Genomic DNA, 57671 nt, shown 5'->3' with positions numbered 1-57671 from the left:
TGGGACAGTTACACCAGCACCTGGTATTGTTTAATCATATCAGCCTGGGACATGAGGCTTTGTTTTTAGAACATATACCACACTTGCGTGAACATTTTGTACAGCCGGTACAGATAAAAGATGGCGTGTATATAACACCGCAGGAACCGGGTAGCAGCTGTGATTTAAAATAAAAATTTGCCGATGATTGCCAACGTTGATATTGTTATTGCCTGTTTGTATATCCTGTTCATACTCATTGTGGGTTTATGGGCTGGCATATCACATAAACGGAGGAGTAAAGCGGCGGCAGCAGATGAGTATTTCCTGGCGGGTAAAAGCCTGCGCTGGCCTGCCATTGGTTTGGCATTGTTTGCCACCAATATATCTACGGTACACCTGGTAAGCCTTGCCCAGAGCGGATTTGATTCGGGATTGCTGAATGGTAATTTTGAATGGATGTCGGCCTTTACGCTTATTTTACTGGCTTTATTTTTTGTTCCGTTCTATATAAAATCAGGCGTTGCTACCTTGCCCGATTTCCTGGAAAAAAGGTATAACCGTTCCTGCAGGGACTGGTTAACGGTGATCTCTATCTTCTCGGCCATTATCATTCATATAGCTTTCTCCATGCTGGCTGGCGGCATTGTATTAAAAACCTTATTTGGGGTAAGCATGTACACCAGTGTGATCATCATTTCGCTGATCACGGCGGTATATACTATTATAGGCGGGTTGAAGGCTGTGGTGGTTACTGAATCGATACAGACGATAGTGCTGGTAACGGGTGCGGTGATCATTAGTTATGCAGCGTTTCAGAAAATTGGTGGTTGGGAACCCATGGTACAGGTATTACAACAGGAGGGTGGTATGGAAAAATTGTCCCTGTTACGCCCGCATGGCGACAGCAGCGGCATGCCCTGGTATGCTATTTTCCTGGGTTACCCGGTGTTAGGTATCTGGTACTGGTGTGCCGATCAAACCATTGTACAGCGGGTGCTGGGGGCTAAGGATGTAAACCATGCCCGTGTTGGTTCCCTGTTTTGCGGCTTCATAAAAATATTACCGGTCTTTATTTTCGTATTACCGGGGCTGATAGCCTATGCTTTAACACAAAGCGGGCAACTGGATGTAAGCAGTTTACAGACGGTAGACGCCAATGGCAATACCGTTGTACAATCGAAAGGCATATATACTTTAATGATCACACAACTGTTACCGAGTGGTTTGATAGGGGTGCTGGTGGCGGCTTTATTATCCGGTTTGATGAGCCAGGTAGCAGGAGCTTTAAACTCTGTTTCTACCATGGTAAGTTATGATGTATACCAGCGGTACAAACCGGGCACCACGGATAAAAAACTGGTGCAGGTAGGAAAAATAGCGGCCGGCGTGGCCCTGGTTTTCTCCTTGCTTTTATTACCCCTGTTAAATAAATACGAGAGCATTTTTATAGGCCTGAATGATATTATTGCGCATATCGCACCACCTATTACCTGTGTGTTCTTATTGGGTGTTTTCTGGTCTAAGGCATCGGCTGCTGCAGCCAAACATACCTTATGGTGGGGCTCTTTACTGGGAGCCATTGTATTTGCAGTGAATAAACTGGTGCCGGGTAGTTTACTGGCGCAGGTACCTTTTATGATGATGGCTTTTTACCTGTTTTGTGTTTGTGTCATCATGCAGGTGGTGTTGTCCTATGTATTCCCGGTACAACATACTGCGGAAAGTAAAAACCTTTTCTGGACAAAATTATCGGAGCCATTCAGGATGAAAGCATGGTCCGGCCCGGGGAATTATAAACTATTGACGGTATTATTATTAATGGTAATGACCGTATTGTACTATATGTTCAAGTAACCTATTGTTGTATGTGTAATAAGGTTGGTAGCATAGTGTAAAACATAACCAGTCATTCATTCAATTTATTAATGGCATGAAGCAGTTAATGGATAAAATTATTTTTTTAACCGGCGGATCGGCAGGTATTGGCCTGGAGTGTGCCCGGAAATACCTGGAGAACGGTGCCATTGTGGTAGTGGTGGCCAATACCTCTGAATCATTACGCCATGCACAGCAGGTACTGGATAATGCGCATGCACATTTTATTTTGTGTGATGTGGCTTGTGCTGCCGAGGTGGAGCAAGCTATTCAAAAAACCATTGAACAGTTCGGAAGAATTGATGTGATACATAATAATGCCGGCCTTGCGCAGCCATCCAGCCCGATACACAATACCTCTGATGAAGAATGGTACCGTTTATTTGATGTGAATGTAAAAAGCATTATGCTTACTGCCCGGTATGGTATAGCTGCCTTGATAAAAGCCGGTGGTTGTATCATTAATACCAGCAGCCTGGTGGGGGAGATAGGCCAGGACAACCATGCAGCTTATGCGGCTTCCAAGGGAGCGGTAAATGCTTTGACCAAATCGATGGCATTGGATTATGCGCCCTTTAAAGTAAGGGTGAATTCCGTGGCGCCGGCGGGTGTATGGACCGATATGTTGCGTAAATGGAGCAATGAACAACCGGATCCCGGCTCAATGGAACGCTACCTGAATAATATTCATGCACTGGGATATTGCCCGGACGGCGATGTGGTGGCTGATGCCTGTGTTTTCCTGGCATCGGACAATGCTAGATTTATTACCGGGCATATTATGCCTGTGTCCGGCGGTGCCGAACTGGGTTATCGTACGGTGACGCTGCAGGAGCAGGTGGCCTTATAAATACAACCACATTTATATTACGGTTGAAAGAGCTAACAGGCAAAAGTCCATTTTTTACACAATATTATCCATTGGCCGGGGTGTCCTCCCTTAATAGCTTTGTAAGCGGTTACTATATATTTTACCTGCTATATTGGATAGTTAATTATATTGCTTGCATAACCTCTTTATCCCCGCTTCGCTTTACTGTGTAAGTGATCTTGCCGGCATATAGACACTATCAATATTTAATTAAATGATTATGAAAAGGTTTTTGTTGTCTTTTATTGCTATCGTAACAATTGGATCCCTTGGTCAGCTACGTGCACAAAATATTATTATACCGGTTGAAACTGCTGAGACAGCCCTGGTACTACAGGCTGATAAAGACAAGAACCTGTCCATTATTTACTTCGATAAAAAGCTGGCCAATAAAAACGAATATGAGCAGGTAGCCGCTGTATATAAACAAACCGGGGATTATACACAGGTACTGAACGCTGCTTATACCGGTTCGGGTTCCCGCAACCTGGCCGAGCCGGCTATTACGGTTACGCATGCCGATGGTAATAATTCGCTGGACCTGCGCTATGTGAACCATAAAGTAACCCGCGAATCTGACGGAGTTTCTTTATTAACTGTATTACTGAAAGATCCCGTGTATAATTTTGAAGTGACCCTGTTCTACAAATCCTATTTTAAACAGGATGTGATTGAACAATGGTCCGGTATAAAACATAACGAGAAGGGTAATGTAACCCTGCATAAATATGCTTCTGCCAACCTGCATTTAAAAGGAAAGGGATTTTGGTTGAACCAGTACTTTGGTGACTGGGCTAAGGAGATGCAGGCCGAAGAAACCAAAATCACCCATGGCATTAAAACCCTGGACTCCAAACTGGGTACCCGGGCTAATTTATTCCAGCCATCCGTATTTATGGTATCGCTAAACAAACCGGCCTCTGAAGACGAAGGCACTGTATTATATGGCGCTTTGGAGTATAGCGGTAATTTCCGTACCGACCTGGAACTGGATTTCCAGGATAACCTGCGAATTATTTCCGGCATTAATAACTATGCATCACCTTACACACTAAAAGCAGGTGAGGAGTTTATTACACCCATGTTCCTGTACCTGTTATCTCATAAAGGGAAAGGGGAAGCCAGTCGTAAAATGCATGACTGGGCTCGTAATTATAAGGTACTGGATGGAAAAGGTCAGCGATTGACCTTATTAAATAACTGGGAGGCGACTTATTTTGATTTTAATGAAGACAAACTGAAAGCCCTGTTAAAGGATACCCGTAAATTAGGGGTTGACCTGTTTTTACTGGACGATGGCTGGTTTGCCAACAAATACCCCCGTAATGGTGATGTGGCCGGACTGGGCGACTGGCAGGTGAACAAGACCAAGTTGCCAAATGGTATTGCAACGTTGGTGGAGGAAGCACAGAACAACCAGGTGAAATTCGGCATCTGGATAGAGCCGGAAATGGTGAACCCGAAGAGCGAATTATATGAGAAGCATCCGGACTGGGTGATCAAACAACCGAAGCGGGAGGAGCATTATTTCCGGAACCAGCTGGTACTGGACCTGGCCAACCCCAAAGTACAGGACTTTGTATTTAATGTAGTGGATGAGCTGTTTACACAAAATCCTAAACTGGCCTATATTAAATGGGACTGCAATGCGGTTATTTATAATGCCTACTCTTCATACCTCAAAAACCAGTCTCATTTTTATATTGAGTATATGCGTGGCCTGTACAATGTGTTACAGAAGATCCGGAATAAATACCCCACCGTGCCGATGATGCTGTGCTCCGGCGGCGGCGGACGGGTGGATTATGCCGCCCTGCAGTATTTTACGGAATTCTGGCCCAGTGATAATACCGATCCGTTGGAACGGATATTTATGCAGTGGGAATACTCCTATTTTTACCCGGCCATTACCAGTGCCAATCATGTTACTGACTGGGGCAAACAACCCATCAAATACCGTACAGATGTAGCCATGATGGGTAAGCTGGGCTTTGATATTGTGGTGAGTCATTTATCAGAAAAGGACCTGGCCTATTGCCAGAATGCCATTAAGGAGTACAACGGGTTCAAAGATATTATCTGGCAGGGCAACCAATACCGGCTGGCCAACCCCAAAGAGGGTAGTGTGGCCAGCATGGCTTATATCAATGAAGCCAAAAGCAAGGGTATTATCTTTAACTACCTGGTGAATAACCGCTATGGCGAGGGCAGTGTGTACCCTGTTAAATTAAAAGGACTGGACGCAAAAGCCAGTTACCGGTTAAAGGAAATTTGTTTGTACCCGGGAAATAACTCCCCCATAGATGCCGGTAAAACCTATAGCGGCGAATTTTTAATGACGGTAGGTTTTAACCCCCAGGTGAACAGCGGACGTACCAGTGTGGTATTACAACTGGAAAAAGCAGGTAATTAATAAGAATATTAGTTTCGGATGAAAGGCGCGACGACAGTTGCGCCTTTTTATATTATACTTCACTATGCCGGGTAACATGATAAAGCTTATTTGAAGGGGTGAAAATCTGTTTTTTGAATAGGGGTGAAAAAGCCACTGTTAGTTCAATTACAGCCGTTTTTTGGGTGAAAATTCTATTTTCAAAAAAAAGTTTAAACTTTTTTAAAAATTACGCAACGGTATGCATAACGTAACGCGAATTTTTCACAAGCGTTTGCATAAAATGGCAGTCTTTTCCGCTGATTTTTTTATAGTTAAAGAATTTATCTTGTAAGCGTAAACAGGGATTAAAGCATAAAAACAGGGTTAAAAAAATGCTATTTTTTTGTTCCCCGCTTACATAAAAATCAGAAACTGTTAAGGACTCAAACTGCAAGCGAACTATGGGAAAAATAACTGACTTCAGATCAGGTGTTATTAAAGGTATATCTGTATTTTCGATTGCCTTGCTTTCCTCTCAACTAAGTATGGGGCAAAATCCTGTTAAGGATACGGCTAACGTAAATGATACCACGTATAGCTTAACTACTGTTACCGGCGTAACACTGGAAGGTGTTAACAGCGATATCTTAAATGAGTACAAGCGTCTCAGGCTTAATAATATTTTGTTTCAGCCGTATATTTCTTTGCAGCAAATGCTGAAAGGGAATGCGGCAGGTGTTTATGTACAGGAGCCTTCGGGAGAACCGGGCACAGAACAAAACATTTTTGTAAGAGGCATTGCCACGCCATTATTAAGTAAACGTGAATTGTTTGACAACCAGGCTGCCGTTTTTGTGAACGGTATTCCCTTGTCACTGGAAAAACCCTTTGCCTACGATATACAGCAGTATGATTTTAACCGTATAGGAACTGCTACCAACCTGTTAAGCGTAATTCATAACGAGAATATTGAGTCCATAGAAGTGATAAAAGACCCCGCCAGGCTGGCCGCTTTGGGGCCTATTGCTGCGAATGGCGCTATCTGGATCTTAACAAAAAATGCCAAATCCGGTAAAAGCGAGATCAGTGTGAACGGGTACTACGGTTATGCAGTAAAAGAGGTGGTTACCCCTATTAATGCGGCTTATGAAAACAGGTTCCGTTTACCTTATTATGATAAATTCGGCACCATAGATGACCGTTATGCTTATCCTGCCTATTTACAGGATTCTTCCAACAGTGATTACTACGGAAGAGCCAACTGGACGGATCTGTATTATCAGAATGGTGGTTTATATAATGTAGACCTTAGTTTAACAGGCGGTACCGACAGGGCCAACTTCCGTTTTTTTGGTGCTGCTACAAAAAACTCCGGTAATGCCGACAATACTTCTTTAAACAGGTACATGGCTTCTTTTGCCATTAATGTGGCCCCGTTAAAATGGTTAACCGTATCTACCATGATCAATGCCACTTTAATGGACAGGTTCAGGAACCGTAATTTCCGGGACCGCCTGGCAGAAACACGTTATATTCCGGATATTTCCAACCCCCTGGCCCCCAACAAATCAGTATATGCCAGCTACCTTGATCTATATGACCGCATGACCAAGGATGATAACCGTAATAATGCCGTGCAGGGATATTTTGCCATTGCTGCTGATCTGAAACAATTCAAATTTAACAGCCGTATAGCATTTGATTATAATGAAGCGACCAGGGATGTATTTTATCCTACCCAGTTAATGGAAGGAAACAACTTTGTGTCTAACTACTTTGGTTATAACCAACGTATTGTTATCTCCAATACCTTGGGTTATAATCTGGCCTTTTCAAAAGTGAGCAACTTATTGCTGGAGGCGGGCCAGAACTACCAGGCCGATATCAATAAGTTTGATTATGCCTACGCTTATAACGGACCTAATAACTTTATTAAATTGAATATTGTAAACGGGTCTACCTCTAACGAGGCTTATTTAACGCCGGTGGGTTTCCGGGTTTATTACTTCCCGTCTAAATCTCAATCTTCATTGGCTTCATTTTTTGGACGTGCTACCTACAGCTATAATAATTTATTCCAGCTGACCGGTATTGTAAGACGTGACGGCTCATCGGCCTTACAACCTGATAACAGGTGGAGGACCAATGTTGCCGGTAGTATCAGGACTTTCCTGAAAGATGTATTGTTTGAAAATAATAAAGCTGTTTCTGCCTTTAATGCCTATGTTTCCTATGCAAATATGGGGCATGTCTTTTCAGATGACCGTTTTTCAAGAGGTCCCAACTTACGTCCCGACCTGTCTTTCACCGGTAATCCTACATTAGCAACCTATAATGGTTTTCCCGCACTTACCCGTCCTTATAATACCGGCTGGGTAGGGTATGGTATTCCCTGGATGTATAGCGATAACATCTCAGGTGGTGTGGAATTAGGTTTGTTCGGGAACCGTGTATTCGCCAACGTTGAAGTATATAGCCGCACAACCAAAAACCAGTTGATCCCTGTGCCTGTTCCGCTGGAATGGGGTTACACAGGCGCTTACTCTTCCGGTTTATCGGTTAACAACAGTGGTATTGATGTTAGTGTTTCTGCCGATATTATCCGTCCAACAAACAGTAATAATATCAGCTGGTCGGTAAATGGTAACATGAATTACAACCGTAATGAACTGAAGGCTTTACCTAAAGGGCTGGATGAACTGGTTATCGGTTCAACAAAATTACAGGTGGGTAAACCGATCGACGCATTCTGGGTATATACAAATGAAGGTATATACAATACTGATGCCGAGGTTCCGGTAAACCCGGTAACCGGTAACAGGCTGTCCATAAAAGGTGTAACCTTTAAAGCGGGCGATGCCAGGTGGAAAGATGTGAACGGTGATTTTAAAATTGATGAGAACGATAAAGAATTATCCGGTAACTACCTGCCTAAAATAACCGGTGGTTTTGGCAGCACCTTCCGTTACAAATCATTATCACTGAACTTCCAGTTCTACTTTGCCCTGGGGCATAAAGTATTGAACCAATATGCTGCCAACCGTCTTGACTTTATTAATAATGACAGCCGCGATAATATTAACGCTATAAAAGAGATCACTTTCTGGGAAGAGAAAACTGACCTGGGCAGTTATCCCTTCTACAACCCATGGAGTGATGCTATTCCATACCGTGCAGACCAGACATTGTTTTTACAGGATGCATCATTCATGAAACTTCGTTCTGCTTCTTTGCATTATGATATCCTGTTCAATGCTAAAAAGAAGAGAGCGGCCTTCTCTAAAGCAGAAGTTTATTTAAGCGGTACCAACCTGTTCACTATTACCAAATTCAATGGCGATGATCCGGAGCTGGTACAATACAATGGTGTTTACAATGGTACAGGTTTACCTATTCCCAAGATGGTGATCATAGGTCTGAAGCTGGATATTGTTAAATAAACCAAGGAAACAAAACTTAACGCACTAACTATATATTACTATGTCTCATTTTAATATCGCGAAAAAAGTATTCTGGGTACTGGGCGCCGGTATATTGCTGGGAACAACCTTTTCCTGCAATAAACAACTGGATAAAGCTCCGACTAACCAGTCCAGCGATGAAAATAACTGGAAAACTTTTGATGATGTAAGAGCCGGCCTGATTGGTATGTATGGCTTAACCCGTGCTGCCATTGCCGATAATAATGGTCACTGGCTGTGGGGTGAATTGCGTAATGGTGATTTTACTTCTTATAACCGCCCTGACCTTCGGGCTATTATATCCGGTAACCTGACCGCAGGTTATCCTGTAATAGAATCTGTTTCCAACTGGCGCCGTTTTTATGCTGCTATTAATGCCTGTAATTTATTTATTGAGAACTCGGCCAAGGCTTTGCAGGATACCCGTTATACAGAATTAAATAACCGGGTAGATGTGGCACAGGCCAGGGTGATAAGGGCTTTTCTTTATTTCTATATGGTTCGTATATGGGGCGATGTTCCTTTGATCACGCAATCGCATGAAGGAAGTTTCAGGGAAGTTGCACGTACCTCCCAGGAAAGAGTATTAGGGTTTGCACAATCTGAGATCGCAGAGGCTGCTCCTGCATTACCTTATTCTTATGGTAATGACGACCCGGCCATGCCTGGTACCGTTTACTATACAAGTAACAATACATTCTGGCGTAATACCATTTTTAATAAAGTATCGGCTTATGCGGTACTGGCGCATATCACTGCCTGGCAGGGTAATTACCTGGAAACAGTAGCGTATACCAATTTTGTTTTAAATAATTATCAGCGTATCGGTGTAAACTATTTGAGTATCGATCAGCTTACCGGGGCCACAGGCGTATTCAATAACAGGGGCGAGGGCTTAACATCCAATGCCCAGATGCTTGCTTTTGCTTTCCAGAGTGACAGGGGTGAAGCAACCGTAGACGGGCATATTGAGCAACTTACGCTGGCACAACCACTGGTTTCCAAGTTGCGCCCTGATATGTACATTACTAAAGATAGTCTTGCCTCTATGTTTGCACCTTCAGGTGGTTTTGATATGCGTTTTGGCCTGGATACTGTAGGTCTTAACCAGGGTCTGCCTACTTTATACCGTGCAAAATATATTACTAATTACAGTGACCAAATTCCCATTTTCAGTAAAATAAAAGCGATCAACGGCGGCGTGGTATCACAAAATGATTTCAAAGTGTTTACTTCTGCTATACTCTTTACAAGGCTGGAAGAAATAACCCTGCTAAAAGCAGAAGCGTTAGCAGCCCTGGGTTCAAATAATACCGAAGCCTATAGCTTATTGAACACCATCCGCAGTTTACGTGGCCTGAGTACTTTATCAGCTTCCGGTAACAGTAACCTGCTGGATGAAATATTCAAAGAACGCCGTCGTGAGTTGGCTGGTGAAGGCTGGCGCTGGTATGACCTGGTGAGGTATAATAAAATAAAACGTAATGATCCTGCCTTCAATAAACTGATCAGTGAGGGTGGCATTTACTGGCCTGTAGCGGCAGAGGTAATGAGCCGCAATTCACTCATCGTTCAAAATCCTTACTGGCAGGACTAACCCGGCAGATGAAGGGTATTAAGTTTTTAATATTTAAGAAGCAATAAAAATAAATTATGATACTGGGCTTTTTCCGTAAAATAAGTTTTGTCCTCCTTGGAAGTATAGCCATGCTATGCATGCAGGGTTGCGAAAAACACAGCGAGCAATATTATAATTACGATGAGCAGCTAAGCGTGTTCAACGGTACAACCTATGATTACCTGGTAGAAAAAGGCGGGTATGATTCATTGTTACTGGTAATTGACCGGGTAACCGGATTAAAAGAGGCCCTGCAGAATGATGAGGTTACTTTATTTGCCGTACAGAACAACAGTTTCAAACTTTCACTGGAAGCATTGAACCTGGTACGCAGAACTTCCAATCCTGCCCGCCCGGCACATACTTTATCAACGCTGGATTCGGCAAACCTGGATACACTTGCTTCACGGTATATACTTACCGGTTTGTACGATGCGGAAAGCGCTAATTTAAAAGACGGGGCCTATATCCCTTCCATAAAGTACGGTTATGTAATGAACATGAAGTATGAAAGGGTAAATGCATCCGGGTATCAGAATGGTGGTCCGCAACGTTTATACTTTGGTGATACAAAAACCAGTAAAGACGGTATCATTCCGCCATTTGACTACTGGATCGTTTCACCTACCCAGATCGTAAACGTAAAAACTAAAAACGGGTATGTTCATGTGCTGGCTGCTGGTCATGACTTTGGTTTTGGAGATGAGTTTGTAAAACGAATGAATAATCCATAATTACCTATTACTAAAAGAAAAGTTACTAAGCTATTATAAAATATTAATTATGAAGAATAGTACATATCTCGGTCTATTCGTGTTAGGCGTTTCTGTTTTGTTTGCAGCGGGGTGCCAGAAATTCTTTCCCGAAGACAGGGAAAGTATAAGTGGTGAATCACTATTTATTGAAACCGCTTTTGAGCCGGTACTGGGCAGAACAACCTTATATACTAAAATATTCTCCAACCCTAACCAGGGTACTTCTTATCCCGTTGAATTTAAGATTGTGAATATGCGCAAATTCAATGGCGATCCTGCACCGGAGTTAACCGACATTTTCCCCGTTCAGGTTTGGAAGCAGGCCTATACCGGTGAAGAGGAAAGCCTGAAAGAGATTGAAGATAAAAGAGTGCTGGAAAACCGCCCCTTATTTGAAGTGAGAAAACATTCCGGAGATGTGGTAATGTGGTCTGAAGCCAGGTCGGCATTTGTATCACCGCAACCCGATTCAGGTTATGTATTCGATATTGAATTATCTAACTCCGGCGGTAGAAGGTATTTCAGGAACATGCGTTTAAAGCCTTTCCGCGAAAGAGCGTTTGAACCTACTACCATTAATGCCATTACCGGTCAATCGGTGAACAGCAGGATTACTCCCTCTATTATGTATGGTATGACCGGTGCGAAAACCAATGAATATATCGGGGCAGGGGATGTACATGTGTTTATCCGGAAAGCTGCTGTGCCAAGCGCTACCGGTAACACGTTAAAATTTATGTTTTTGGATACCTTATTCAAGCCAATGAACCCGCAACTGTTTGATGAAACAGATTGGGACAGGTTGGTTCATGGCTTTAATAAAACGTTTACCGATACATCAGTTGTGTATAATGTGGCTTACCCCATACCTGCTGCTCAGTTACCTACCAGGTATACCAATTTTGATGGTAGCAGGGCTTCGGTGCTGTTTAAGTTTTCAAGGATCGCTTATGGTGGTATGCGGGACCAGTGCGGAGTGGGATTGAACTTTGCCATTTATGAAAAAGGCGATTGGGAAATTGTATTCGCGTTCGTAAGGGATAACCCAAAATTTGCAAACGACTGATTTAACTTTTTAGACCGCATTTAAACTAATGAATATGAGACTTTTTGCTGCACTTATATTTACTTTTCTGTTGGTGTTAGCCGGCAACAACACGGGGTATGCACAAAATACCATTGTTGTAAAGGGTAAGGTTTTAGATCTTGTTGAAAACGAGCCTAAAGCCGGTGTATCTATATCCGATGGGAAAAAAGTGGTAGGTGTATCGGATGCCAACGGGGAATTTTCCATTAAAGTACCCTTAGGTACCCAGCTGGTATTTACTTTCAGTGGTTTTGAAACCATTAAGGAAACAGTTACTACAGCAGATAAAGTGCTGGAGATAAAAATGACTGCTAAACAGGATGCCATGAAAGAGGTAGTGGTACAGGGCTTTTCAAGAAAGACCCGTGAAACCGTTACCGGCGCTACTGCAGTATTAAGTGGTAAAGACATCCAGGATGTTCCGGTGGCCAACGTATTAGAGTTATTACAGGGTAAGATAGCTGGTGTGAACGTACAAAACAATACCGGCTCACCCGGTGCTATGGGTACCATCAATATCAGGGGTATTTCCAGTACCCAGGTATCCAGGGATGGTTTCTTAACGCCTACCAGCCCGCTTTTTGTAATTGATGGTGCGCCTATTGATATGAACAGTAACTACGAGTATGGCTTCCAGGGTGGTGGTCCGGGTATCAGCCCGCTGGCACTGATCCCTGCGGAGGATATTGAATCAATGGAGTTTTTGAAAGATGCGGGTGCTACTTCCCAATATGGTTCAAGGGGTGCGTATGGTGTAATTGTGGTTACTACCAAAAGAGGAAGATCGAAAGTGCCGATTGTAGCCTATTCGGGTAGTGTATTTATGAATACCGCACCTGCACAGCGTAAAATATTAGGTGGCCGTGACGAAAGGCAGATCAGGATCAAACAGATACTGGATTACGATACTTCCTATACCAATGCCATGCGATTGATCAACAGTCGCCCGTTCCTGGCCGATAGCTTGAATCCTTATTACAATAATTCCACTGACTGGCAGGACCTTTTCTTCAGAACTACTTTTAACCAGACCCATAACGTACGTATTTCCGGTGGTGACAGGACCTTTAACTATAAAGCCAACCTGAACTACTTTGATGAAGAGGGTATTATGCGTAATACAGGCTTTAAACGTTATACATTAAGTTTAGATGGTTTGTACCAGCCCGTTAACGAGTTCAGGATGATCACCAATTTAAGGGCATCGCTGGGTCAACGGAACAATGGTAGTGGCCTGGGCCTTGAGCAAACCAGCTTACGTGATGCCGTAAACCTGTCCTCTTTATTACCACCTGCTTATTATGCCGACTTTAATGAAGCTTCCAATGGTAAAAAGGTAAATAACGATAACAAATCCATTAACGTGATGGTTAACCTGGACCTGCAATATGAACCCTTTAAAGGTATCCAGCTTAAAAACCTGTTAAGTTATGGTTTAACAACCGGTAACTCCGATATCTTCAGGCCATCATTCCTGAATAACAACCGGTCACAATATTACAGTTACAACGATAAGAAATACACGATCAACAACAGGAGTTCACTGAACTTTATCCGTTCATTTGGCAACCATAACCTGACCACTTTTGTGTTCAATGAAGTTACTTCCGAGAGCTTCAGGGCCAATGCCATCCAGTTAAATCAAACGGCTAACGACTATATTAATGGTCCTTTAGGGTACAACTGGTTTGCTTCAAAAGGCGGTACACTGAATAATGTGAACGAGCTGAGGATACATGGTTATGGTGGTACCATTTCTTACAACTACGATACAAAATATGTACTTGATTTTGCCTATCGCTTTGACGGAACATCTACCAACGGTCCTTTTACGGGTTATACCCAAAACCCTTCCTTAACCGGTCGCTGGAACTTTAACCGGGAAAAGATCTTTGATAAAGCGCTTTGGCTGACTTATGGTTCTTTACGCGGCGGCTGGGGTAGAAATATAGTACCTACCGGAAGTATATTTGACGTGTATGGTGTTTACAGGTTGGGTAATTTGTATAATAATGATCCTACAGTATATACCGATTGGGGATATGCACCTAATGATAAATTTAAACCACAGACCAAAGAAAGATGGAACCTGGGCCTGGAATTAGGTTTGTTTGATAACAGGATCGATGGTGTGTTTGACCTGTACTATGAAGCCCTGGACAACCAGCTGGCCGATATTAAACTGGCCAATGTGAACGGCTTTAACGAGATCCGTTTAAATGCGATCAGCCAGGTGAACTATGGTTTTGAGTGGAATGTAAACTTCCGCGTATTCAAAAAAGAAAGAGATATCAAATGGACAGTAGGATTTAACGGCGCTTACAACCGTGACGTGCTGACCAAATTACCGGATGGTGAACGTCAGCGCCTGGATGAGGTTTATGACGGAGCTACTCAAACCTATATGCCGGTGATTAAACGTTTAGGCCGGAATGCTTTTTCTAACCTCATCTATCATACAAGAGGGGTATACGGCAGCACTGCAGATGTACCTGTAAATCCTGCTACCGGTAAACGTTTACAGTATGGTAATGCAAACTCCGGTATTTATTTCCAGGCCGGTGATCCTATCTGGACAGATATTAACGGCGACTACGTGATTGATGACCAGGATAAAGTGACCATGGGTAATCCTATTCCACGCTTTGTGGGTGGTTTAAACTCAACCGTTGAGTACAAAAACTTTATTTTAACTGTATTTGCTTCTTACACCCTGGGCCGTGATGTATTGAACGGAGCTTTGGCCGAGTCATTCAGGAATTACTATAACCCTGCTACGCCAAGTGCACTGGTGCCTATTGACGGGTATGATTACTGGCGTCCTTCTGAGAACAGTAAAGATGTTGGTACTTCCAATGCGCAGTACCCTAATCCTTTCGATTACCTGAGGGCGTCTACACTGAACACTTACAGAACAGACCAATCCCTGTTCCTGGAAGACGGCTCGTACTGGAAGATCAACCAGGTTACCCTTAAATACAATATTGACAGGAAATATACCAGCAGGCTGGGTATCACTTCTTCAAGCGTATTTTTTACTGCAAACAATGTGTATACTTTTTCAAACTATAAAGGTCCCGATCCGGAATTGGTATCACAGTTAGGACGTGATTATTCCAACGGTTATCCCAACAGGAGAAGTTATACTATTGGTGTGAATGTTCAGTTTTAGTTAATAACCATTTTGATTATTCGTTATGAAAAATATAAGCAGGCTTTTATTGATCTCTTTTATACTTGTTACGGCAGGGTGTAAAAAGTTTTTAAATGTTGATCCGCCGAGCAACCTGTCTGGAAACAACTTCTGGAAAACCTACGAAGATGTAGATAACTATACCAATGGTTTGTTTGAATCGTTCAGGGCTGCGACTTTCAGATCCAATATGAAGTCAGGGGCAGGAAGTGATGAGTTCCCGTTTTTCCCTTTCACCGGTGATATGCGTATGGCGCCGGTTGTAGAAAATACGAGTGCGGGCTGGCAGCGTACCTATATAGGCGGTTTAAGAAATAATAACCTGCGTTTATTTTTAAACGCAACCACCTGGACCTATCCCGGTGTAAATAACTGGAACAGTTTATTTAATACAACCCGTTTTTTTAACTGGGACCGTTTCTTTAAAGTAGTGGCATCTGCTAATATTTTAATTGAGAAAGTGCCTACTGTAGAAGTATTAACGGAAGCGGAAAAGAAACGTTTTATTGCAGAAGGCACCCTGATGCGCAACCTGGCTTATTTCATGATGGTGCGTTTATGGGGTGATGTACCTTACTATACCAATGCCAATAATACTACTCCGTTAAGCCGTATGGATATGCGTGAGGTATTAAAAAGAGGTGTTGCTGACCTGGCTGCAGTAGAGCAGGACCTTCCATGGACCTATACTGACCCGGGTAGAAGGGCTGTACGTGGTATGCGTGGCGGAGCGTTGATATTATTAATGCATATGAAAATGTGGCTGGCCGGTTTTGACGACCTGCATGCAGAGCAGCATTATCGTGATGCCATAAACTTTGGTATTGAGCTGACCACACAAAACGATGGCGCTTACGAATTATTACCTTTTGAAAGATACAGGGAGATATTCAGGGGACGTTCCAAAGAAGGTCTTTTTGAAATCCCCCAGAATATTAACTATGGCGAACGTTTCGGCTGGTCGTTCATATCGGATCACGTTACCCAATTCTTATTAACGAATGGTGCTCTAAAAAATACCTACATGTACTGGGATGCGGCATTTTTAAATGAAGTATTTCCTACCGGCAGATCGGATAAACGTACCACCAACTGGTTAAAGAACAGGACCAGTACTAACGGTCAGTTCTCTTTAACAAAATACGCTAACACCTTTATTACCGAATCAGTTTTAAATATTGACGACAGCCAGATCTTATTCCGTTACGTTGATGCGTTTTTATTACTGGCCGAAGCATATGCGGCCGTAGGAGAAACAGGACCAGCTATCACCAACCTGGATATTGTAAAAGCCCGGGCCGGTGCAGACCCTTATTCTGGTTCATCAATGGACGACCTGAAAAAAGAAATCTGGGACGAAAGATGCAGGGAGCTGATCGGGGAAGCACATTATTATTATGACCTGGTGCGGACTAAAAACATCCTGAACAGGGATTTAAGTTATTCCGGAACGGTGTTAACAACAGAGCAGTTCCGGGCAGGAGCCTGGACCTGGCCTTTATCGGATGCGGTAAGGGTAAATAATCCTGCTGTTACATATAACAATTACTGGAGGTAGAATAATATTAAGGGTAATAAGCAATTAAAAATTGGCCTTTGTTTATGAAAAAAGTATTTAAATATTTATTGGTATCGTTTCCTTTAGCTGCCTTGCTGTTGATGGGCTGTAATAAAAGTAATTACGAGGATGGCGGTATAACCAACCGTAAGTTCAATGGTCATACGGTAGCTTACCTGGAGTCAAAACCGGTAAACAACAAAGCCTTATTAGAGATCATTAACCTGGCTGGCTTTAAGAATGCACTGGAAACAGAGAACCTGACCTTCTTTGCGCCTTCTGCTCCTTGTATTGAAAGAACGATCAGGGAACTGAATGACCTGTTGTTCAGTACCGGCCGTGACACAGTAATAAAATTAAGCCAGATAAAACCCGAAGTATGGCGCTGGGCTTTGGGTAACTATATTTTTAAAGAAAAAAGATCATTGGTGGATTACCCGCAGGTTGATTTAACCAATAAGATCGTTTTTCCGGGACAGACTTTTGAATCTTATACCGGCCGGTTTATGAATATTGGTGTGGAATATGGTAATGCCAGTGGTATTCAATATGCCGGATACAGGAACCTGGTACTGTCATATCCCGTTTCACAGACCGACCTGGGCGGTTTCTGGTTAAACGGAAGGGTGGCCAGCAGTGATATAGAAACAAATAATGGCTTTGTACATGTAATTGCAGAGTATGAAACCACGTTGAACCAGTTTTATGTTGAACCGCATTATTTTGGCTTTAACCTGGTTGACTTTGTAAATATGGCATTGGATTATGGTATCGGTAATCCTTAATAAGATACCTCTTAATAAGATATAGCAAATCAGTTTGAAATAAAAGATATTATGTTCATGAAACGTATAAACCGATATAGCGCCGGCCTGTTAACTTTTCTTGCTGTTGCGGGACTGTTGATGGCTTGTTCCAAGGATATTGAAAAAACCTCGGTATATCCTCCTTCCAGTTTTGAGGATATTAAATTCCTGAGCGGACTGCCTTCCCCTTCACGCGGGGGTGAAGGTAGCATAGTAGCTGTTAAAGTAAGGGGACTGAAAGGCAAAGAAGGCAATTTTAAATTTTATGTGGGCGAGCTGGAGGCACAGGTGATTTCGGTAGCAGATAGCCTGGTAACTTTTAAAGTACCCACTGATGCTATAACCAGCACTTTGTATATAAAATACCAGGATAAATATTTTTTCGGACCTGATTTTATAGTGAGAGGTAAATTATTGATAGACCCGGCCTTTAATGGTTACACAGGCGCATTGACCGGTTCCTCTACCGGTATTATCACCGATATATTACCGGATGGCAATGACTATATCCTGGCAGGCCTTTTTGATAATTACGGCAATGCAGCTACTGCAGCCAAACCTATCATTAACCTGGTTAAGATATCCAATACCGGAACGTACAAGGATGCTGTTACCAGGGGTACCTCTTCTGGTTTTTTAAACAGTATTACGAAGTTGAGCAGTGGTACGGCCAGTTACCTGGTTTCAGGTTCATTCTCCGAGTATAATACACGGAAGGGTATGAACGGTATTACCACTTTACTTAGCACGATGGCGCTGGATTCAGTTTCCATTGATGTAGTGAACCCGGAGCCGGTTTTACGTCCGCAGGACAGCAAAGATACCGTTGCCCGTTTCAACGGTGGTGTATTGGGAACGGTATTAAAAACCTTTGTAACCAGTACTGGCCAATATATAGCGGTAGGAAACTTTAGCAATTATGTAAGTTATTTCTATGAAAGGTCTACCCGCGATAATAAATTAATTGATATCAGGAATATTTCGGGCCTGGTACGTATGAATGCTGATGGTACCCTTGACTCAACCTTTAACTACGATCTTGTTTTGCACCGTGGTAAACCTGCTGCCAATGGCAGTATCAGCGGAACGGTACAAATACCCGGTAACCGTATAGTGATCGTGGGCTCATTTACAACCTATAACGGTACTGCTGCATCCCGTATTGCCTGTGTAAATGAAAGTGATGGCTCTTTAAATAATGCGTTCAATACCGGAAGCGGTGCTGATGGTGTTGTAACAGGAGTAACGTATAATGAAACTGCAGGTAAACTGGTGGTAGTAGGGGAGTTCCGCAATTTTAACGGACGGCCGGCAAATGGTATTGTCGTATTAAATACGGACGGCTCATTTGATAATACATTTAATTTAAGAAACCTGGAAGGTGGCCGTATCAGTTTTGGTGGCCGTTTAAATGATGGCCGTTATATCATCACCGGCAGTTTTAAACGTTATGCCGGGAAAGGCAGGCCGGGTATTGCCGTGCTGAACCCGGATGGTTCTTTGGCGGTTGGATATAATAATATGGGTGCTTTTGAGGGGGCGGTAATTAAAATGTATGAAACCAGGTCTTCTTCGGATAATGTAGGAGTAGTGCTGGTAGGACAGTTTTCCCGTTTCGATAATACCAGTGTAAGGAGTATCGTTTTCCTGGAACTACAACCTTAATGCACAGGTTATAACGCGGAGAGACAATAAAGAATAATATAATTTTTGTAAATAAGATTCAACCAAATATTGCTGATATGTTAAATACGATTAATCATAAAAAAATGTACAGGCTGTTTTTAGGATTAATGTCGTTTTCGGCTGTAGCTTTTTTCTTTTCCTGTAATAAAGACTTTCCTAATAAGCTTACTGATAATGACATTGTAGATTCTACCTTAACCGGTACCATGGAGCGTAAAGTTTTGCTGGTAGTGGTGAACGGGGCCAGGGGCGAGGCGGTACGTGCTGCCAATATTCCCAATATGGTTAGCCTGAGCGATAATGCAATATACTCGTGGAATGCCCTGACCGAATACAATAATGTGGGTACGCCGATAGCAGATGCTACAGGGTGGGCCAATATTTTAACAGGAGCTACTTCGGCCCAGCATAAGGTAACCAGTAATGACTTTTCAGGTAATGACCTGGCTGCTTATCCTACTTTCCTGTCAAGAATTAAAGCGGCAAAACCTGCTGCAAAAACAACGGCTATTGTCAGCTCCCCGGCTTTAAAAACCAACCTGCTGACTGATGCTACCCAGGTGCAGGAACTATCAACTGATGCGGCGGTACATACGGCTGCCATGACGGAATTAGGCTCCGGTACTTCATCCCTTGTATTTGTTGAATATAATGGTGTGGCGATCGCAGGCGCAGCTTATGGTTTTGAGAATACGACTGCGCAATATATGAATGCTATTACACAGGTAGATACTTATATCGGTGCTTTGGTAGAGCAGGTAAAAAAGAGGGATAATTACAAACATGAGAACTGGCTGGTGATTATTACTTCGAACAAAGGTGGGGCTACTATTTCCATCCCCGCAGATCTGTCGGCTTACGGGGATTCATGGCGCAATACTTTTACCATTATGTACCAGCCTAAGTTCGCTCCTCAATTTGTGCCAAAACCTATCTCCAGCCGTGGCTTTTCGCCTTTTAAGGATTCCGCTTTAAGATTATATGGTATTCCTACTGCTGCACCCGGTGGTACCAGGGTGATTATTCAGAATAAACCAGGAGAAACCAATCAAACTTTATTTGACGTGGAAAACGGTGCTTTAACCGTAGAAGCAAAAGTAAAATTCAATAAAAATTCAAGTGGTAACTATAGTTATAGTTTCCCTCCGATTTTGAGTAAAACCACGGCCCGTACCGGTAGTACAGCAGGCTGGTCTATATTCAAAAACGGTAACGGTTTTACAGCATATCTTGCAAATGGTACTGCCAATATACAGATAGGCGGCTCTTCAGCAGGATCGATCAATGACGACCTATGGCATACCATCGCTATGGTAATGTACCGCGATGGTGCGGTGTTCAGAGCCGAGTTTTATAAAGACGGTGACCTGGCAGCCAGCGGTAGTTTAACTTCAGCAGGAGGCATAACCTCTACAGCTCCGGTAACATTAGGCTTTAACCCCGAGGTGTTTTCAACAGCTTATGTGGACATGCAGATGACGGATGTGCGTATCTGGAAATCGAGGGTATTGCCTACTACTATTAATAAATACGATTGTTTTGACCAGATACCTCCCGATCACCCTAACTATGCTACTTTAATCGGTCACTGGTCAACGGTGAAAGCAAAGTTAAATACTGCTACCAACTCCTTTGTTGATGTATCGGGCAACGGACGTGTGGGATTGATTAACTCGGCTAACGGAGGAACGGTACAATGGACCAAATTCGATGAAGTGAGCCAGAATCTTTGCCCTACCGGCGATGAAGGTTATTATAAAATTGTACCCAATAATATTGATATCAGTTTACAGGTGATGCAGTGGATGGGAATTAATACCACTACCTATAACCTGAAAGGAAGAAGCTGGATATCTAACTATATCAACTTATAGAACAAACAGTAATTGACTATAAAACATCGGAAATGAAAAAATATTCTTTATTACAACGTATTGTTTTAACGGTATTTACTGTGGCTTTTTTTACACAGTGTATTAAAAACAAGTATAGTTTTGAAGATGGGTATGACAGGGGAGGAGAAGTTGACCCGAATATCACCGTTGATACATCACTGAAGTTTATTGATGTATCTAAATTTGCAGCTGCCAGCGTGTTTCCCGGTTTGGTTTGTAATGCCGCCGAAAAACCAAGGCTGGTAAACTATACGCAAACTTTTAACCTTAATTACTCATTTGTAACAGAAGGATTACGCATCAGTAAGCCCCCCGAACCTTTATTCAGCACGGGTTTATATGTGGCTCCGGGTGAATTGCTGATTGTGGATGTACCGGTTGGTATCAACTCTTTATCTATCCAGATCGGCGCATGGACCGATAACCTGGCCAGTGTGATAGATGCTCCCCGGGATGCACTTTTGTATACTGTGGCGCAACTGGCTCCCGGACGTAATTATTACCGGAACCTATATGGCGGACCTATTTATATTACCGCTATCAGGCCTATCAGCACCCCGGTTAATTTAACATTTACCAACGTATTAAAAATGCCTGACTTTGTATTAGAGTCCGGTATGACACATGCTGACTGGAATGCACAGTTACAGGCCAGCTGTATTCCCTGGCTGGAGCTGAGATCCAAATATGTGATCTTCACCGTTCCGCGTGAATACTGTTTAAACCGTCCTATCTCTGATGTAGTACGTTTAATGAACAGGTGGAATGAAGTGATCAAAAGAAATTACTACGACTGGGAAGGGTTGAATGATAACCCGGCTGATGCAAGAGACCAGTCGCCTTTATTACCCTGGCGTGTTGTGATGGACATTAAACCATCGGTAGGGTACGGGCATTCGGGTTACCCGGTAGTGGTTACCAATGACTATGAATGGTTCTCCGAGATCACTAATTATGAGCAAAGAATTTCAAGAGGTATATCCTGGGGTATTATGCATGAAATAGGACATAATAACCAGCAGGGACGTTACTGGAGCTGGGGTTCATTGGGTGAAGTAACCTGTAACCTGTTTGCCTGCCGTGAAACCAAACTGCAGGGTTATTTTAACCAGGCTCACCCCGCTTTACCAACTGATATACCGAAGGCTTTAGCATTTGCCAATGCATCAGGTACAAAAGATTTTGATGGTACGGATGCGAATATCAATACGCCTTTTGCCCGTCTTACTCCTTTCCTGCAGATCATGTTTAAATATCCGAATGGTGATTCACTGATCACGAAGATGTACCAGGCAGCCAGAAGGGCTATACGCCAGTCAAATAACGACCAGGACAAAAGAGACTTTTTCTATGAGACCATCTGTGATGCCACTAAACTGGACTGGACATTGTTCTTTGACCGCTGGGGCATTAAGATTAGTAATGTTTCCGCTAATAAAATAGGTGCTAAAGGCTATCCTTATTATACAAAAGAATTATGGAAATACAATCCGTTAACGGGAACGGGTGGTGATACAGAGGTGAATATTTACAGCAGGACAAACTGGTCAATTACGGCATTCAGTTCTGAACAAACTTCAGGTGAAGGAAGCTCCAACGGTATCAATAACGGACCAATTGCCACCATTCTGGACGGGTTCCCCGGAACCTACTGGCATTCTAACTGGTCATCCTCACCAGCTGCAGCTCCGCCACACTTTTTTACCATTGATATGAAGCTGCCATTTAATATTAATGGGTTTTATTTTACACAACGTCAGAGTTTAACCAGGAATATCAGAAATATAAAAATAGAAGTAAGTATGGATGGAACTAACTGGGAGATGTTACCCAACAGTACCAATCCTTCAAGTCCTACTACTTTTTCACTTTTGTCAGTTACTAACCAGCAGGATTTCCCGATACCTACCAAAAGATTCAGGTATTTCCGGGCAACTGTTCCTGCCAGTACAGATGTTTATGACGGAACAAACTTTGCCGCATTGGCTGAGGTTGGTGTAATATATTAAGATATATGTTTTATAACTATAATGAAATTGTTATGATTAAGATGATTAATAAAAAGATGCTCTCAGCTTTTACAATTCTTTGTACGGTTGCTGTGGTAGTTCTTTTTGCAGGCGGATGTAAAAAATATGCTGATCCTCCTCCTTATTTTGAAGAGGATACTTCATCCGGTGTAAACAGCCAGCGTAAGCTGTTACTCATTGCCATTGATGGATTAGTAGGAACAGAAGTAAAAACGATTGATCCGCCAACCATTAAGCAGTTACTGGAAAAAAGTAAGTTCAGCTATAAAACCAAGGCCGAGCCGGTTACCACGGATGCGGCTACCTGGAAAACACTGATATCTGGTGTGTCTTATAGTAAACATAAGATCAAGGACAGTACTTTCATTTATTCTGCCCCGGCCGGCAGTGACCCGCATGATGCGCAGCCACCGTCTTATCCTTCTATTTTCTCCCGTATTCTTACTACACCCAGGGCAAGCCTGTCATCGGTGTTGATTTCACCATGGGCCAATATGACCAATAAACTGGGCGGTGAACTGCTGAACAATGCAATGGCGGTAAGCAATGACCAGGTGGTAAAGGATTCTGCTATCAGTGTACTGACCAAACGGAATGCCGATATTATTGTGCTTAACTTTAATGGTGTAAGCAAAGCGGGCATAACCGGTGCCTTCAGTGCCGGCAATGCTACTTACCGCGCAGCCGTAACTACAATTGATGGTTATATCGGGGAGATCATGACCGCATTAAAAGCCCGTCCTAATTATAATAAAACAGAAGAATGGCTGGTGGTGGTAACGTCCACACACGGTGGCCTGGGTAATAGTTATGGGGGTGGTACTGCTGCGGAAACGGATGTACTGACCTTATATTACAATGAAAATATTAAAAAACAGGAACTGACAACAAGCAGCTTTAACTCTGCCGCGTTAAGCGGAAGGGATGCAGCCACCATTAAAGCAGAGATGGCCGATGGTGATGGCCGCTTCAATATTGGTTTAGGACAACAAACCATACAATTAAAATTCAGGCAATCTACAGCGGCAGGATCCTGGCCGCATTTCTTCTCTAAAATGAAACAATTTGTAAGCGATGGATGGTCTTTCTACACCGGTAGCAGTGGTGCCACCTGGGGCTTTAGTATAAGAGGAGTAGGTGGTACGGAAAGAAGGCCTGAGACAGCAGTATCGGGGATTGTGTTAAACGACAAAAAATGGCATACTTTAACCGTGGTGATCTATGACTCGGTTGTATCCGGTATACAGGAGCGCTGGGTAAAAAGGTTTACCGATGGTATAAGAAACCCTGATCCGCTGGACAGGGTAAGACTGAGATCAGGAGCAATCTATCAGACCATTACTAATACTGAGCCCATACGTATTGGCTGGGGAACCGATCCAGGTTATGCACCGCCTACCTTCAATGTAGCTGATATCCGCATTTTCAATACAGCTTTAACCGACCAGGAGATTGTAAGTAACCTGTGTTTACAGGATATTACCCAACATCCTAAATATACTAACCTGATAGGTTACTGGCCTTGTGATGACGGGTATGGCATGGGCTTTTCTAATAAAGGGCCCCAGAACCAGGCCTATACCTTTGGCCTGATGGGTAACTATAAATGGGCAGGTGTAGAAGAAAATCCCTGTGTAATGCCTGCACCCGGACCTAATGATGTAACTTTTTTACCTAAGGTGGTAGACGTGACCAGGCAGTTGTGCTACTGGCTGCGGATACCGGTAAAGGAAACCTGGAACCTTGACGGTTCAGGTTGGCTGGAACTGTATGACAGCGAATTTGTAAAATAAACTTTTCTCTATAAGCAGCTAGTTTTGGTAAGCCCGGATGAATCTTCATTCGGGCTTTTTCTTATCCGGGCTATGTTTAACTGGCATTTGTATTGGATGAAGGTAATCCTCTGCTGTGCGAAGCTTACAGCTTCGCAACACTATTCTATCGCCTCTGGCGATAATAAAAAAATAAAAATGGCCGCTATACAGCGGCCATTTTTATTATAAGTTATTAACCTAATTATGCATTACGGTTAATACAATTAAGGTCTTCAAAAGCTACTTCCAAACGTTTGCTGAAGCTCTCTTCACCTTTGCGTAACCATACGCGGGGGTCGTAGTATTTTTTGTTAGGGGAGTCTTCACCTTCTGGATTACCCAGCTGGCCCTGTAAATAAGCTTCGTTCTTTTGGTAGTTATTCAAAATACCTTCCCAGAAAGCCCATTGCAGGTCGGTATCAATATTCATTTTGATAGCGCCATAACCGATCGCTTCACGGATCTGGTGCTGGGGCGAGCCGCTGCCACCGTGGAATACAAAATAAACAGGTTTGGGGCCTGTGCCTAAGGTTTTTTCAATATGCAGCTGGCTGTTATGCAAAATTTCAGGACGCAGTTCAACATTACCCGGTTTGTATACACCATGTACATTACCAAATGCGGCCGCTACGGTGAATAATTTACCTACTTTACCAAGCTCGGTAAAAGCATAAGCCACATGCTCGGGCTGGGTATACAATTTATCATTTTCCACATCGCTGTTGTCTACACCATCTTCCTCACCGCCGGTAACACCCAGCTCAATTTCAATACCCATGCCTAATGGCTGCATGCGTTTAAAGAACTCAACGGAAGTGTGTATATTCTCTTCAATAGGCTCCTCGCTCAGGTCGAGCATATGCGAGCTGAACAGGGGCTGGCCTTTTTCTTTAAAAAACTGTTCGCCGGCATCAATTAAACCGCTTACCCAGGGTAACCATTTTTTAGCGGCATGATCCGTATGTAATACTACCGGTACGCCGTAATGTTTGGCTACATTGTGAATATGTAAGGCACCGGAAATACCACCGGCTATATTACCCTGTAATTTATCGTTAGGCATGCCTTTACCGGCAATGAACTGTGCACCGCCGTTGGAAAACTGTATGATAACGGGTGAGTTTACTTTTGCTGCTGTTTCTAAAGTGGCATTGATGGTGTTGGTACCAATGGTGTTAACCGCAGGTAAGGCAAATTGATTGTCTTTAGCATCATTATAAAGGGCTTCCAGCTCGTCGCCAAATAATACCCCGGCTCTGTACTTACTCATATTGAATATTTTGTTTTTTTAGCGGTGCTAAGTTAACATTCTATACCCGTGCAAAAAAGAAAAATTAAGCTGTTACACTCCTCAAAACCACCCGGGAAGGACTTTTTACAGCATTTTTTTCTGTAAATACCGGTTTATATACAAACAGTTGTATTAAAAACAATAAAAAGAGGATTATGATGCCGGAAAATATTGGTAACCTGTTTACTTTATCTGCCGGATACAGTAATTTCATGGCATGACCCTCACCACCACAGCCCCCGATCCCATTACTGTTTTACAGCAAACCCTGCAGGCCGTTGCCGGCGTGGATGCCGAACATTTTGCCTTATCGCAGGATCACTGGGAACTGAAAGCCTTTAAAAAGAACGAGTATTACAATGAGTACCGCCAGGTATGTAAACACCTTGGTTTTATTCTGCAGGGCGTGTTCCGGACCTATTATATTGATGATAAAACGGGGGAGGATAAAAACGTTTTCTTCTTTTCGCAGCACCAGGTGGTGGTATCGTTCCAGAGCTTTATTCACCAGGCGCCGTGTAATTACTTTACACAGTCCATGACCGTGTCGCAGGTGCTGTACATCCATATCAACCATTTACAGGCGCTCTATAAACAGTCGCACCAATGGGAAAGGCTGGGGCGTATCATCGCCGAAATGGCCTTTAGTATTTCCATGCAGCGAACCGAAGGTTTCCTGTTCCGTTCGCCGGAAGAAAGGTATTTACAACTGGTGAACGATCATCCCGATATTTTTAATAACGTACCCTTATACCATATTTCCTCCTACCTGGGTATACAGGGCCCCTCCTTAAGCCGGATCAGGAAAAGAATTTCCGGGCGCTGAGTTGATTTTAACCCAGGTTAAAGTTTTTGCGGTTTTTGCAATAGAGCTTTGTGTTATCAAATCGGAACATAAAACTTTAAAAACCTCAAAAACTAATAATCATGCAAACAATTCAATCCAAAACAATCGTATTTGTAACAGGCGCTTTTGTAACTAACTTAGGCTGGCGCAACTGGCAAAACTATTTCGAATCAAAAGGCTATACCACTTATGCACCGGCCTGGCCACATAAAGAAGGTACTGCTGCCGAAGTGCGTAACCGTAAACCCAACGATACAGCCCTGGCCCGTGTTACCATTAAAGATGTTGTAACTACTTACGAGAACCTGATTAAAACCTTACCAGAAAAGCCTATCATTATCGGCCACTCATTCGGTGGCCTGGTTACCCAGATATTATTGAACCGCGGACTGGCCGCAGCCGCCGTAGTAGTGCATTCCGTGCCTCCCTTTGGAGTAATACCTTACGAGTTCAGCTTTTTAAAAGCAGGCTGGCGTTCTTTAGGATTGTTCACGTCATTGAATAAAACCTACCTGATGTCCTTTAAAACCTGGCAATACGCATTTGTAAATGGTATGTCGCTGGAAGCACAGCAGGCCGCTTATCATGAAAACACCATACCCGAATCAAAAAGAGCGGCAAGGGGGGGGCTGACCCTGGCGGCAAAAGTTGATTTTAAAAAGCCCCATGCACCCCTGTTGTTTTTAGCCGGTGGCCAGGATAATATTATACCGGCCAGTTTAAACAAACGGAACTTTAAACGTTACAGCGATAAAAACTCCATTACCCAGTTCAAACAATTTGATAACCACAATCACTTTGTAGTAGGATTACCTGACTGGCAGGACACCACCACTTATATTTACAATTGGATTCAAGGGTTGTAAAGGGCCGCAGGACCTATGAGGTTTTTAAAACCTTATAGGTCCTGCGGGTTTATAAAAACAAAGCCGTTGGAATTTTTCAACGGCTTTGTTTTTATACAATCTTAAATCATCAATATTCACTAACTCTCCCAGGCCAGTGCACTCGCTCCCAAAATAGCGGCATCGGCTTCTTTCAGTTCGCTGAACACCAGGGCCACTTTATCACGGAAAATGGGTAATAAATTCTTCTCCATGTATTCGCGGGTAGGATTTAAAATATAATCGCCCGCTTTAATTACCCCGCCAAATAATACAATAGCTTCAGGTGAGGAGAACATGATAAAGTTTGCCAGGGCTTCGCCCAGTATCTGCCCGGTAAAACGGAAGGTTTCCTTGGCTGCTTCATCGCCTTTTTCGGCACACTCGTACACCACTTTAGAGTTGATCTCTTCTTCCTTATAATTGTTCAGTAAAGAGTCCTTGTATTTCTGGCGCATTTCTTTGGCTGTAAGGGTAATGCCGGTGGCGGAACAATAGGCTTCCAGCGAACCTTCGGCGCCGGTAGACCAGTGTAACCTGCCGCCCGGGCGGATGATGGTATGGCCCAGTTCACCGGCAAAGCCATCATGGCCGTATATTAAATGACCATTGGCCACAATGCCGCTGCCTACGCCGGTACCTAAAGTGATCATGATAAAATCCTTCATACCACGTGCTGCACCGTACATCATTTCACCGACAGCCGCGGCGTTGGCATCGTTGGTGAGGGTACAGTCCACACCAAACTTTTCGCCAATTAGCTGGGCCAGGGGAATAATGCCTTTCCAGGGCAGGTTAGGAGCGTATTCTATAGTGCCGGTATAATAATTGCCATTGGGGGCTCCCACGCCAATACCCCTGATCTTGGCATTAAACTCAGCAAGAATGGGTGTTAAAGCGGTATGCAGGTCATTGATGAACTCATTTACATCCGGGCTGCGGTCGGTTGGAATATCGCCCTGCGCCAGTATTTCGCCCCGGTGGTTCACTAACCCGTATTTGGTATTGGTGCCGCCGATATCAATGCCTATGGCCAGCTCGTTCGATAGATCTAAAAGTGACATATGCTGTATTAAAAAATAAAATAAAATTAGTGACCGCCAGCTACCTGCTGGTCAAAGTCGATTCCCTGTTTTTTCAGTGCGTTTTTACTGCTGATGGTGTGCCATGCAATGTAAGCAAAACATATTAACGGAACAATATAAGACAGGTGGGTCCAAGGACCGGTAGTTACTCCGTTTACTTCAGTACCCAGGTCAAGGTCAATTAAAGCGCCCTGTGCCGGAGGTATGATAGCGCCACCCAATATCATCATAATTAAGAAAGCCGAACCCTGGCTGGCGTATTTGCCAATGCCTGCAATAGCAAGCGTAAAGATACCAGGCCACATTACCGAACAGCATAAGCCGCAGGCAATAAGGCAATAGTTCGCCAGCATACCCGTGCTGAATAAGGACACTACCACGAAAACAATAGCCAGTAATGATACAGTCAGTAATAATTTTACCGGTTTTTCCTGTGCATATAAATTAGCACCAACCAGGAATAACAGGAAGATAGGGTAGTATTTAAAATCTTCGATCGGGTTACCTTTTAAATAGTTGGCCAGGCAAATGATACCAAAAGCAACAAAAGGTACAATGATCACCATCAGCCTTTTGGTAGACTTACTCAGGTTAAACACACTTACGGCGCCAGTCCAGCGACCGATCATCATACTACCCCAGTACAGGGCAATTAAGTGTGAGTTATGCTCTTCATTAAAACCACCGAATTCGGGTCTTAATAACAGGGCGCCAAAGTTATTGTCAATGGTAACCTCTACACCTACATATACAAAAATGGCTATCATACCCAATACCAATTGCGGGTACTGCATAGCGCCCCAACCGGTTTTATCTTTTTTTGCCATGAACATGCTGGCAAATAATAAACCAAGGATGATGATTAATGAAGCATAAATGATAACCGATTTGGGAATACCGGTACTGGTTTTAATAGCATCAGCAAATAGGATAGGCAGGAAAACCAGGCCGATGATCAATAATACCACTAATGCTTTAGGACTTCTTTCCAGTTTTTCATCACTCGTTACTTTGGGTAATTTAGAGAAGGCGAAAATAATAGCCGCCAGTGTGAACAGGCCTGCTAAAATAAAGTATACGGTTTCAATATTTCCCAGCGTGGCTTCTTTGGCAGCGCTTACGCTACCAAAAAGCATAAAACTTACCGCTAAAGGACCAAGTAAGGTACCGAATGAATTAACACCACCCGCCATATTTAAACGGTGCGAGCCTGTTTCCGGTGAACCCAGTGCAATGGCAAACGGATTGGCGGCTGTTTGCTGTAAAGAGAAGCCCAGGGCAATAATGAAGAATGCTACGAGAATTAAACCAAATGAGGGATTGGCTGAAGTACTGATGAGTGCCAGCGATACCGCACCAACAACAGATATCAGCAATCCATAAATGATACCTTTTTTATACCCGATCTTGTTCAGGATATCTACATTACTTAAATAAGAGAACAGGTACAATAACAAAGAGCCATAAAAATAAGCTCCGTAGAATGCCGAGCCGATCAGTTGTGATTGTAACTGATCCAGGTCGAAATATTTTTTACAAAAAGGAATGAAAATACTGTTACTGGCCGCAACGAAACCCCAGAAGAAAAATACAATAATGAGGGTGCCGAACTGCGACCATTTGGTTTGTTGACTCATAGCAAGTATCTATTTTAAAGATTAAGACCCCAAAATAATCAGAAATACGCTATCCAAAAATTTTAATTCTTAGTTAGCTCATAAAAAAGTGGTATTTTGAAAATTAAAACCACCATATTTATAATCTGTTTAAGGTTAAACGTTTGTGTAATTTTTTTGGGGGGATTACCGGGGCGCCTTTTTCAACCTGTGACCGGCATTTTTTGTTTTAATAAGTAAGGCGTTGAAAACCGTTACGGCCTGTGCACAACAGGGGAAGAAGGATGAATACGATAAGAACTTTACCGGTAAAGCTGTTTTATATTGCCGGGCCGGGTGATACAGCTGAAGGGCTGCCGGATTGCAGCGGATACCCCGCTGAAGGTTTGGCGGCGCAGGATGGTGGCGGAGTAGCAGCGGAAAGCCGGTATATGGCCGATAGCAGGGTGAAGCTGACAGCCCCTGCACCAGGCAATGGAAAGAAATTAAAATACTTGTATAATACTATAACTTATGGAAATATTACATGTTGCCGCCGAATGTTACCCCATGGCCAAAGCAGGCGGATTGGGTGATGTGGTGGGCGCTTTACCCAAATACCAGAATGAATTAGGGCATGTGGCCAAAGTGGTGATGCCCATGTACCGCACTAAATTTTTATATGCCAACCAGTGGGAGCTGGTACATGAAGGCGGGCAGCAGCTGGGATCACACTGGTTTCATTACAGTGTAATAAGAGAGAAGACCAATAAGCTGGGCTTTGATCTGTACCTGGTAGATATTAACGGCTTGCTGGACAGGGAAAAGATCTACGGGTACGATGATGATACCGAGCGTTTCCTGGCTTTCCAGATAGCCGTGTGCGACTGGGTGAACCGCTGGCAACATGTGCCCGATGTGATCCATTGCCACGACCATCATACCGGACTGATACCTTTTATGTGTAAATACAGTTATGCCTTTCGTAATAAACTGGCCCCGGTAAAAACGGTGTTCACCGTGCATAACGGGCAGTACCAGGGCTGGATATCCTGGGATAAGTATTACTATATACCGGCTTATGACAGCTGGAACTGGGGCCTGCTGGACTGGGATAATACCATTAACCCGATGGCGGCGGCCGTAAAATGTGCCGATAAAGTGACCACCGTAAGCCATAGTTATATGGATGAACTGAAGGTATCGGCCAATGGCCTGCAAAACCTGTTTGAGTATGAGAAGGGTAAAAGCCTGGGGATATTAAATGGTATTGATACGGAAGTATGGGACCCGCAGACCGATAATTTCCTGGCCAAGAATTACAGCCAGGAGCTGGTACAGAAAGGCAAACAGAAAAACAAAATGGAGATATGTAACCAGTTTGGCCTGGACCCTGATAAACCACTGATCACCTTTATTGGCCGGCTGGTAGGGGAGAAAGCGGCCGACCTGTTGCCGGAGGCCATCAGCCAGTCCATTTACCAGCATCATGGCAGGGCCAATTTCCTGGTGCTGGGCTCGGGTGAAACGCACCTGGAAGAACAACTGGACCAAATGAAGAACCAGTTTAAAGGCTACTTTAATTCTTATATAGGGTACAGCGAGCCCCTGAGCCACCTGATATATGCGGGCGCCGACTTTTTACTGATGCCCAGCCGGGTAGAGCCATGCGGCCTGAACCAGATGTATGCTTTACGTTACGGCACGGTACCCATGGTGCGCAGTGTGGGCGGTTTAAAAGATACGATTAAGGATTTTGGTGATTGGCAAGGTTATGGCATCAGGATGGATCAGTCGAGTGTGGGTGATATTATTTATTCCGTAGGCCGCGCCATTGACCTGTACACGAATAAACCTGATTTATATGAGTGGATGCGGGGATATATGATGACCATTGATCATTCCTGGGATGCCTCGGCACAACAGTATATTGACGTATACCAGTCCATTCACAAATAAAGCAGGTGACAAAAATTAAAATAATCAGGAGCATGATTGTTTAATTAATAATGTTACTTATCTTTTGCACCACTAACTTATAATTATACATTGCTATGTCTATTTCAAAAGAAATATTAACGGTGATACTGGGCGGAGGAGCCGGATCGAGGTTATACCCTTTAACAGCCAGCAGGTCAAAACCGGCGGTACCCATTGCGGGTAAATACCGCCTGGTGGATATTCCTATTTCCAACTGTATCAACTCGGGCATCAACCGTATGTTCGTGTTAACGCAGTTCAACTCCGCTTCCTTAAACAGGCATATTAAGAACACTTATCACTTCAGCGCATTCAGTGCTGCATTTGTTGATATACTGGCTGCGGAGCAAACACCGGATAACCCTACCTGGTACCAGGGGACGGCCGATGCGGTGCGCCAGAGCCTGCGTCACCTGTCGCCTTTTAATAGTGAGTATGTATTGATACTATCGGGTGACCAGTTGTACCAGATGGACTTTCATAAAATGCTGGAGAACCATAAAAAGCTGGGCGCTGATATTTCCATTGCCACCATACCGGTTGGCAGCAGGGAAGCGCCGGAGTTCGGCATTTTAAAATCGAACGAAGAAGGATATATTACTTCCTTTATTGAAAAACCCAAAGCAGAACTATTGCCCGAGTGGGTAAGCGATACCGGCGATGCCATGCAGGCACAGGGACGTAATTACCTGGCCTCGATGGGTATTTATATTTTTAACCGTAAGTTGTTGTTTGACCTGCTGCAGGATGATTTTGCCGATGCGACTGACTTTGGTAAAGAGATCATTCCGCAATCAATAGAAAACAAAAAGGTAGTGAGTTACCAGTACGATGGTTACTGGACCGATATCGGTAATATCTATTCCTTCTTTGAAGCCAACCTGGGCTTAACGGCCGACCTGCCCGATTTTAATTTATTTGATAATACCAATACCATTTATACCCGTGCCCGTATGCTGCCCCCGGCTAAAATAAGCGGTACAACACTGGAAAAAACGGTGATAGCAGAAGGTACCATTATCAATGCCTCCCGTATTGAGAACAGTGTGATAGGCATACGTTCCCGCATTGGCCACGGCACTACGGTGAACAGCAGTTATATTATGGGTTGCGATTATTACGAAACCCTGGAAGATATACAGAGCGACCTGATAACGGGCAAGCCTGCCCTGGGCATCGGTAACCGCTGTTATATTAAAAATGCCATTATTGATAAGAACTGCCGTATCGGCGATGATGTGCGCATTAATGGTGGCACACACCTGGAGCCTATTGATCACAGTCTGTATACCGTTAAAGATGGTATTGTAGTGATCAAGAAGGGAGCGGTGATACCTAACGGTTTCGTGATCTAATCATACAGATCTTTATGAGATAAACAAACCCTTCTGCTTCAGAAGGGTTTGTTGTTTTATGTACCGGCTGCAGTACCCTGATGCAGCAGCTGTTGCGACGCTCCGTTCAACTGCAGTAATGCTATGCGGCTCTTATAAATCTGTGATGCCGCCGGCATCATTCGACGGTATCAAGGGATAATATGCGTCAACGGATACGTCACCCCGACGAAGGAGGGGGCCTCAACTATATGAATATTTATCGGCAGGAGATGCCTCCTTGCTTTCGGCATGACGTAATGCGGGAGTAGCTTCTTTACAGTTGATATGATGTAATCCAGAAGAAACCTCTCAACGTCAGCATTACGTAAGCGCAAGTGTATTGAATTGAACTTGTATTTATCCCATAGGGATAACAGGTTTATAGGACAGACAGTAAAAGCATCCCGACCCCAGCGGGGTCGCATGTTATGGCTGAACAATATTGTTACGGGTTAGTCACCCCGACGAAGGATAGGTCTCCTGAATCATGTGAATATTGATTGGCAGGAGATGCCTCCTAATGTCGGCATGACGTAATGCGGGAGTAGCTTCTTTACAGTTGACATGATGTAATCCAGAAGAAACCTCTCAACGTCAGTATTACGTAAGCGCAAGTGTATTGAATTGAAGTTGTATTTATCCCGGAGGGATAACAGGTTTATAGAACAGACAGTAAAAGCATCCCGACCCCATCGGGGTCGCATGTTCTGGCTAAACAATTTTGTTGAGGCATAAATCGGCATGAGAGCCGATTGTTGTTTAGCTTTCCCCAGTCAGTTTTTTTAATAAGGAAACCTGCCCGAAGTGATAATAACTGTGTTCAATCACCCCTTCAATATTTCTTAACCAGGTGCCGTATTTCTCCTCCACAAAGGGCTGGTGTAACTGGGCTTCGGGCATGCTTTCAACAGCAGCTGCAAAACTTTCGGCATTCGTTAAAAAACGCTGTACCAGTGTGTCCCAGTCTGCAGCACCAGTGATAGGGGGCATATCAAAGCTATACTGGTCACGTATCTCCAGCGGACCACCCTTACAAACCTGTAATAGACCTTCCAGGTAATAATTAAGGTGAAAGGTGAGCAGGGCGATGGTGTTTACATTACCTGCTTTCCGGGTGGCCTGTTGCCAGCTTATGCTTAATAACTGTTCCTGTAAGTTGGTATTGGCTATCCACCGGCCGTTCAGCATTACTTCTCTTAACCGGGTAGCCAATGTGGTATTGTTATACATAATATGTTGTTTTGAAAAATATCAGCAACATATCCTGCAGGATTGTACAATATAGTAACCCTTACACATAGGATTGCCTGCTGAGCTAATAAAAGGTAAAATAAAATGTTGAAAAATTAACGGGAAATGCTGTTAGGATTAAAGGTTACTTTGTTGTTCAGTAACACTTTTTTCTTCATGGGTAATACCACAACACTGTTGCCGTTACGGTAAGCAACATTGGTGTTCAGCTGCATGTACTGTTTGGTATTGTTGAAGTTGATCACTTCATTGCCACGGAAAGAGTAGCCCGTGCGTAAAGTAAATACGCCGTTATGAGTAGTAGTGAAATCTGTGGTTAATAAACTGCGTTTTGGTTTATTATCAACCTTTTTTGCACGGCCATCACCTAAAGATGCAAAAGCACCGGCAACAAATAGTACCATTACAGTACCAACAGCCAGTCTTTTGAAAGTATATAGTGATATTTGACGTACAGATTTCATTCTAAGTGCAAAATTAACAAATTAAAATGATAATATTCAGTAATTGCGCGGAAAGTTTTAATATTCTTTTAACGCCTGAATAGCGAAATTGTTACATGTGAGCCAAAAAAATGTATAAAAGATGTTCACAAATGGGGAAAACTAAAGCACCCGGATAAACCATTTTTTGGGTTAACTTGTTGATACTTAAAGCGAATAAAAAATGTTGATAACAGCCGGATTTACGGTTAAAACGGCATGAAATTTTGATTATCCAAATAAGCCGGTATTTTTGCCGGGATATTTTATTTTTATTTGATTATCAGTTCTTTACATATTCATTATTGTTTTAGTAAATAGGTCCGGCCATGCAACCGCTGCTGTTATAAAATCGTTTATACAGTAAAGAACAGTTACCGGAGTCGCTTGGTCCGCCTGTTACAACAGTAAAGAATTAACCGGGCAAAACAAGGAACACATGATTTATGTTAAAGGGTAGTGTGCCGCTTGTAAAGCTGTCTGACAGGAAGTACCTGTGTAACAGCGAATACCTGTTTGGAGTGTATGCACTTGATTGTTAGTTATTATTTCACCATTTAAACTTCCATCAAATGAAAAGTAACCCTTTTGAAGAAGATCGTGACGTACTGGCTGAGTTATTGAAAAACTATGATAACCTGAAACAAGGGCGTAGTCATTCGTTTATTGAGGAGGAGGCCTTTGAAAAAATAATCAGCTATTTTGAAGAGAAAGAAGATAATAAAGCTGCGCTGGAAGCTGCAGAACTGGCTACGGAGCGTTATCCATATTCGTCCAGTTTATTAATACGCAAGGCGGATGTATTGTTAAGCAACCGCCGTTATAATGAAGCGCTGGAAGTGCTGGAATTTTCGGCCCTGCTGGACAGCAATGATATTAACCTGTACATATTAAAGACCGATGTGTTGCTGGCGCTTGACCGCCAGGAGGAGGCTGTTTCGTTACTGGAAGAAGCCCTGCATTTATTTGATGGCGAAGAGCGTATTGAACTGCTGTTTGAGCTGGCCGATGTGTATGATGATTACGAGGATTTTGACAAGGTGTTTGACTGCCTGAAGATGATACTGAAGCAGGACCCCAATAATGAAGAGGCACTGTATAAGATCTGTTTCTGGACAGACTTCACCGGTCGTAATGAGGAGGGCATCCGCCTGCATAAACAAATTATTGATAACTATCCTTACAATGAACTGGCCTGGTTTAACCTGGCAGCTGCTTACCAGGGATTAAAGCTTTACGAAAAAGCCATTGACGCCTACAAGTACGCCATTGTAATTGAAGAGAAATTTGATTATGCCTACCGGAATATGGGCGATGCCTATATCCGTTTAAGAAAGTACAAAGATGCTATTGAGGCCCTGGAGAAAGTGCTGGAGCTTAGCAAGCCGGAGGACGTTATTTACGAGGCTATCGGCCATTGTTATGATAAGCTGAAAAACTATGCGCAGGCAAGGTTTTACTACCGTAAAGCCACCCACCTGAACCAGGAGGACAGTAAGCTGTTTTATAAAATTGCCTGTACCTATGTAAATGAAGGGCAGTTCCAGAATGCGGTTAAACAACTGGAAACAGCCTTGCGTATCAACCGCAATCACCCCGAGTATCATTTATTACTGGGCGAGTGTAAGCAGGAGCTGGGTTTTATAAAAGATGCCATACAGTATATTACAGCAGCAGTAAGGTTACGTCCAAAAAATGTGGCCAGCTGGGAAGCCCTGATCAAATGTTTATACCAGAACGAATACTATGACCAGGCCCTGGAACAGGCCGATATTGCCTATGAAGCCACCGGTAAAAAAACGGTATTTGTATTTTACCAGGCCGTGATACATTTTGCGCTGGGCAAAACAAAAGAGGCTTTACTACTATTGGAAAATGCCCTGGAGCAATCGCCTAAACTGTTGAAAAAGATCATTTCCCTGGAGCCTGGTCTGTTGCAGAACAACAGTATGCTGGACCTGATAGCTAAGTATAAAAGAAAAAAATAAAGGAATATGGGGCGGATTGGTAAGGAGTTTTTTATGAACCGCTTATCTTTGCGCCATTAACTGAAAAGTAAGTAAAGCAGTAGCATGAATTTTAATTTATCGCAAATGCCCGACAGGGCGGCTAAGCCTCGGAGTAACGGATTAACCATGGTGATGGACAAAGGCTTAAGCATTGAGGAAACTAAAAACTTTCTTAGCATTTCGTCCACGTATGTAGATATTTTAAAACTGGGTTTCGGCACTTCGTACGTTACGCCGAACCTGAGAGAAAAACTTGCTGTTTACCAGAGTCACAATATTCCCGTTTACCTGGGAGGTACTTTATTTGAAGCTTTCCTGATCCGTAACCAGTTTGATGATTATATAGCGGTTTGTAAAGACCTGGGCATTACTTACGTGGAAGTAAGTGACGGCTCTATCAATATTCCGCACGCTGAAAAATGCGGGTATATTGAAAAACTGACCAAACATTTTACCGTATTAAGTGAAGTGGGCAGTAAGGATGCTCAACATATTATTCCCCCTTATAAATGGATAGAGTTAATGCGTGCTGAGCTGGAAGCCGGTTCAAGCTATGTTATTGCGGAAGCCCGTGAGGCCGGTAACGTAGGTATTTACAGGGGTTCCGGTGAGGTGAGGGAAGGCCTGGTACAGGAAATATTGACACAAATACCCAAGGATAAAATTTTATGGGAAGCTCCCCAGAAAGCACAGCAGCTTTACTTTATTGAACTGCTGGGCTGTAATGTAAACCTGGGTAATATTGCACCTACAGAGATGATCGCCTTAGAGGCCATGCGTATTGGTTTACGCGGCGATACTTTTAATTTCTTCCTGGATAATAAATAAACGGTTATGCGGGTCTTTGGCTTGATCGGGAATCCCTTAACACACTCATTTTCCAAAAAATACTTTACCCAAAAGTTTGAACAGGAAAATATAGCGGGTTGCCGTTACGAGTTATACCCCCTGGAAAATATTGACCAGTTGCCCGCCCTGTTACAACAGGAGCCGGCGCTGGAAGGTATTAATGTAACCATACCGTATAAAGAGCAGGTATTGGCTTACCTGGATGAACAATCGCCGGCCGTACAGCAGATAAAAGCCTGCAACTGCATTCATATTGCAAATGGTAAACTGGTAGGCCATAATACTGACGTACTGGGTTTTCAGCGATCACTGCAGCAACAATTACAGCCCCATCATACACAGGCATTGATATTAGGTACCGGTGGTGCGGCCAAGGCTGTGGCTTTTGCTTTACAACAGCTGCAGTTATCTTATCAATATGTATCCCGCCGGCCTGGTGATAATACCATTGGTTACGAAGATTTATCGCCGGCATTGATGCAGTCGCATACCCTCATTATCAATACTACACCCTTAGGTACTTATCCTAATACAGAAGAAGCCCCGCCAATACCTTATGCGTTATTAACCGAAAGGCATCATTTATACGACCTCGTATACAACCCTGCAGCAACCCTTTTCCTGCGTAAAGGAGAAGAACAAGGGGCACAGGTTCAGAACGGCGCCGATATGCTGGTTATACAGGCTGAAGAGAGCTGGAAGATCTGGAACAGTTAAGCTTTGTCTGCCTGTGTATTTCCTTCCGTTTTATTGCCGGTGTTCATTTTCCTGCCAAACAATGGTCCAAAAGGTTTCCATACTACAAATACAACAAAGAGATAAAACAGTATACAACTGATCACTTTTGCGGCTAAACCGGGTAAGGCAGGTAGGTTCAGCAGGTTAATGCCATAAACAATCGGGTAAAAGAAAAGGGAAAGCCCCATGGCGATAAAAAAGAACCTGGCTGAAAAAACGGGCAGGTCGCCTGGTTGTTTTTTTACCGATGCCAGGTTAAGCAATAACAAGACCGTCTCCGAGATCAATAAAGCCAGGCACATACCCATGGCCCCGTAATAATAACCGCCCGCAAAAGCCAGTGCAAAAAATAACAAACAACTGACAATAAGATTATGTAGATAACTTTTTTCGCGGTGACTTGCCAGCAGTATCGGGTTGCTGTAGTAAAGGCTCACCGCTTTAATAAAGGGAAACAGGGCCACTAACTGCAGGTTGGGCACTACAGCGGTGAACTGGTCGCCTAAAAAAACGGGTATAATATCGCCGGCCAGTAAAAATATACCAATGCTCAAAGGTGTTGCAAACAGCAGGATCAGGCGGATGCTGAACAGCAATTGCTGCTTCAACTGCTCCTGGTGGTGCTGCGATTGTAAGGATACAACGGAAGGGAAGAAGACCAGTAAGGAATCAGTTACCACCGAGCCGGAGATGCGTACAATTTTAACGGTAAACGCATATAAACCTACTGTAGCCGCCGAAGCTACAATGCCCATTACCACGTTATCCAGCAACATGGGTATGGCATATAACATGCTCACCAGGTTAATGGTCCACACCTGCCTGATATATTTGATCCCCCCTTTAAAATCAAAGCGGAATAAGCGTTTCCGGACCACCTGGTAAAAATTCAGACCGATGGTAGTAACGGAAGAAAAAACAATGATACCATAATACAGCAGGTAATCATCGGGTGATTGTACCAGGAGATAAATGGCAATAATGCCGAGTATCCTGATACAAATAGACCGCAGGGCGATATAATTAAATGCTTCCTGACCATAAAAATACCATTCGCAGGCAAAGGCATTGGCAAACAGGTATAAATAGGAGAGGAATAAAATATTGGGATCAGGGAAATGAGATCTTAACAGGAAAGCAAAACAACTGAACAGCAGGATGGCAATAAAGGAGGTTAATACATGCAACGATATTAAAGCGCTCACTGTTTGACTGAGCCGGGTAGGATCATTCCTGTGTTTTGCTACTTCCCTTACGCCGTAAGTCAGGATACCAAACTCGGCAATAATGGTAAAATAAAAGGCAAAGGAGTCGGCAAAACTCACCTGGCCAATGCTGCCGGGTGATAGTACCCTGGCTACATAGGGAATGGTGAATAAAGGAAAAATTACCTGGCTGAGTGATAAGGACAGGTTAAGCAGCAGGTTTTTTTGAACTTTGGCCAAACGCTCTTTTTTTAATGCAAACTTAGTTTTATATGCCCTACAAACAGAAAATAAAATTAACAGGGTTGTTCTGGTTATACAAGGGCACTGTTACGTTCTCTCACTGCTTCTAACGTATAATGCCCTGCAGCTTCTGCTGTTTTTAATACACAGTCATGATATAACGCCGGGTTTTGTATCAGTCCCGTTAAATAATTAATAATATCCTCCGTATGTTGATACCTGAACCCTGCCTGCGCCAATGCGCTTTCCAGTGCAATATGTGAGGGCAGGATAAAAGGTTTTGCATGCCGGATGATGTCTGATATATTACCGGAGCAGATCGTTTTGCTGTATGTTTCGCTAATCCCATCATCAAAAACAGCGGTCTGGATCAGGGGCGAAAGAAGAAAATGTGCTTCCCCGATCCGGCGGTCAAATTCATTTTGCGCTACCTCATCCTCATAGGTAATAAAGGAAACATAGCCTTTTGGCAGCTGCCTGGCCTGTTGAATAACCTGGCGCCCGTAATCGCCCATTGGTTTACCCAGCAGGGTAATAACAGTGCTGATCTGTTGATGATGTAGCTCTTCTGCCAGTTGAAGGATGGTTTCGTAATGTCTTCTTTTTTTATCAATACTGCCGGGAATAACCAATCGTAATGTATTGAAAGAGGGTTCCTCCGGCGGAACAGATCCTTTTTCATAAATACTTCCGGGCAGGCAATGGATCAGGGCCTGCGAAGTAAATTGTTGTAATGCCGGTACCAGTGTAGTACTGATCACATTAAACTCTTTCACCGCCGGCATCATATAACGTTTACCCCAATAACGTACCAGGTTTTTAAAAGAACCCCGGCTGCCTTTTACAAAAAGATTATTGATCATGTGGGCGGTAAGGATCACTCTTTTAGCCGGGCTAAACCTTACCAGCAACCCGTAAAACAGGAAATTATTGGAAACGGTATTGAGCCATAAAATATCTGTGGAATGCTGTTTGGTATACCGGAATATGCGGTAAATGAAACTGATCTTACTCTTGGCTTCTGGTTTGATGATCCAGGTATAACGGCTGCTGTCAGCCCCCAGCATATGCTGCAGCTGGTCATAGGTATTTTGATAACAGCAGACCGTGATCGTATTGCCGGGACGATCAAAGAAGCGTATCACCGGGTATACGGCTTCAAAATGTTCTGTTTCAAAAATTACAACCTGCATGATTAAAATTATAGTAAAGCTACATTGCCGGCACCATATTTTGTATATACCTCTAAAATAACAAAGCTGCCCGTTAATGAACAGGCAGCTTTCCTATATATAGTATGCTATAGTTTATTGTAAAGCTTTGATGATGGCTAAAAACTCGTCAGCTTTTAAAGAAGCGCCGCCTACCAGGCCACCGTCCACATCGGGACTGGCAAATATTTCCGCCGCATTGGATGCTTTTACACTGCCTCCGTATAAAATAGGAATAGTATTGGCTACCTCGCTGTCGTACTGCGCTTCGATATTGGAACGCAGGTAAGCATGTATCTCCTGTGCCTGTTCGGTGCTGGCTGTTTTACCGGTACCAATAGCCCAGATAGGTTCATAGGCAATGATAATTTTTTTAATGTCTTCCGCCGGTAAATGATATAAAGATTCTTTTAACTGTACGGCTACAAAGTCATTCTGTTTTCCTTCTTCACGTACCGATAATGGCTCGCCGCAGCAAAAAATAGGGATGATATTATTAGCCAGGCAAATGTTTACTTTTTCGGCCAATATCGCATTGGTTTCATTAAAATATTCGCGGCGTTCACTGTGACCTATCACGCAGTAACGGATATTCAGTGATTGTAACATAGCCGCCGAAACCTCGCCGGTATAAGCGCCTGATGCTTTGTTATAACAGTTCTGGGCTGCTACAAAATAGTTTTTCTCCTCATCGGTCAGGCTTTTGACCATGGTGAGGTAGGGGAACGGAACCGCAAAAATGGCTTGCTGGTGTGGTGCTAAAGCTACATTGGCACTTAATATCTCATTTAATAAAGTTTCACCTTCTTTAAACGTCAGGTTCATTTTCCAGTTTGCAGCGGCAATTTGTTTTCTCATTAGTATGTATCTTAAATATGGTTGTAAATATAGTGTAATAAATTTTTTTCTTCGGTTGTTACGCTGCTGCCCTTGAGTTTTTTCCAGTTGTTGATATGTTCCAGTGCTTTATCAAAGTCATATTTAATGGTATCATCAATACCCCAGGCAAAGGAAGGAATGAATTTAGGTGTAAGCCCATTGGTGAATACATTGGCCCCCGCACCAATAACTGTACCGGTGTTGATGGAGGTATTGATAGCTACCCTTGCATAATCGCCCATGAGTACCCCGCATTTTTTACCCGCATTGTGTTTACCATTGGGCAGCCAGATAAACACATCGTTGGCGGTATTTTTTACATTGCTGCCGGATACGCCTGCGCCTATATTACACCATTCGCCAATAACGGCATCACCCAAATAGCCGTCATGCGCTTTATTGGAATGACCAAAGAGTACCACATTTTTTATTTCGCCGCCCACAACGGAATGCGGACCAATAGTAGTAGCGCCATATATTTTAGCCCCCATTTTAACAACGGCGTTTTCACCCATGGCAAAAGGGCCACGGATGATACTGCCCTCCATGATAGTGGCATTTTTACCAATGTAAACGGGGCCGGTTGTCGCATTGATGATAACACCTGCGCCAATAACAGCGCCTTCTTCCACAAAAACCTGTTCGGGCGGTTGTACCTGTACAAAAGCAGGCAGTGGCTGAGAGGTAGCCTGGTACGTGAGCAGGGTAAAATCTTCCCGGATGGCCCAGTCGTTTTTATGAAAAATATCCCAGGGGTATTGTATTATATGCAGCGGCTGGTGAAAAGGTATGGACTGGTTGACCTTTATCTGCTGCTGATTATTAATATCCTGTTTGCTGAGTTTGTAAATAATATGCAGGCCATCAATGGTGGTAATAACCTGGCCATGCTGCAGTTGTTGTACGGCTTGTATCAAAGCAGGTGTAGGCAATACATTACCGTGGATAAGATAACAATCTCCATCCTGTACAGCATCTACCAGGTCTATAGCATTGGAATTATCCTTGTAACTGGCTTCCCTTTTATTAAAGGAGGGTAATTGTAACAGCTTTTCCCATTTTTCACGAATGGTTAAAATACCCACTCTTATATCCTGTAAATGACGGGTAAGGGTAAACGGATATAAATTTTCCGGCTGGCAAAACTCCTCGGTGAAAATTATTTTATCCATTTGAAATGGGTTAATGATGAGTTACCATTGTTATAGCTGTACTGTTTGCGAGCAACAGAGAAAAAATTATGGTAACCGGCTGCCTTACGCATAGTACCATAGTACAGCCGGTTACCTGATAATTACTCAGCGGTAGTTTCTTCTACCTTGGTAATTTTTAAAATATTGGTAGGCCTGTGTTCGTGAACAGGCGTACTGCCCGTGTTCACCACCAGGTCGCCGGTTTTTACAAAGCCGCGTTCTTTTAATATTTCAATCTGGTCAAAAAATATTTCATCCAGGCTATTCTCTTCATCGTAATAAAATGCCCTTACGCCCCAGCTCAAGGATAACTGGTTTACCAGGTGTTTACGTTTGGTAAAAATATATAAAGGCGATTTAGGACGGTAACTGCTTAACATGAACGCCGTATAACCGCTTTGTGTCATACCGATCAGGGCATTGGCCGAAATATCGTTGGCAATTTTACAGGCATTGTAACAGATAGCATCGCTGAGGAAAGAAGGGGAGTGGGACTGTGGCCGCAGGTCCTCTTCACGGTCATAGCGGTATTCAGTGTTCTCAACCTCCATAATGATCTTGCGCATGGTCTCCACCACCAGGTGAGGGTGTTTGCCGGTAGCGGTTTCACCGCTCAGCATTACGGCATCGGCACCTTCCAGCACGGCATTGGCAACGTCGGTTATCTCACTGCGGTTGGGTTTTACACGGTCAATCATACTTTCCATCATCTGGGTTGCCACAATTACGGGCTTACCACGGTGAATACATTTGCGGATGATATCACGCTGGGCCATCGGTACTTTTTCTACCGGTAATTCAACACCCAGGTCACCGCGGGCTACCATCACACCATCCGATTCAACAATAATATTACGCAGGTCGGCAAGGGCAGATGGCATTTCAATTTTTGCCATCACCTTAATATTGCTTTTCCTTTCTTTTACCAGGTTCTTTAAATTAATAATGTCTTCGGCACGGCGAACAAAGGAAAGGGCCAGCCAGTCCAGGTCCTGGGTCATGATAAACTCAAAATCCTCGTAATCTTTAGTGGTCATGGCCGGTAAAGAAATGGCTGTATCCGGCAGGTTAACTCCTTTTTTGGGTAATAAAATGCCGCCGTAGGTAACCTGTACTTTAATATCACCGGCAGGCGTAATATCCACTACCAGTACTTCCAGTTTACCATCGTCGATCATTATTTTTTCGCCTACTTTCACATCGTTGTGCAGGTTAGGGTAGGAAATATAGATCTTTTCTTTGGTGCCCACTACTTTCTCTGTAGAGGTAAAAGTGAGTATATCGCCCGGCTCAATAGGTAAAGCGCCGTTCTCAATTTCGCCTACCCTTAACTTAGGGCCCTGCAGGTCGGCAAGTATGGCTACGTTATAAGGTTGCGTACTGTTTATTTTTTTCAGGTGTTGTATGATCTCCGCTTTATTCTCATGGGTACCATGCGAAAAGTTTAAACGAAAAACATTCACCCCTGTCTGTGCCAGTTGTAATAATTTTTCATAAGTATCACAGGCCGGACCTACTGTTGCTACAATCTTTGTTCTATGCACCCTATGCGCTAATCCCGCATCCTTGTCCATTTCCTTGTGGTAATACTTTGAAGCTTTTTGTGTCATTGTGTTGTTTTTATTTCCGTGCAATGAAAAAATAGAGTTCTGTAAATCAGCTGGCCAATATCTTCACGATCTTCATCCATTCCTGGCCGATCTTATGTTTTTCCTTAACCGCTTTATCAAGCGGGGTATAATGAATTTTGTTATTAATAACACCCACCATTACATTCTTACGGCCCAGTAAAAGACTTTCCACCGCGTAATAACCCATATGACTGGCCACTAAACGGTCTTCGCAGGTAGGTGAACCGCCACGCTGGATATGCCCCAGTACGGTAACCCTTACATCGGCCTTGGGTAAACGTTGTCTTACTACTTTGGCCACTTCATCGGCTCCGCCAAATTCTTCTCCTTCAGCTACCACGATCAGGTTTACCAGTTTCTGTCTTTTTTCTTTTTCCGTTAAACCATGTATGATGGCTTCGATATCAGTTTTAGTTTCGGGGATCAGGATGTTTTCCGCACCGGTGGCAATACCGCTGTGCAGGGCAATATAACCCGCATCACGGCCCATTACTTCCACTATAAATACGCGGTCGTGCGCATCCATGGTATCGCGTATTTTATCAATGGCCTGTACGGCCGTGTTTACGGCGGTATCAAAACCAATAGTTACTTCGGTTCCTGCCATATCACGGTCAATGGTACCGGGAACACCGATACAGGGAATATCATATTCGTTGCTGAATTTCTGCGCACCGCGGAAACTACCGTCACCGCCAATAATTACCAGGCCTTCAATGCCTCTTTTCTTTAAATTTTCAAATGCTCTTTTACGTCCTTCGGGTTCAAAAAACTCCTTGCAACGGGCTGTTTTTAAAATAGTTCCGCCGCGTTGAATAATATTGGCTACCGACCTGGAGTCCATGCTGAAAATATCATCCTCGTACATACCCTGGTAACCCCGCATAATGCCAAATACTTCTAAACCATGGTATAAGCCCGTTCTCACCACCGCCCTGATAGCGGCATTCATGCCCGGCGAATCGCCTCCTGATGTTAATACGCCAATTTTTTTGAGGGAGCCACCCAACTTATTTGTCATATAATAAAATTAATGTATGTATAGCCTGTTTTGTTTTTTACTAACTTTTGGAAGTCCCAAATGTAAGATTTTGTAAGGACTATGTGTGCCTGTTACACTAACATTATGTGAACAAAATAAAAAACACACTAATGAGTGTTAGTGTGTTTGATCGCCTTTATTACAGGGCAATCCTGTTTTTTAAGTGTTATAAAAAAACGAAATGTATAAAACTGTTACCTGTTTTGTTAAAACGCTTTCTTCTCTCTTGGTTTTCCTTCAACAATATAACCCGAAAAACTAATAGGGTCTTTATGGGTTTGGGTCACGTGTAATGTGGCCTGGCCATTATCAAAAACTTCCAGGTTGAGTGCGGTAATACCGCTGGCATCTTTGGGTTCAATAGTGATCTTCCAGCCACCTTTTTTTGATTTGGCACTGCTTTTATAACTAAAGTCGGTAGAGGTGAATTTAATGCCGCCATCCAGCGGGTTGATGGGTGCCTGGTAAGCACGGCCGAAATAAGGCAGGAAGGAAATCACCGTGTCCGGTGTTACCACCAGGTCAAACTCGTTGGTAAGCATACGGCTTTGTCCACGCATAGGCAATGCCTGGTCGGCCTTGAAAATATAATTCTTCTCGTTAACGATCCGGGTGTTTTTTGCCTTATCGTCTTCCTGTGCCTGTAAAAAAGAGGTGCTTAACGTCAATACAATAAACAGGCATATGAGTTGTATCCATAACTTTTTCATGATCTGCAATTTTTGCTATGGTATAAAATTCATAAAGTATGCCAAGGCTATGTTTTAGGTGGGTTGAACAGCTTTTATAACATTGTTAATTGTTAAAAATGCAATGTTTTTGGTGTTTACCAGCTGTCGTATCCCGGTTGATCGTCCCTTGCGACGCTCCGTTCAACAGCAGGAATGTTTTTGGGCTTTTTTATACATTTTAGCCCTAATTCAGATAAGTTTACTTGGTTGGAGCAGGTAAAAGTGCTGTCTTTATTGTATGAGTACTTAATACTTTTTTTCTATCCTTTAACGTAAAAATTATTGCTTTATTGGGACTGTTTACTTTTACGGTGTAAGTAAAATCTCCGGTTCGCCTGATGGTCGCGTTTTCTGAAGCGGTAAGTCTAATACGCTTCGGCTTTACATTATGTGCCGTCACTGTAACCGGATTATCTAAGCCAACAAACAAGGTATGGGGTGTAGTCGTTATAACATTATAACTTTCATTTGTTTTAATGAATGTAACAATAAATTTGCCATAAGTTTTCTTGGTTTTAATTTCTTCTTGGTTAGCCGGAGTCCAGCGTGTAGATCCTTTTTTAAGAATTCTTATAACTTCTTGTTCCATACCATAACCCTGTGATGTAATCGGTTTTAAGTCGGATAAATTACCCTCTTTGTCATATACATATTGAATAGCTACAGTATATCTTCCGTTAGGAGCTCCATTTTCAATAAGTACTAATGGGTTTATTTTTTTTCTTAAAGCATCTTCCCAACTGGCTTGTCCTTCGGGCCGGAAAATTTCTTTTTCGGGGTTCAATAAAGTATCGCTGATGATAACCTCTACTTTTTCCTGGGCATGCAAAAAAAGTATTGGAAATGAAAAAATAAAACATATGACAATTCTTATCACCATGGTTAATGATTAAAAGGAATTATTTTGCAGGCTCCGGAACAGCTTTTACTTCAATACTGTATTGCCCTGCTATTTTATTTTTTTTACTGTCCTTAATAGTAAATACAACCCTTTCCTTTGTATCCAGCACTTTAACGTTATACCGGCCATTACCAACCCCTTCAATAGTAGCATTTTTTGAGACGGTTACTGTTAAATCCTCAGGTTTTATATTGGAAGCAACAATTGATACGGTATTATCAATGCCGGAATATAAAGTATTGGGCGTGGTGGTGGTGATATCAACATCATCAAGCCGGGTTAAAAAAGTTACCGGTTGTTTACGAAACGCTTTAACGGTTCTGCCTCCCTGGTGGGCGGGTATCCAGGGGCCTGTTTTTTTCAGTACCCTTATTACTTCCTCTTCCATACCATAACCCCATGCGGTAAGCGCTTTAAAATCGGTAGCGTTGCCTTCCCTGTCCACAATAAATTGTATCTCTACAGTATATCTTCCTGCAGGTGCTCCTTGATTAACAGGTACAGATGCATTTAAATTTGCCCTTAAAAACTTTGCCCAGCCATTTATTCCGCCTGGGAACGAAGCGTCTCTCTCTACCTTTACTAAAGAATCACTTATGGTTATGGTATCTTTTTCCTGGGCTTGTAATCCCAATGCTGGTAAAAGAAGTAAACAAAAAAGGATAATACGTATAAACATGAGCTGCTGTTATGAAAACAAAATTAGGGTTTATAGTTGTAGAAAATTACTAAGTATGCGTTCTCCGATAACCGCACTTTTCTCGGTATGGAACTGTACGCCGAAGAAATTTTTGTTCCGGATAGCGGCCGCATATTCATGTACATAGTTGCCGGTTGCAATGGTGTAGGGGCTATGCTCCGCATAGTAACTGTGCACATTGTAAATATAACTTTGCTCCGGTATGCCGGTAAATAAAGGCTCCTGTAAGTTGTAAATAGTATTCCAGCCTACCTGCGGCACTTTTTCCAAAGGGCTGCTGAATTTTTTTACCTGTATGGGAACCAGGCCCAGGCAGGTAGTATCGTTTTCTTCCGAAAAGTCGCAGAGCAGCTGCATACCCAGGCAAATGCCCAGTACGGGTTGTTGTAAGCCGGGTATAACTTTATCCAGGTTACGCTCCCTCAGGTAATGCATGGCCGTGCTGGCTTCGCCCACACCCGGGAAAATAACTTTATCTGCCGTGCGGATAATATCCGGATCATCACTGATCACGGGGTCAATGCCTAAGCGCTGTAAAGCAAAACTAACGGATTGGGTATTGCCGGCATTGTATTGTATAATAACAACCTTCATTATAATAATCCTTTTGTACTGGGTAATTGCATATTGGTGCTGTCGCGTTTAACAGCAGCTTTAATGGTCTTGGCTAGGGCTTTAAAAATAGCTTCTATTTTATGGTGTTCATTATCACCCTCCGCTTTAATGTTCAGGTTCAGTCTGGCTGCATCACTGAAAGATTTAAAGAAGTGGTAGAACATTTCAGTAGGCATATCACCGATTTTTTCTCTTTTAAAAGCAGCATCCCATACGATCCAGCTGCGGCCGCCAAAATCAATGGCCACCTGTGCCAGGCAATCGTCCATGGGTAATACAAATGCATAACGGGCAATGCCCATTTTATTACCCAGGGCTTTGGCAATGGCTTCGCCCAGGGCAATCCCCGTATCTTCAATAGTATGGTGCTCATCAATATGCGTATCACCCTTTGTAGTTATAGCCAGGTCAATACCGCTGTGACGGCCCACCTGGTCCAGCATATGATCAAAAAAAGCCAGGCCGGTACTGATATTGGTTTTACCCGTACCATCCAGGTTAATATCAATACTTATTTTGGTCTCATTGGTATTACGTTCATGGTGAATAATACGCTGATCGAGTTTTAAGAAATCGTAAATAACCTGCCAGCTCAGGGTCTCGAGTGCAATGGTTTCCTGTAAGGCGGCTACGCTGTCCTGTATCTCCGCGCCACCCAGGTTTACATCTTCTTTGATCCAGATAGCCTTACAACCCAGGTTCTTGGCCAGCTGTACATCGGTAATGCGGTCACCGATCACGTAAGAGTTGGCGATATCGTAATCAGGGTTATTTAAATAATCTACCAGCATGCCGATGCCCGGTTTACGGGTAGGGGCATTTTCAGCCGGGAAGGTTTTGTCAATATATACTGCTTCAAAATGAATATCCTCTGCTTCGAGGCTTTTCATCACAAAATTGTGCACGGGCCAAAAGGTATCTTCCGGGAATTGTGCCGTACCCAGGCCATCCTGGTTGGTTACCATCACTAATTCATAATCCAGTTCCTGCGCTATTTTACGCATCCAGGTAAACATACCGGGGTAGAATTTTAATTTCTCAAAACTGTCTAACTGGTAATCGGGCGGGGCTTCGCAGATCAGGGTTCCGTCGCGGTCAATAAATAAAACTTTTTTCATGGTCATTTTTTTTACAATCAGGCGTATGCTGCCAATGCGTTAATAATGGTATTGTTTTCTTCGGGTGTGCCAATGGTAATGCGTAAGCAATTATCACACAGGATAACGGAAGAGCGGTTGCGTACAATAATGCCTTGCTGTACCAGGTATTTGAATATTTTATCGGCCTCCGTCATTTGGGCTAATATAAAATTAGCATCGGAGGGATAAACACGGGTTACCACGGCCAGCCCGCTTAACTGTTTACTTAGTTTTTCTTTTTCTTCCACGGTGGTCCTGGTCCATTCGTTTACCTGCTCTACTTTATGTAAAGCCTGTAATACCAGTTGCTGTGTATGCTCACCAATATTGTAAGGGTATTTTACCTTGTTAAAATAGTTGATGATATCGGTACCGGCAAAAGCCATACCCAGTCTTAACCCTGCCAGTCCCCAGGCTTTGGACAAGGTTTGTAGTACCACGAGGTTAGGATACTCGGTCAATTCGGCTATAAACGATTTCTGACGGGAGAAGTTGATATAGGCTTCATCCACCACCACCAGGCCATCAAAGTTGTTTAACAGTATTTCAATATCATTACGGTTAATGCTGTTGCCGGTTGGGTTATTAGGCGAACAGATAAAGATGAGCTTGGTATTTTCATCAATGGCATCGGCAATGCCCTGTACATCCAATTGAAAATCGGGTTGCAGGTTTACTTTTTTTACCAGCACATTATTGATGTCAGCACATACTTCGTACATGCCATAGGTAGGCGGACAGATAATAATATTATCCAGGGCCGGCTCACAGAATATGCGGAACAACAGGTCAATTGCTTCATCGCTGCCATTGCCTAGAAAAATGTTTTGTGCGGGTACGCCTTTGATCTGGCTGATCTTTTCTTTCACCTGCCATTGCGAAGGATCGGGGTAACGGTTATACATCGACGCATCGGTGCCTTGCACCGGTGAGCCAAAGGCATTTTCATTGGCATCTACAAATACCGTGGCCTCACCCGTAAACTCATGCCTTGCCGAGGAGTAGGGGGCCATGCGTTGTATATTGTCTCTTACCAGGTTGTTTATATTAAAATCCATTTTTTTAATTTGGTAATTTGATAATTTTTTGATTTGGTAATGAAACCTGCACCGGCAATATGCTGAATAGTATTACCGAACGATGCAGTGAGTGACACAACCGGCGATGATAGCAGCACTGCAGCTGGTAACATTATAAAAATACACTTCCACATAACGTTATAGCCTGATGGCTACGGCATTACTATGAGCATCCAGTCCTTCGGCCTGCGCCATGGTCATCACGGTTTTGCCAATTTTTTGCAGACCCTCCCGGCTTAATTGCTGGTAGGTTATTTTTTTTACAAAACTATCTACCGATACGCCACTGTACATGGCCGCAAAACCATTGGTAGGCAGGGTATGATTGGTGCCGCTGGCATAGTCGCCCACACTCTCGGGTGAATAGTGGCCAATGAAAACAGAACCTGCTGCCTTGACTTTTTTCGCCAGTTTACCTGCTTTATCACAAGCCAATATCAGGTGCTCGGGTGCATAGTAATTGGAAAAAGCAATGGCTTCATCCAGATTATTTACTACCACAATTTTGCTGTTGTCCAGTGCTTTTTGTGCAATGGTCTGCCGGGGCAGGGTGATGAGCTGATCGGTAATGGCCTGTTTAATGGTATCGGGATTTACGTCTTTTGTAAGCACAACTATCACCTGCGAATCGGGACCATGTTCGGCCTGGGATAAAAGGTCGGCTGCTACAAAATAAGGATTAGCCGTTTTATCGGCGATTACTAATACCTCCGAAGGGCCGGCAGGCATATCAATAGCCGTATTTTCCAGCTGTACCATTTGTTTGGCCGCTGTTACATACTGGTTACCGGGACCGAATATTTTAAATACTTTAGGCACCTGCCTGGTGCCATAAGCCATGGCCGCAATAGCCTGTGCGCCGCCTGCTTTACAGATAGTGGTAACACCACAAAGATCAGCTGCAAATAAGATAGCAGGGTGTATGCTGCCGTCCTTTGCCGGCGGTGTGCATAATACTATTTCTTTACAACCGGCCAGTTGCGCCGGTATGGCCAGCATTAAAACGGTAGAGAATAAAGGAGCTGAGCCACCCGGGATGTACAGGCCTACTTTTTCAATGCCTACCGATTCGCGCCAGCATCGGATGCCGGGCATGGTTTCAATGATCTCTGGCTTATTGTTTACCTGGGCAGCATGAAATTTTTTGATATTGGCAGCAGCCTGGCGGATGGCTTTTTTTAAAGCAGGCGAAAGGGTAGCAGTCCCTTTTTTTATTTCAGCAGCACTTACCCTGATCTTTTTAATCGCTACTTTATCTATCTGTAAAGTAAGATCGGTAATGGCTTTATCGCCTTCCTGTTTTACCTGTTGCAGAATACGGCCCACCGTCTTCTGCAGTTGTGAGGCATCGGCTGCGGGGCGCTGGCAGATAGCCGCCCATTTTGTTTGTGCCGGGAAATTATAGACTATCATCTTTATAAGATCATTTTTTCAATAGGAATAACCAGGATACCCTCGGCGCCGTATTGTTTTAATTTTTCAATAATGTTCCAGAAATCGGTTTCATTGATCACGGAATGAATGGAGCTCCAGCCTTCTTCGGCCAAAGGCAATACCGTGGCGCTGCGCATACCGGGTAACAACTGGCAAATATTCTTTACCTGGCTGTTGGGCGCATTTAACAATACGTATTTATTGTTACGGGAACGTTTTACCGATTGTATGCGGAATAATAGCTTTTGTAATAACTGCTGTTGTGGGGCAGCCAGGCCGGGTGTGCTGATGATCACTGCTTCGGATTGCAGGATGGTCTCCGTTTCTACCAGCTCATTACTGAACAGGGTATTGCCGGAGCTTACCAGGTCGCAAATAGCATCGGCCAGCCCGATTTTAGGCGCAATTTCTACCGATCCGCTGATGGTGTGGATATCGGCTTTGATCTTTTGTTTTTTTAAGTAAGCCGAGAGGATATTGGGATAACTGGTCGCAATTTTTTTGCCGGCCAGGTCCTGCACCGATTTTAGTTTCTTTTTGTTGGGGACGGCAATGGATAATCGGCATTTACCAAAGCCCAGTTTTTCGATGGTGTTTACTTTTTTGTTTTTTTCCAATACCACGTTCTCGCCTACAAAACCAATATCGGCTACACCGTCCTGTACATATTCGGGAATATCATCATCCCGTAAAAAGAAAAGCTCGGCGGGAAAATTGGTGGCGGTCACTTTTAACTGGTTACGGCTATTGCCTGCATCAATGCCACATTCCTTTAGCAGGCGCATACTATCGTCGTGTAAACGGCCCGATTTCTGAATTGCAATTCTAATGTTTTTGTTCATAATTGATAATCCCGTTCCCCGGAGGGAGTATGTTTTAGTTTTTATGTTACTGTTTGGTGCTTTCCGCTTTTAGCCTTACGCTTTAGGCTTTAAGCTTTCCGCTTCTTATTCAGGTACCGGCACAAAAAAAGCCTACCGAAGTAAGCTTAAGAAATATGTTATATGTATACCATACATCCTCACAGCCTACCTATGGGGTAGTGCGATATGATGATGTGTATGGATGTTATTAATCATTTGCGATGCAAAAATAAGGGATCAATTTAAATAACCAAATTAGTTTTAGCCCCTGAACCTTGCTGAAGAAGTAGGATTGCCGGGACAACCGGTTTTACGGGAAGCGGCACAGGAGGTAAATAAAGCAGCTACCATTACCACCACAGCTGCCAGCGCAAAGTATTTTGTTTTCATATTTAATGCTTTTAAAAACAACGAAGTTAACCAAATATTATTTTATAAACATATTAAGTAAAAAGGCCAGATTTTAGAAAAGGCTGCAAATCAATTGGTTTAGTCGCTAACCTAAAGTTAATATTGTTATTTATTAACAATTGTTTTTCATTGAGTAGTAGCCCTTAGTTTTGAAATCTTAATAACTGCTCCTTACAGTTATTAGCCGTCGTCACACGGCCTGGATTGGCTTTTATAAAAAATACCTAGTTATGAGAAAAAATTTACTCTTGTTAGTTCTACAAGTGTTGACAGCCTGTTTTGGTGTATTTGCCCAAACGCCGGTTCCTATGGCTTCACAGCCGTCAACCACTTACACAGAAAATTTCGCGGACATTGCGAACTGGACATTTGCAGCGGCTGCCAACGGCACGCTTTCTGCCGGTACCGGTGCAGCTTACTGGAGAGGTAATCCGGTGAATACTACCGGTGCTATTCCTTCTGCCACACGTATCACCACCACCACTGCCGCGGCTTTTGCTTCAGGCACTTCCGGCGGGGTACAAAAAGGCACGGGTAACCTGCAGTTTTTAACAACCGGGGGAACTGCTAATACCAGTTCTTTAGGTTTTGATCTTTTCCTGGATTTTACCGGTACCACCGCCGGCACCATTAGTTTTGATGCTGCCACTGTGTTTAACAGCACCGGTGACAGGGTGGGTACATTACGTTTATATGCTACTACAGATGGTACCACCTGGACAGAATTAACTGGTACCAATTTACCTTATGTAGCTACCAATAATGTTGCCGGTAGCGGCAGCATTACCAGTATTGCCCTGCCTGCTGCTTTTTCCGGCAGCGCCACCGCTCAATTACGTTTTTATTATCATAATGGTGATGCCAATGGTAGCAGCGGCAGCCGCCCTAAAATAAGTATTGATAACTTATCGATCACGGCTACGCTGGCAACAGCCCCGGTGCTAACGCCTACACCTGCTACATTGGACCTGGGCGTTACCAATATCAATACAACTTCTTCTGCACAGAACTTCAGCCTGGCAGGTAGTAATCTGACTGCTGATGTTACACTGAATACCGCAGCTCCTTTTGCGATCAGCACTACGGAGAACGGTACTTATAGTACCAGCCTTACTATACCGCCTGCTAGTTTTTCCAGCAACCAAACAGTTTATGTGAGGTTTACGCCTACTGCGGCACAGGCTTATGCGGGGACTATCAGCATTACCAGTACAGGCGCCGGTCCAAAAACGGTTACCCTGGAAGGGGAAGGCTTTGACCCCAGTGCTCCTTTAGTAACGGTAAGTACCGGCGGTACAATCGGCTTTGGTGAAGTGGGGGTTGGACAAAATTCCGCGTCACAATCCTTTACCGTAACCGGTGCCAATTTAACCGGTAATGTAACGGTTACAGGTACGGCTGATTTCAGTGTATCACTCGATAATACTAATTTTTCAAACAGCGTTACCATTCCGCAAACAGATGCGGCATTAACCGGTGCAGGCCGTACTATTTTTGTACGTTTTCATCCTACTGCTACCGGCTTATCAACCGATACACTTATCATTAGTACAAACGGAGCACAGAATGAGGAAGTAATTGTTGCCGGCACGGGTGTAGGTGTTATTAACCTGACCAGTTCGCCTTATGTACAAAACTTTGACGGTGTAGGAGCCGGGTTACCAGCTGGTATCACAGCCCGTACCAGTTCAACCAATACGGCTATTGGTACGGTAGCTGCTTTTGCAGCAACCGTTACTGCGGCCAACGACTGGACCAATACAGGCGGTGGTTTTAAAAACTATCGTTCAGGAGTTGATGATGCTCCTGTTACTGACAGGGCCTTTGGTGTAAGACAGGTAAGTGGTACAGATCCGGGAGCCGCATTTGTATTCCAGATCGCCAATACCGCCAATAAAGTAAACTTTACTTTAGACTTTTTATTACAATCCTTAGATGCCAGCTCCCCCCGAACAACCACCTGGGCCGTGCAATATGGTATTGGTTTAAACCCAACCAGCTTTGTAACACCGGCATCTGTTACCGGTAACTTAACAACGGGTGGCAGCAATTTTGGTGTGAATCCCATTCATGTAGATTTTGGTAGTGCGCTGGATGATATTGCCGGCGTGGTAACCATTCGTATTGCTGCGCTTACAGGTTCATCAGGAACCGGTAACCGCCCTTCTTCGGCCATTGATGATTTCACACTGAACTGGCAAAGTCCTACTGATAAAACCATCAGTACCTCTGTGAGCAGTTTAAGTTTCCCTGCTACGAATGTAGGTGCCAACAATACTTTAAATTATACGGTAAACAGTACCAATCTTACCAGTAACCTGGTGATCACCACAACCGGTGCCTATACTGTTTCTGCAGATAATACCACTTTCACCCCCAGTATCAGCCTGACGCCTACAAATGGTACACCGCAAACGGTTTATGTACGTTTTGCGCCTACAGCAACGGGTGTAGTAAGCGGCACCATTGTACATACCAGTACCGATGCCTTTACCAGGAATGTAACTGTGAGTGGGGAAGGAGTTGATCCCAACCAGCTGAGCTTTAATTTCAATACCTGTACGGTTACCAGCATTCCCGGTTCCGGTTTCTTATCTATCAATAGCGCCGGTGTACAGAAATGGGGTTGCAGCCAGTATGGCCGTAACAGTACCAATGGGGTAGATGTGAATGGCTTTAGCGGCGGCGCTGCGCAAACCAATGAGGCCTGGCTGATCTCGCCTGTTCTGAACCTTTCAGGCATTGTAAATATGCCGGTATTAAGTTTCTATAGCCGTGGTGAGTTCTCCGGTCCCTTATTGAAATTATATGTATCTACTACTTACGATGGCGTAAGTGTTCCCAATGTAGCCAACTGGACAGAGATCACTAATGCTAATTTCCCGACACCTCCGGGTGCGGCCACAACCGCCTGGACTTTGTCTGATAATATAGACCTGTCAGCATATAAAGCTGCTTCCAATGTACGTATCGCATTTGTATATACTTCTTCATCAGCTTTG

Annotated in this window: 43 protein-coding genes (2 of these 43 cut by a window edge); 23 read left to right on the top strand and 20 right to left on the bottom strand. The window is 43.4% G+C overall.

Going from position 1 to position 57671, the window contains the following annotated elements; translation table 11 throughout:
* From ACFS6H_RS18440 to ACFS6H_RS18370, 15 genes are all read left to right on the top strand, one after another.
* On the top strand, positions 1 to 173 hold the 3' end of the coding sequence (locus ACFS6H_RS18440) for an enolase C-terminal domain-like protein (RefSeq protein WP_386102535.1). It extends 1048 nt beyond the left edge of the window; 173 of the gene's 1221 nt are visible here — the last part of the coding sequence; its start codon lies beyond the left edge, outside the window; the stop codon is at positions 171 to 173.
* Positions 174 to 183: 10 nt separating this feature from the next.
* Positions 184 to 1836, top strand: coding sequence for a sodium:solute symporter (locus ACFS6H_RS18435; protein ID WP_386102532.1), 1653 nt, complete (start codon positions 184 to 186; stop codon positions 1834 to 1836).
* A gap of 76 nt (positions 1837 to 1912) precedes the next feature.
* The gene (locus ACFS6H_RS18430; RefSeq protein WP_386102529.1) at positions 1913 to 2707 is read left to right on the top strand and encodes an SDR family NAD(P)-dependent oxidoreductase; all 795 of its coding nucleotides are present in this window, start codon (positions 1913 to 1915) and stop codon (positions 2705 to 2707) included.
* Positions 2708 to 2948: 241 nt separating this feature from the next.
* Positions 2949 to 5141 (top strand): alpha-galactosidase, encoded by a 2193-nt coding sequence (locus ACFS6H_RS18425; protein ID WP_386102526.1) that lies wholly within the window; start codon positions 2949 to 2951, stop codon positions 5139 to 5141.
* A 422-nt stretch (positions 5142 to 5563) separates the two neighbouring features.
* The gene (locus ACFS6H_RS18420) at positions 5564 to 8542 is read left to right on the top strand and encodes a SusC/RagA family TonB-linked outer membrane protein (RefSeq protein ID WP_386102523.1); all 2979 of its coding nucleotides are present in this window, start codon (positions 5564 to 5566) and stop codon (positions 8540 to 8542) included.
* Between the two features lie 40 nt (positions 8543 to 8582).
* Complete coding sequence (locus ACFS6H_RS18415; protein WP_386102520.1) at positions 8583 to 10160, top strand: RagB/SusD family nutrient uptake outer membrane protein; 1578 nt, start codon at positions 8583 to 8585, stop codon at positions 10158 to 10160.
* A gap of 56 nt (positions 10161 to 10216) precedes the next feature.
* Complete coding sequence (locus ACFS6H_RS18410; RefSeq protein ID WP_386102517.1) at positions 10217 to 10915, top strand: hypothetical protein; 699 nt, start codon at positions 10217 to 10219, stop codon at positions 10913 to 10915.
* A 49-nt stretch (positions 10916 to 10964) separates the two neighbouring features.
* Positions 10965 to 12002: a DUF5007 domain-containing protein gene (locus tag ACFS6H_RS18405; RefSeq protein WP_386102514.1), complete on the top strand. Its 1038-nt coding sequence runs from the start codon at positions 10965 to 10967 to the stop codon at positions 12000 to 12002.
* A 34-nt stretch (positions 12003 to 12036) separates the two neighbouring features.
* Entirely contained in the window at positions 12037 to 15195 is a 3159-nt protein-coding gene (locus ACFS6H_RS18400) for a SusC/RagA family TonB-linked outer membrane protein (RefSeq protein WP_386102511.1), read from the top strand.
* 25 nt (positions 15196 to 15220) lie between these two features.
* Positions 15221 to 16774 carry a RagB/SusD family nutrient uptake outer membrane protein gene (locus ACFS6H_RS18395; protein ID WP_386102508.1) on the top strand — a complete coding sequence of 518 codons (1554 nt, stop codon included), beginning with the start codon at positions 15221 to 15223 and terminating at the stop codon, positions 16772 to 16774.
* Positions 16775 to 16818: 44 nt separating this feature from the next.
* A complete protein-coding gene (locus ACFS6H_RS18390; protein WP_386102505.1) occupies positions 16819 to 17559 on the top strand; it encodes a hypothetical protein in 741 nt (246 codons plus the stop codon).
* A 57-nt stretch (positions 17560 to 17616) separates the two neighbouring features.
* Positions 17617 to 19245: a DUF5008 domain-containing protein gene (locus tag ACFS6H_RS18385; RefSeq protein WP_386102502.1), complete on the top strand. Its 1629-nt coding sequence runs from the start codon at positions 17617 to 17619 to the stop codon at positions 19243 to 19245.
* A gap of 77 nt (positions 19246 to 19322) precedes the next feature.
* Positions 19323 to 21140, top strand: coding sequence for a LamG-like jellyroll fold domain-containing protein (locus tag ACFS6H_RS18380; protein ID WP_386102499.1), 1818 nt, complete (start codon positions 19323 to 19325; stop codon positions 21138 to 21140).
* Between the two features lie 32 nt (positions 21141 to 21172).
* Positions 21173 to 23170: a M60 family metallopeptidase gene (locus ACFS6H_RS18375; RefSeq protein ID WP_386102496.1), complete on the top strand. Its 1998-nt coding sequence runs from the start codon at positions 21173 to 21175 to the stop codon at positions 23168 to 23170.
* 32 nt (positions 23171 to 23202) lie between these two features.
* Positions 23203 to 24984, top strand: a complete 1782-nt coding sequence (locus ACFS6H_RS18370) for a DUF4983 domain-containing protein (RefSeq protein ID WP_386102493.1) — start codon at positions 23203 to 23205, stop codon at positions 24982 to 24984.
* Between the two features lie 223 nt (positions 24985 to 25207).
* On the opposite strand, the gene fbaA is transcribed toward ACFS6H_RS18370, so the two are convergent.
* Positions 25208 to 26275 (bottom strand): class II fructose-bisphosphate aldolase, encoded by a 1068-nt coding sequence (gene fbaA / locus ACFS6H_RS18365; RefSeq protein WP_386102491.1) that lies wholly within the window; start codon positions 26273 to 26275, stop codon positions 25208 to 25210.
* A gap of 238 nt (positions 26276 to 26513) precedes the next feature.
* Between fbaA and ACFS6H_RS18360 the strand changes: the two genes are divergently transcribed.
* Both ACFS6H_RS18360 and ACFS6H_RS18355 read left to right on the top strand, forming a co-directional pair.
* Positions 26514 to 27122, top strand: coding sequence for a Crp/Fnr family transcriptional regulator (locus tag ACFS6H_RS18360; RefSeq protein WP_386102488.1), 609 nt, complete (start codon positions 26514 to 26516; stop codon positions 27120 to 27122).
* Positions 27123 to 27223: 101 nt separating this feature from the next.
* A complete protein-coding gene (locus tag ACFS6H_RS18355) occupies positions 27224 to 28009 on the top strand; it encodes an alpha/beta hydrolase (protein WP_386102486.1) in 786 nt (261 codons plus the stop codon).
* Positions 28010 to 28128: 119 nt separating this feature from the next.
* On the opposite strand, the gene ACFS6H_RS18350 is transcribed toward ACFS6H_RS18355, so the two are convergent.
* Together ACFS6H_RS18350 and ACFS6H_RS18345 are read right to left on the bottom strand one after the other, a co-directional pair.
* Positions 28129 to 29091: an ROK family protein gene (locus ACFS6H_RS18350; RefSeq protein WP_386102483.1), complete on the bottom strand. Its 963-nt coding sequence runs from the start codon at positions 29089 to 29091 to the stop codon at positions 28129 to 28131.
* A 26-nt stretch (positions 29092 to 29117) separates the two neighbouring features.
* On the bottom strand, positions 29118 to 30749 hold the full coding sequence (locus ACFS6H_RS18345; RefSeq protein ID WP_386102480.1) for an MFS transporter: 1632 nt from the start codon (positions 30747 to 30749) through the stop codon (positions 29118 to 29120).
* A 492-nt stretch (positions 30750 to 31241) separates the two neighbouring features.
* Here ACFS6H_RS18345 and ACFS6H_RS18340 point away from each other — a divergent pair, with 492 nt between their 5' ends.
* Complete coding sequence (locus tag ACFS6H_RS18340; protein ID WP_386102477.1) at positions 31242 to 32666, top strand: glycogen synthase; 1425 nt, start codon at positions 31242 to 31244, stop codon at positions 32664 to 32666.
* A 95-nt stretch (positions 32667 to 32761) separates the two neighbouring features.
* Positions 32762 to 34042: a glucose-1-phosphate adenylyltransferase gene (locus tag ACFS6H_RS18335; RefSeq protein WP_386102473.1), complete on the top strand. Its 1281-nt coding sequence runs from the start codon at positions 32762 to 32764 to the stop codon at positions 34040 to 34042.
* 780 nt (positions 34043 to 34822) lie between these two features.
* On the opposite strand, the gene ACFS6H_RS18330 is transcribed toward ACFS6H_RS18335, so the two are convergent.
* Both ACFS6H_RS18330 and ACFS6H_RS18325 read right to left on the bottom strand, forming a co-directional pair.
* Complete coding sequence (locus ACFS6H_RS18330; protein WP_386102470.1) at positions 34823 to 35293, bottom strand: DinB family protein; 471 nt, start codon at positions 35291 to 35293, stop codon at positions 34823 to 34825.
* Positions 35294 to 35409: 116 nt separating this feature from the next.
* The gene (locus tag ACFS6H_RS18325) at positions 35410 to 35778 is read right to left on the bottom strand and encodes a hypothetical protein (RefSeq protein ID WP_386102467.1); all 369 of its coding nucleotides are present in this window, start codon (positions 35776 to 35778) and stop codon (positions 35410 to 35412) included.
* Between the two features lie 590 nt (positions 35779 to 36368).
* On the opposite strand from ACFS6H_RS18325, the gene ACFS6H_RS18320 reads away from it, so the two are divergent.
* From ACFS6H_RS18320 to ACFS6H_RS18310, 3 genes are all read left to right on the top strand, one after another.
* Entirely contained in the window at positions 36369 to 37784 is a 1416-nt protein-coding gene (locus ACFS6H_RS18320; RefSeq protein WP_386102464.1) for a tetratricopeptide repeat protein, read from the top strand.
* Positions 37785 to 37868: 84 nt separating this feature from the next.
* Entirely contained in the window at positions 37869 to 38633 is a 765-nt protein-coding gene (locus tag ACFS6H_RS18315; protein WP_386102461.1) for a phosphosulfolactate synthase, read from the top strand.
* Between the two features lie 6 nt (positions 38634 to 38639).
* Positions 38640 to 39371, top strand: coding sequence for a shikimate dehydrogenase family protein (locus ACFS6H_RS18310; protein WP_386102458.1), 732 nt, complete (start codon positions 38640 to 38642; stop codon positions 39369 to 39371).
* Here ACFS6H_RS18310 and ACFS6H_RS18305 read toward each other — a convergent pair.
* The 15 genes from ACFS6H_RS18305 to ACFS6H_RS18235 all read right to left on the bottom strand — a co-directional run bounded on the left by ACFS6H_RS18305 (position 39368) and on the right by ACFS6H_RS18235 (position 54648).
* On the bottom strand, positions 39368 to 40837 hold the full coding sequence (locus tag ACFS6H_RS18305) for an oligosaccharide flippase family protein (protein ID WP_386102455.1): 1470 nt from the start codon (positions 40835 to 40837) through the stop codon (positions 39368 to 39370). The two genes, ACFS6H_RS18310 and ACFS6H_RS18305, sit on opposite strands and share 4 nt — an antisense overlap.
* 74 nt (positions 40838 to 40911) lie before the next feature.
* Positions 40912 to 42033, bottom strand: a complete 1122-nt coding sequence (locus tag ACFS6H_RS18300; protein WP_386102452.1) for a hypothetical protein — start codon at positions 42031 to 42033, stop codon at positions 40912 to 40914.
* A 114-nt stretch (positions 42034 to 42147) separates the two neighbouring features.
* Positions 42148 to 42909, bottom strand: coding sequence for a triose-phosphate isomerase (gene tpiA, locus ACFS6H_RS18295; RefSeq protein ID WP_386102449.1), 762 nt, complete (start codon positions 42907 to 42909; stop codon positions 42148 to 42150).
* 11 nt (positions 42910 to 42920) lie between these two features.
* Positions 42921 to 44102: a putative sugar nucleotidyl transferase gene (locus ACFS6H_RS18290; protein WP_386102447.1), complete on the bottom strand. Its 1182-nt coding sequence runs from the start codon at positions 44100 to 44102 to the stop codon at positions 42921 to 42923.
* Between the two features lie 122 nt (positions 44103 to 44224).
* Positions 44225 to 45733 (bottom strand): pyruvate kinase, encoded by a 1509-nt coding sequence (gene pyk / locus ACFS6H_RS18285; protein WP_386102444.1) that lies wholly within the window; start codon positions 45731 to 45733, stop codon positions 44225 to 44227.
* 46 nt (positions 45734 to 45779) lie between these two features.
* Positions 45780 to 46775, bottom strand: a complete 996-nt coding sequence (pfkA, locus tag ACFS6H_RS18280; RefSeq protein ID WP_386102441.1) for a 6-phosphofructokinase — start codon at positions 46773 to 46775, stop codon at positions 45780 to 45782.
* 227 nt (positions 46776 to 47002) lie between these two features.
* A complete protein-coding gene (locus ACFS6H_RS18275; RefSeq protein WP_386102438.1) occupies positions 47003 to 47506 on the bottom strand; it encodes a DUF4251 domain-containing protein in 504 nt (167 codons plus the stop codon).
* Positions 47507 to 47726: 220 nt separating this feature from the next.
* Positions 47727 to 48407 carry an energy transducer TonB gene (locus tag ACFS6H_RS18270; RefSeq protein ID WP_386102435.1) on the bottom strand — a complete coding sequence of 227 codons (681 nt, stop codon included), beginning with the start codon at positions 48405 to 48407 and terminating at the stop codon, positions 47727 to 47729.
* Between the two features lie 19 nt (positions 48408 to 48426).
* Positions 48427 to 49107 (bottom strand): hypothetical protein, encoded by a 681-nt coding sequence (locus ACFS6H_RS18265; protein WP_386102432.1) that lies wholly within the window; start codon positions 49105 to 49107, stop codon positions 48427 to 48429.
* A 30-nt stretch (positions 49108 to 49137) separates the two neighbouring features.
* On the bottom strand, positions 49138 to 49722 hold the full coding sequence (hisH, locus tag ACFS6H_RS18260) for an imidazole glycerol phosphate synthase subunit HisH (RefSeq protein ID WP_386102429.1): 585 nt from the start codon (positions 49720 to 49722) through the stop codon (positions 49138 to 49140).
* Positions 49722 to 50861, bottom strand: coding sequence for a bifunctional histidinol-phosphatase/imidazoleglycerol-phosphate dehydratase HisB (gene hisB, locus ACFS6H_RS18255; RefSeq protein WP_386102426.1), 1140 nt, complete (start codon positions 50859 to 50861; stop codon positions 49722 to 49724). The genes hisH and hisB overlap by 1 nt, the downstream gene beginning before the upstream one ends.
* A gap of 17 nt (positions 50862 to 50878) precedes the next feature.
* The gene (hisC, locus tag ACFS6H_RS18250) at positions 50879 to 51940 is read right to left on the bottom strand and encodes a histidinol-phosphate transaminase (RefSeq protein ID WP_386102423.1); all 1062 of its coding nucleotides are present in this window, start codon (positions 51938 to 51940) and stop codon (positions 50879 to 50881) included.
* Between the two features lie 159 nt (positions 51941 to 52099).
* Positions 52100 to 53374: a histidinol dehydrogenase gene (gene hisD, locus ACFS6H_RS18245; protein WP_386102421.1), complete on the bottom strand. Its 1275-nt coding sequence runs from the start codon at positions 53372 to 53374 to the stop codon at positions 52100 to 52102.
* A gap of 2 nt (positions 53375 to 53376) precedes the next feature.
* Positions 53377 to 54237, bottom strand: coding sequence for an ATP phosphoribosyltransferase (hisG, locus tag ACFS6H_RS18240; protein WP_386102418.1), 861 nt, complete (start codon positions 54235 to 54237; stop codon positions 53377 to 53379).
* Between the two features lie 282 nt (positions 54238 to 54519).
* Positions 54520 to 54648, bottom strand: coding sequence for a hypothetical protein (locus ACFS6H_RS18235; RefSeq protein ID WP_386102415.1), 129 nt, complete (start codon positions 54646 to 54648; stop codon positions 54520 to 54522).
* 251 nt (positions 54649 to 54899) lie between these two features.
* Between ACFS6H_RS18235 and ACFS6H_RS18230 the strand changes: the two genes are divergently transcribed.
* Positions 54900 to 57671 carry the 5' portion of a choice-of-anchor D domain-containing protein gene (locus tag ACFS6H_RS18230; protein WP_386102412.1) on the top strand. 1842 nt of this gene lie beyond the right edge of the window, so the window shows 2772 of its 4614 coding nt (coding positions 1-2772); it begins with the start codon at positions 54900 to 54902; its stop codon lies beyond the right edge, outside the window.

This window comes from Terrimonas rubra (genome assembly GCF_042686025.1).
Classification (GTDB): Bacteria; Bacteroidota; Bacteroidia; order Chitinophagales; family Chitinophagaceae; genus Terrimonas; species Terrimonas rubra.
Note: the sequence above shows the minus strand (reverse complement) of the source record. Positions and strands in the feature narration are given on the sequence as shown.

What these genes read in the sequence shown, in the direction of transcription:
- ACFS6H_RS18290 (WP_386102447.1), bottom strand. Translation starts at nt 44,102, where the DNA reads ATGGATAAAATAATTTTCACCGAGGAGTTTTGCCAGCCGGAAAATTTA.
- ACFS6H_RS18315 (WP_386102461.1), top strand. Translation starts at nt 37,869, where the DNA reads ATGAATTTTAATTTATCGCAAATGCCCGACAGGGCGGCTAAGCCTCGG.
- hisB (WP_386102426.1), bottom strand. Translation starts at nt 50,861, where the DNA reads ATGAAAAAAGTTTTATTTATTGACCGCGACGGAACCCTGATCTGCGAA.
- ACFS6H_RS18360 (WP_386102488.1), top strand. Translation starts at nt 26,514, where the DNA reads ATGACCCTCACCACCACAGCCCCCGATCCCATTACTGTTTTACAGCAA.
- pyk (WP_386102444.1), bottom strand. Translation starts at nt 45,733, where the DNA reads ATGACACAAAAAGCTTCAAAGTATTACCACAAGGAAATGGACAAGGAT.
- ACFS6H_RS18385 (WP_386102502.1), top strand. Translation starts at nt 17,617, where the DNA reads ATGAAACGTATAAACCGATATAGCGCCGGCCTGTTAACTTTTCTTGCT.
- ACFS6H_RS18345 (WP_386102480.1), bottom strand. Translation starts at nt 30,749, where the DNA reads ATGAGTCAACAAACCAAATGGTCGCAGTTCGGCACCCTCATTATTGTA.
- hisD (WP_386102421.1), bottom strand. Translation starts at nt 53,374, where the DNA reads ATGATAGTCTATAATTTCCCGGCACAAACAAAATGGGCGGCTATCTGC.
- hisC (WP_386102423.1), bottom strand. Translation starts at nt 51,940, where the DNA reads ATGGATTTTAATATAAACAACCTGGTAAGAGACAATATACAACGCATG.
- ACFS6H_RS18350 (WP_386102483.1), bottom strand. Translation starts at nt 29,091, where the DNA reads ATGTCACTTTTAGATCTATCGAACGAGCTGGCCATAGGCATTGATATC.
- ACFS6H_RS18370 (WP_386102493.1), top strand. Translation starts at nt 23,203, where the DNA reads ATGATTAAGATGATTAATAAAAAGATGCTCTCAGCTTTTACAATTCTT.
- ACFS6H_RS18355 (WP_386102486.1), top strand. Translation starts at nt 27,224, where the DNA reads ATGCAAACAATTCAATCCAAAACAATCGTATTTGTAACAGGCGCTTTT.
- ACFS6H_RS18415 (WP_386102520.1), top strand. Translation starts at nt 8,583, where the DNA reads ATGTCTCATTTTAATATCGCGAAAAAAGTATTCTGGGTACTGGGCGCC.
- ACFS6H_RS18410 (WP_386102517.1), top strand. Translation starts at nt 10,217, where the DNA reads ATGATACTGGGCTTTTTCCGTAAAATAAGTTTTGTCCTCCTTGGAAGT.
- ACFS6H_RS18325 (WP_386102467.1), bottom strand. Translation starts at nt 35,778, where the DNA reads ATGAAATCTGTACGTCAAATATCACTATATACTTTCAAAAGACTGGCT.
- ACFS6H_RS18395 (WP_386102508.1), top strand. Translation starts at nt 15,221, where the DNA reads ATGAAAAATATAAGCAGGCTTTTATTGATCTCTTTTATACTTGTTACG.
- ACFS6H_RS18375 (WP_386102496.1), top strand. Translation starts at nt 21,173, where the DNA reads ATGAAAAAATATTCTTTATTACAACGTATTGTTTTAACGGTATTTACT.
- hisG (WP_386102418.1), bottom strand. Translation starts at nt 54,237, where the DNA reads ATGAACAAAAACATTAGAATTGCAATTCAGAAATCGGGCCGTTTACAC.
- ACFS6H_RS18430 (WP_386102529.1), top strand. Translation starts at nt 1,913, where the DNA reads ATGAAGCAGTTAATGGATAAAATTATTTTTTTAACCGGCGGATCGGCA.
- ACFS6H_RS18335 (WP_386102473.1), top strand. Translation starts at nt 32,762, where the DNA reads ATGTCTATTTCAAAAGAAATATTAACGGTGATACTGGGCGGAGGAGCC.
- ACFS6H_RS18300 (WP_386102452.1), bottom strand. Translation starts at nt 42,033, where the DNA reads ATGCAGGTTGTAATTTTTGAAACAGAACATTTTGAAGCCGTATACCCG.
- ACFS6H_RS18405 (WP_386102514.1), top strand. Translation starts at nt 10,965, where the DNA reads ATGAAGAATAGTACATATCTCGGTCTATTCGTGTTAGGCGTTTCTGTT.
- tpiA (WP_386102449.1), bottom strand. Translation starts at nt 42,909, where the DNA reads ATGAGAAAACAAATTGCCGCTGCAAACTGGAAAATGAACCTGACGTTT.
- ACFS6H_RS18400 (WP_386102511.1), top strand. Translation starts at nt 12,037, where the DNA reads ATGAGACTTTTTGCTGCACTTATATTTACTTTTCTGTTGGTGTTAGCC.
- ACFS6H_RS18420 (WP_386102523.1), top strand. Translation starts at nt 5,564, where the DNA reads ATGGGAAAAATAACTGACTTCAGATCAGGTGTTATTAAAGGTATATCT.
- ACFS6H_RS18435 (WP_386102532.1), top strand. Translation starts at nt 184, where the DNA reads ATGATTGCCAACGTTGATATTGTTATTGCCTGTTTGTATATCCTGTTC.
- ACFS6H_RS18380 (WP_386102499.1), top strand. Translation starts at nt 19,323, where the DNA reads ATGTTAAATACGATTAATCATAAAAAAATGTACAGGCTGTTTTTAGGA.
- ACFS6H_RS18390 (WP_386102505.1), top strand. Translation starts at nt 16,819, where the DNA reads ATGAAAAAAGTATTTAAATATTTATTGGTATCGTTTCCTTTAGCTGCC.
- hisH (WP_386102429.1), bottom strand. Translation starts at nt 49,722, where the DNA reads ATGAAGGTTGTTATTATACAATACAATGCCGGCAATACCCAATCCGTT.
- fbaA (WP_386102491.1), bottom strand. Translation starts at nt 26,275, where the DNA reads ATGAGTAAGTACAGAGCCGGGGTATTATTTGGCGACGAGCTGGAAGCC.
- ACFS6H_RS18340 (WP_386102477.1), top strand. Translation starts at nt 31,242, where the DNA reads ATGGAAATATTACATGTTGCCGCCGAATGTTACCCCATGGCCAAAGCA.
- ACFS6H_RS18310 (WP_386102458.1), top strand. Translation starts at nt 38,640, where the DNA reads ATGCGGGTCTTTGGCTTGATCGGGAATCCCTTAACACACTCATTTTCC.
- ACFS6H_RS18320 (WP_386102464.1), top strand. Translation starts at nt 36,369, where the DNA reads ATGAAAAGTAACCCTTTTGAAGAAGATCGTGACGTACTGGCTGAGTTA.
- ACFS6H_RS18235 (WP_386102415.1), bottom strand. Translation starts at nt 54,648, where the DNA reads ATGAAAACAAAATACTTTGCGCTGGCAGCTGTGGTGGTAATGGTAGCT.
- pfkA (WP_386102441.1), bottom strand. Translation starts at nt 46,775, where the DNA reads ATGACAAATAAGTTGGGTGGCTCCCTCAAAAAAATTGGCGTATTAACA.
- ACFS6H_RS18425 (WP_386102526.1), top strand. Translation starts at nt 2,949, where the DNA reads ATGAAAAGGTTTTTGTTGTCTTTTATTGCTATCGTAACAATTGGATCC.
- ACFS6H_RS18330 (WP_386102470.1), bottom strand. Translation starts at nt 35,293, where the DNA reads ATGTATAACAATACCACATTGGCTACCCGGTTAAGAGAAGTAATGCTG.
- ACFS6H_RS18265 (WP_386102432.1), bottom strand. Translation starts at nt 49,107, where the DNA reads ATGTTTATACGTATTATCCTTTTTTGTTTACTTCTTTTACCAGCATTG.
- ACFS6H_RS18275 (WP_386102438.1), bottom strand. Translation starts at nt 47,506, where the DNA reads ATGAAAAAGTTATGGATACAACTCATATGCCTGTTTATTGTATTGACG.
- ACFS6H_RS18270 (WP_386102435.1), bottom strand. Translation starts at nt 48,407, where the DNA reads ATGGTGATAAGAATTGTCATATGTTTTATTTTTTCATTTCCAATACTT.